Raw genomic sequence first — 45759 nt, forward strand, 5'->3', positions numbered from 1 at the left:
GGGCGACTGCCAGTATCACCACCCAGAGGAGTACCTGGCGCCGGTCGTGGCGATCCGAGTAGATACCGATGGGCCATTGCAGCAGGGCGCCACCGAGAATGGTTGCGGTCATCAGCAGACCGACGCCGGACGTATCGAAGCCGGCCAGGCTGGCGTAGACCGGCGCCATGCCCCAGAAGCCGCCCATGGCAAGGCCGGAGAGGCCGGCGGCGATTATCGCCAGCGGCGCAATATTCCATAGTTGGCGCAGGTTGCTCGGCGGTGTCTCGGGCAGGCTCGGCTGTGCCTGACGGGTGAGGGTAATGGGCATCAACGCGGCGCTGATGAGGATGGCGGCGATGGCGAACAGGGTGAACTGCACCGGGTCGGCCAGGTGCAGCAGTTGCTGGGCCAGCGCCAGGGCGCCGAGGTTGACCGCCATGTACACGGCGAACACCTGACCGCGCTTCTCGTTGGGTGCCTGGGCGTTGAGCCAGCTCTCGATGACCATGTACAGCGTCACCAGTCCCAGACCATAGAGCACCCGCAGGCCCAGCCAGACCCAGGGATTTATCAGCAGCAGATGGAGCAGGGCAGCGATGGCAGCCAGGGCGGCACAACAGGCGAACACGCGAATGTGCCCGATGCGTTTGACCAGCGGAGTCGCCAGCCAGGTACCGAGGAGGAACCCGACGAAATACCCGGACATGATCAGTCCGAGCATCGTGGTGGAGTAGCCTTCGGCGACGCCACGCAGGGTCAGGAGGGTGTTGAGCAGACCATTGCCAAGCAGGAGTAACGCGACCCCGCTCAGCAATGAACTGATGGGGGCAATCAGGGACCACATGCAAACTACCCTAGGGAACTGTGCCCCTGATAGCAAGCATGAAGTACGCCATGTTTTTTGCGTTTCGTTTTTATCTGTTTGATTTTTAACAGTTATTTTTGCTGATGAACGGTCGTGCAATTTTCTGGCGGCAAGCGTTGCCCCATCATGGTGCCTCGTTCACGATTTGCAGAGGTGCCAGCGGCTGCTCCGACTCTTGCAGCGTGCGGTTGATGCGTACGATGAAATGGTTGATTTCCTCGCGATCACGCTGCTCGCTCAGATGGCGCTCGGCGGTGTCGCGCACACTGCGTGCATGGCGCAGCAGATCGGCGCGTTGCTCGCGGCTGGCAGGACGATGCAGCAGGTTCTTGAAGGCCTGCAGCAGGCTGACCAGTACACAGACATCGGTGGCGCCGTAGGCGCGTATCGGCCCCAGCAGTTGCAGCAGCAATTGGTCCAGCGACAGTTCCTGGTAGCACAGCCGTGGTGGCTCGTCGGGCAGGCTGGCGAAGTCTCGCTCGGACAGCGCCAGGCGCCGACTCAGCAGCACGCTGAGCAGATCCACCGTCTTGATCGCCGTGCCCGGATCGTTGATGCCGGGGCTCAGTGCCTTCACGGCGATCTCCGACATCTGCCGGCAACCGAAGAAGTAATGGGTGCTGGCGTACTCTTCAATGAAGAAATCGAAGCAATCGAGCAGTTGCTGGCAGACGGCTTCATCCAGCGGACGTTCCAGGCGAAACAGCGGATGGCCCTCGCTAACGAAGAAACCGCGATGGGCGAGTACCGTCATCCGTACCTGATGGCGCTGCAGCAGCGTGTTGACCTCTTTGACGTTGAGCTCCTTGAAGTAGCCGTTGCGCTGCGCGTGAACGGTGATCCACTCACTGTCATCCGGCCACTGGGGCGCGGCGTCGCGCGAAGCTGGACTGCCGCCGCAGGCATCGAGCTTTTCCAGGCTGGTGTTGTAGAGGTTGCCAAGGATGTGCTCGACCTGAATCGACTGCGAAATCGAGCGGATGAAGTGCACGAACAGGCCCAGGCAGACGATGCCCAGGGCCAGGGTTATGAGCACGCCGAGGCTGGGTATCCGCTCATTGTTGCCCTGCTCGATGGTGGTGATCAGCAGCAGCGCGTAGAGGATGGTGCCGAGGTAGAAGCCCAGGGTTTTCTGGTGCCCCTTGTCGCTGACCAGGCCGGGAATCACCCGTGGTGACAGCGATGCGGCTGCGTTGTTGAGCACCACCATGACCATCGAGAAACTGAACACCATCAGTGACAGAATACCCGTGACCAGCGTGCCGAGAATCAGCCTGGCATTGTCTGCATTGCTTACCAGGCCGAGATCGACGTGATCCTTGAACGCCATCATCCACGGCTGGTACTCGGCAGCCATGGTCAGCAGGCACAGCAGGAAGAAGCCGCTGGCGATCAGCGTCGGGTAGAACGCCAGGCTGTGGATGATGCGCTGGTAGGCACGAAAGAGGATGTTGCTGGGTACGGCCATTGGCGAATCCGTCGTGAATGGCGATGACCGCACTATAGCTGTGAAGCTGGCAGGCGGCGGTCTCTAAGACCAGCCGCCTGCTGACTCAGTTCACGCAGACCCGAGCGATGGCGTCGGCCAACTGGTCCAGCCGGCTGGCATCCAGGCCGGCGACGTTGGCGCGGCCGCTGCCGACCATGTACACGCTGAACTCCTCGCGCAGGCGTTGCACCTGCAGCGGCGACAAGCCGGTGTAGGAGAACATGCCGCGTTGCTCGGCGATATGCGCGAAGCGCTCGCTCAGACCGTGCGGTGCCAGCGCCTCGACCAGGCCGCGGCGCAGGCTGGCGACGCGCAGGCGCATGCTTTCCAGCTCGTCCAGCCACAGCGCCTTGAGTTCTTCGTCGCCGAGAATCTGCGCCACCACGGCGGCGCCATGGGCCGGCGGCGTCGACCACAGGTTGCGGGCGATGGAGGCCAGCTGACTGCGGATGTCGACGAGCTTTTCGGCGTCGCCGGCGCAGACGATCAGGGCACCGGTGCGCTCGCGATACAGGCCGAAGTTCTTCGAGCAGGAACTGGTGATCAGCAGCTCCGGCAGTTCGGCGGCGAACAGGCGCACGGCCCAGGCATCTTCTTCCAGGCCATCACCGAAGCCCTGGTAAGCGAAGTCGATCAGTGGCAGCAGCTCACGCGCCTTGACCACCTCCAGCACGCGCTTCCAATCGCGCGGAGTGAGGTCGAAGCCGGTGGGGTTGTGGCAGCAGGCATGCAGCAGCACCACGTCACCCTTGGGCAGGTGGGTGAGGGCGGCAATCATGGCTTCCACGTCGAGGCGATTGTCGGCGCCGACGTAGGGGTAGTGACCGACCTTGAGCCCGGCTTCGGCGAACAGGGTTTCATGGATCGGCCAGGTCGGATCGCTCAGCCAGATACCACGCCCCGGCAGGCAGTGACGAATGAAATCACCCGCCAGACGCAGGGCGCCGGTGCCGCCCGGTGTTTGCGTTGCGCCGGCGCGCTGCTCGGCGAGCAGTGCCGAGTCAGCGCCCAGCACCAACTGGCTCAGGAGCGTGCCGAACGCGGCGTCGCCATGGCCGCCGATGTAGGTCTTGGTTTGCTCTACATCGATCAGGCGCTGCTCGGCCAGCTTCACTGCGCGCGGGATCGGCGTCAGGCTCTGGGCGTCCTTGTACACGCCGACGCCGAGATCCAGGCGCGCCGGATTGCTGTCGAGGCGATAGGCTTCCATCAGGCTGAGGATAGGGTCGCCCGGCACGCGGACGATCTGGGCGAAATGGCTCACTTGCGGCCCTCGGCGCTGGCAGCCAGCACATCGGTGCGCGCGGCCATGATGAAGTCGTTGCGGTGCAGGCCGCGCATCTCGTGGCTCCACCAGGTGACGGTGACCTTGCCCCATTCGGTGAGCAGTGCCGGATGGTGACCAACCTCTTCGGCGATGGCGCCCACGGCGTTGGTGAAGGCCAGGGCATGGCGGAAGTTCTTGAACAGGTACACGCGCTCCAGCTCCATATGGTCGCCGCGTACCTCGATGTTCCAGTCGGGGATCTCGCGGATCAGCTCGGCCAGTTCTTCATCGGTCACTTTCGGCGCATCGGCGCGGCAGGCTTCGCATTGGGCTTGGGCAAGGCTCATTGGGGTTCTCCTGGGTAAACAATGTAATGACAGTAGTTGATCATCGAGTGTAGGAGCCGCGCCCTCGCGGCGAATCGCGGGGGCAACGCCGATAAGGGAGTCAGGCCACAATCGTTTCGCGCCGGGGGCGGCGCTCCTACAGGGCGATGCATCGCACCAAGGTGTAGGAGTCGCGCCCTCGCGGCGAATCGAGCGGGCAACGCCGATGATGGAGTAAGGCCGTAATCGTTTCGCGCCGGGGCGGCGCTCCTACGGGATGTTGGATTGCACCATCGTGTAGGAGCCGCGCCCTCGCGGCGAATCGAGAGGGCAACGCCATTCGTGCGTAATGGGACGTCACGGTCTACGCGGCTTTCGGCGGAAACTTCGGCGCGTGTAGGCCCAGCGCCATGGCCTGATGCACCAGCGCCATGATGTCTTCCTGAGCCAGCTCGAACAGGCGCTTGAGCTCGGGCAGGACGAAGTACACCGGCTGCAGGATATCGATGCGATACGGCGTGCGCATCGCTTCCAGTGCATCGAAGGGCTGGTGTTCGGGCACGTCGGACAGCGCGTAGAGGGTTTCCTTCGGCGAGGAGAGGATGCCGCCACCGTAGATGCGCCGGCCGGCCGGGGTGTCGAGCAGGCCGAACTCGATGGTCAGCCAGTACAGCCGCGCCAGGTAGACGCGCTGCTCTTTCGTGGCCTTGAGACCGAGCTTGCCGTAGGTGTGGGTGAATTCGGCGAACCAGGGATTGGTCAGCAGCGGGCAGTGGCCGAAGATCTCGTGGAAGATGTCCGGTTCCTGCAGATAGTCCAGCTCCTCGGGCTTGCGGATGAAGGTGGCGACGGGAAACTGCTTGCTGGCCAGCAACTCGAAGAAGGTCTGGAAGGGGATCAGCGCCGGCACTCGTGCCACGCGCCAGCCAGTGGTGGATTCGAGCACACGGTTGATCTCGCCAAGCTGCGGAATGCGCTCCAGCGGCAGGCCGAGCTGTTCTATACCGTCCAGGTATTCCTGGCAGGCGCGGTTCTGAATCACGTCCAGCTGGCGAGTGATCAGGGTGTTCCACACCTGATGTTCGCTTTCCGGATAATGGATAAAGCCACTCTCGTCCGGTTCCCGTGCCAGGTACTGCGTACTCTTCATCGCTGCCTCCTTCAGGGGGCTGTTGTTCTTGTCTTGACCCGAGCATGCCGGCGATTGCTCGAGTTGAAAGCAGGCTGATGAGAGGCGGTGCCTTGCACAGCGCCCAGAAACTGTAAAATTTTGATTACGATTTTGTTGGAATGGCGAATATCCAGCTTGCTGGTTGGTTTTACTGTCACATATTCTTGACGAAAATTATGCCGCCATCGTCGATTTCTGTGACCGGCGGTGGCCACAACAATAAGACCAAGACGCTATTCACGGCCTCGCGAGCTAGAGCGATACAAGGCGAAAACAAGAGAGGAGCGGCCGGGGTCGCGGGCGACTGTACTTTTGTACATGAGCATTCCGAGCTTGTTTTTAACGCAGTAGCGCCGACGCGCAGCAGGCCGTGGATGGCGTCTAACAAGAGCCTGAGCCATGCGTATCAAAGTCCACTGCCAGAACCGTGTCGGCATCCTGCGTGACATCCTCAACCTGCTGGTCGACTACGGCATCAACGTCGCCCGTGGCGAAGTCGGGGGCGAGCAGGGCAACGCCATCTACCTGCACTGCCCGAATCTGATCAACCTGCAGTTCCAGTCGCTGAGGCCGAAGTTCGAGGCCATTGCCGGCGTATTTGGCGTCAAGCGTGTGGGGTTGATGCCCAGCGAACGGCGTCACCTGGAACTCAATGCGCTTCTCGGTGCGCTGGATTTCCCTGTGCTGTCCATCGACATGGGCGGCAGCATAGTCGCCGCCAACCGCAGTGCCGCGCAGTTGCTCGGTGTGCGCGTCGACGAGGTGCCGGGCATGGCGCTGTCGCGCTACGCCGAGGACTTCGACCTGCCGGAGCTGGTGCGCGCCAACAAGACGCGGATCAACGGGCTGCGGGTGAAGATCAAGGGCGATGTGTTCCTCGCCGATATCGCCCCGCTGCAGAATGAACACGACGACAGCGAGGCGCTGGCTGGCGCGGTGCTGACCCTGCACCGCGCCGACCGCGTCGGTGAACGTATCTATCACGTGCGCAAGCAGGAGCTGCGTGGCTTCGACTCGATCTTCCAGAGCTCCAAGGTGATGGCGGCGGTGGTCAAGGAAGCGCGGCGCATGGCGCCGCTGGATGCGCCGCTGCTGATCGAGGGTGAAACCGGCACCGGCAAGGAATTGCTGGCGCGAGCCTGTCACCTGGCCAGCCCGCGTGGGCAATCGCCGTTCATGGCACTCAACTGCGCCGGCCTGCCCGAGTCCATGGCCGAGACCGAGCTGTTCGGCTACGGCCCCGGCGCCTTCGAAGGCGCGCGCCCGGAAGGCAAGCTTGGCCTGCTGGAGCTGACTGCTGGCGGCACGCTGTTTCTCGACGGCGTCGGCGAGATGAGCCCGCGTCTGCAGGCCAAGCTGCTGCGCTTTCTGCAGGATGGTTGCTTCCGCCGTGTGGGCAGCGACGAGGAGGTGTACCTGGACGTGCGGGTGATCTGCGCCACGCAGGTCGACCTGTCCGAACTCTGCGCCCATGGCGAGTTTCGCCAGGATCTCTACCACCGCCTCAATGTGCTCAGCCTGCACATCCCACCGCTGCGTGAATGCCTCGACGGTCTGGCGCCGCTGGTCGAGCACTTTCTCGATTCCGCCAGCCGGCAGATCGGCTGCGCGCTGCCGAAACTGGCGCCGCAGGCCTTCGAGCGCATGGCCCATTACCATTGGCCGGGCAACGTGCGGCAGCTGGAGAACGTGCTGTTCCAGGCGGTTTCGCTGTGTGACGGTGGCACGGTAAAGGCCGAGCATATCCGCTTGCCGGACTATGGCGCGCCGCAGCCGTTGGGCGAGTTCTCGGTGGAAGGCAGCCTCGACGATATTCTCGGCCGCTTCGAGAAGGCGGTGCTGGAGCGGCTGTTCCGCGATCATCCCAGCAGCCGCCAGTTGGGCAAGCGCCTCGGTGTTTCCCATACCACCATCGCCAACAAGCTACGGCAGCACGGGTTGGGGAAGGACTAGGCGTAGGGTGCGCCGCGCGCACCAATGCTCCGCTGGCCGTGGCTGATGCCTGCAATTTTCGGTGCGCACAGCGCACCCTACGGTTTTCAACGACCGCCGCGCCAGGCCGCAACCACGCGCTCGCGCATCGCCCGGCGGTCCTGCAGGCGCTCGATCAGTTGCTCGGCCAGGTCGAGCCAGTAGGGATCGGCCTTGGCCTGAACCACCGCAAGCCCGGAAGCGAGATTGGCCCATGCCGGAGGCAGGCGGCCGTGGCGCAGGGCGAAGCCACCATCACGGTCACGCGCCAGATAGCGTACGCGGGTGATGCCGGCCAGCAGGATACGGCCGTAGCACATCAGGCAGGGTTCGAGGCTGACGTAGAGGGTCAGATCTCGGCGGTCGACCTGCGCATGTTCGCTTTCGAGCTGGTCGAGCACCCGCATCTCGGCGTGGGCGGCGCTAGCATAGGCAGGGGCGAACACCTGATTTCGACCGTTGCACAGCAGTTCACCTGCGCCATCCACCAGCAAGGCGCCGACCGCATAACAGCCTTCCTCGACTGCCAGCAGGGCCTGTTCGCAACAGAGCCTGGCCCAGGTGTCATCGGCATGAGTGCTGGCTGGCGCCTGCTGCAACAGGGCGAGGTGTTCCGGGTGCATGCGTACCTCCAAGGCCAAAAAGGCGTCGCGGGAGTATGGCCTGCCATGTGACTGGCGCCCTACGACCTTGGTGCAATAGGCAGGGCAGGGGGCTGCGGCGACACTGAGTACGTCCCGATCATCCTGCGTGATTTGGGTGCAAGCGTTTCCGCATTCCTTTCGAGGAATGCCTTGAATGGGCGGGCGACCAATTTGGTCGCCCTTTTTTTGCCCGGAATTTTACCTGGCGCTACACACCCTGGTTCAGCCGGTCGATCAGCGCGCGCACACTGCCCGGCAGCGCATCCAGCTCGCGCACCAGCATGCTGCGTTCACGCACCGCCCAGGCCTCGTCCAGCTGCAGGATGGCCAGCTGCATGGTGCGGCTGTGCCGGCGTGCGGCCGACTCGGGAATGATGCCGATGCCGACGCCGCCTTCGATCATTCGGCAGATCGCCTCGAAGCTCGATACCTGGATACGCAGGGCCAGGTTGCCGCCGAGTTTCTCCACCTGTTCACGCAAAAAACTCAGCAGCGTGCTGCCCTCGTGCAGGCCGATATGCTGATAGGCGAGGGTGTCGTTGAAACTCACCGATTGCCGCTTCGCCAGGGCATGGCCCAGCGGCACCGCCAGCACCAGGCGGTCGGTGCTGAAGTGCAGTACCTGCAGCCCCGGCGCCTGTACGGGGCCGGCGATGATACCGAGATCCGCCGCGCCATCGAGTACGCCACGGACGATATCGCGGCTGAGGCGCTCCTGCAGGTCGACGGTGACGCCGGGGCGCTCGGCGAGAAAACCGGCCAGCACCTCGGGGAGAAATTCGGTCACTGCCGTGGTGTTGGCGAAGATGCGGATATGCCCGGCGGCGTCGGTGCCGTATTCGGTGAATTCGCTTTTCAGGTAATCCACCTGGCGCATGATCAGCCGCGCATGCTGCAGCAGGCGCTGGCCGGCCGGGGTCAGCTCGACGCCACGGCTGTCGCGGTACAGCAGGCGGCTGCCGAGCTGGCTTTCCAGTGCTTTGATCCGCGCGCTGGCGGCGGCCGGCGAGAGAAACGCCTTGCGCGCGCCCTGGGTCAGGCTGGGCGACTCGGCGATATGGATGAACAGGCGCAGGTCGGGCAGATCGAAATGCATGGTGGCCATTTCCTGAGGTCATTCGTAGGAGCCCGCTTGCGGGCGATCACTGGCGATCTGTAAAGCATCGCCCGCAAGCGGGCTCCTACAGGATTGGTGTTAAGCATATCCGAACGCTGGTTTAAATAAATGCGGATTCTCTGAACGCATGCAGCATCGCATGCTCCAGCTCACACAAGAACCGAGCTGGAACCTGCCCCATGAGTGATTCTGCTTTTTCCGCCTGGATCGGTCGTAGCGAAGAAGCCCACGACCAACTCAGCCGCAATCTGGTCAAGCGCATCGCCGCCACCTTCGGTGAAGCCACGCCGGCCCATGGCGAGGCGCTGCCGCCGCTGTGGCACTGGGCGTTTTTTCAGGAACCCATTGCCGAGAGTGGCCTGGGCGAGGACGGTCATCCGGCGCGCGGAGGCTTCCTGCCGCCGGCCGACAACCGCAACCGCATGTGGGCCGGCGGCCGTATCGAGTTCATCCAGCCACTGCGGGTGGGCGGCGAAGCCAGCCGGGTATCGACCATCAAGCACATCGAGGAAAAGCACGGCCGCACCGGCGCGCTGCTGTTCGTCACGGTGCAGCACGACTACCTGCAGGACGGCCAACTGGCCATCCGCGAAGAGCAGGACATCGTCTACCGCGAGCCCAGCCCGCCCAAGGCCAGCAGTGGCGAGCCGCTGGTCGCCGGCGATTGGCGCGAGGCGGTCACTCCGTCCAGCACGCTGCTGTTTCGCTACAGCGCCGTGACCTTCAACGGCCACCGCATCCACTACGACTGGCCCTACGTCACAGAAACCGAAGGCTACGGTGGCCTGGTGGTACACGGCCCGCTGATCGCCACCCTGAACCTGCGCGCTTTCTGCCGCGCCAACCCGCAGGCGCGCCTGCGTCATTTTGCCTATCGCGGCCTGCGCCCGCTGATCGCGCCGCAGCCGTTCGAGGTGGGTGGGCGCATCAGCGGCGAGGGCCAGGCCGAGCTGTGGGCGGGTAACGAGGTCGGCCTGGCGCAGCGCGCCGACGTGCAATTCGACTGATTAGTAGGGCGAACCGGGATGCTGATTTCGTAGGGCGGCCTCAGGAGCCTAAGCGAACAGCCCGCCGAACCATGCCAATACCGGCACCGCACCTAAGGCTCAGCTTTCTAACGGCGTACTGCTTCGCGAGTACGCCCTACATCGTTACCGGGCAGTGCCACGCCCACATGATTTCGAGGAAGACCGATGGACTACAACAATAACGAAGAACTCAATGCGATCCGTGAAGGCGTGCGCGCGCTCTGTGCGGAGTTCCCGGCCGAATACTGGCGCAAGATCGATGAGGAGAAGGGCTTCCCGGAAGCCTTCGTCACGGCCATGACCGAGGCTGGCTGGCTGTCGGCGATGATCCCGGAAGAATACGGCGGCTCGGGTCTGGGCCTGGCCGAGGCGTCGGTGATCCTCGAGGAGGTCAACCACTGCGGCGGCAACTCCGGCACCATCCACGGGCAGATGTACAACATGTTCACCCTGCTGCGTAACGGCAGCGAGGAGCAGAAGCGCCACTACCTGCCCAAGCTGGCCAGCGGCGAGCTGCGTCTGCAGTCGATGGGCGTCACCGAGCCGACCACCGGCACCGACACCACCAAGATCAAGACCACCGCCGTGCGCCAAGGCGACAAGTACGTGATCAACGGGCAGAAGGTGTGGATCTCGCGCGTGCAGCATTCCGATCTGATGATCCTGCTGGCGCGCACCACGCCACTAGCCGAGGTGCAGCGCAAGTCTGAAGGCATGTCGATCTTCCTGGTCGACCTGCGCGAGGCCATCAGCAACGGCCTGACCGTGCAGCCGATCGCCAACATGGTCAACCACGAGACCAACGAGCTGTTCTTCGACAACCTGGAGATTCCCGCCAGCAGCCTGATCGGCGAAGAGGGCAAGGGTTTCCGCTACATCCTCGACGGCCTCAATGCCGAGCGCACGCTGATCGCTGCCGAGTGCATCGGTGACGGTCGCTGGTTCATCGAGAAGTCCGCGCAGTACGCCCGCGACCGCGTGGTGTTCGGTCGGCCCATCGGCCAGAACCAGGGCGTGCAGTTCCCCATCGCCGAGGCGCACATCGAGATCGAGGCCGCCGACCTGATGCGCTGGCGCGCCTGCGAGGAATACGACGCCGGGCGCAACGCCGGGGCGGCGGCGAACATGGCCAAGTACCTGGCGGCCAAGGCCAGCTGGGAGGCGGCCAACGCCTGCCTGCAGACCCACGGCGGCTTCGGTTTCGCCAACGAATACGACGTCGAGCGCAAGTTCCGCGAAACGCGCCTGTACCAGGTGGCGCCGATCTCGACCAACCTGATCCTGAGCTACGTGGCCGAGCACCTGCTCGAGCTGCCACGCAGTTTCTGAGGCCGCGACCATGAGCAAACATACTCAACAACTGGCCGCGTTCCTTGCCGAACTGTCCTACGAGCAGATTCCCGAGCACGTGCTGGACCGCACCGAAGATCTGTTCCTCGACTGGCTCGGTTCGGCCCTGGCCAGCGAAGGCGCACGGCCGATCCCGCTGTTCGAGGCCTATGCGCAGAAGATGGGCCCGGCCGATGGCCCCGCGCGCATCCTGGTCAATGGCCGCGGCACCTCGGCGTACTTCGCCGCTCTGGTCAACGGTGCCTCCTCGCACCTGGTGGAGCAGGACGATCTGCACAACAGCTCGGTGCTGCACCCGGCCACCGTGGTCTTCCCGGCCGCTTTGGCGGCGGCGCAGGACCTGGGCAAGTCCGGCCGCGAACTGCTGCTGGCCTCGGTGGCCGGCTACGAGGCGGGCATTCGCATCGGCGAATTCCTTGGCCGCTCGCACTACCGCATCTTCCACACCACGGCCACGGTGGGCACCTTGGCCGCTGCTGTGGCGGTGGGCAAGCTGCTGGACTTCGACCAGCAGCAGTTCGTGCACCTGCTCGGCAATGCCGGTACCCAGGCTGCAGGCTTGTGGGAATTCCTGCGCGACGCCGCCGACTCCAAACAACTGCATACCGCCAAGGCCGCGGCTGATGGCCTGCTGGCCGCCTACTTTACCGAGCAGGGCCTGACCGGCGCGCAGAACATCCTCGAAGGCGAGCAGGGCATGGCCGCCGGCATGTCCCGCGATGCCGACCCAAGCAAGCTGTCGGACCGTCTCGGCCGGCGCTGGGCGCTGGTGGAGACTTCGTTCAAGTTCCACGCCTCCTGCCGCCATACCCATCCGGCGGCTGACGCGCTGCTCGACCTGATGCAGCGCGAAGGTCTGCGCCACGAGCAGATCGAGCGCGTCATCGCCCGCGTGCATCAGGGCGCCATCGATGTGCTCGGCCGCGTGACCGTGCCGCAGACCGTGCACCAGGCCAAGTTCTCCATGGGCACGGTGCTCGGCCTGATCGCCGTGCATGGCAGCGCGCAACTGACCGAGTTCGCCAACCTGGCGCTGCAGGACCCGGCCGTGGCCGCCTTCCGCGACAAGGTGCAGATGCGTCTGGACCCGGAGGTGGATGTGGCTTACCCGCAGCGCTGGCTGGGCCGCGTCGAGGTAATCACCACCGAGGGTCGCACCCTGCGTGGCGCCATCGACGAGCCCAAGGGCGACCCCGGCAACACCCTCAGCCGCGCCGAGCTGGAAGACAAGTTCCGTCGCCTGCTGGCTTTCGCCGGCCAGCGCAGCAGCGATGAGGCCGGCGTGCTGATCGAGCGGGTCTGGCGCCTGCGCGAAACCGACGACCTGAGCCAGTTGGCCTGACCGAGGACATGGACATGAACAACGCACAACAACCACGGCCACTGGATGGCATCACCGTGGTCAGCCTGGAGCACGCCATCGCCGCGCCGTTCTGCACCCGCCAGCTCGCCGACCTCGGCGCGCGGGTGATCAAGGTCGAGCGTCCCGGCAGTGGCGATTTCGCTCGCGGCTATGACGAGCGCGTCAGCGGTCTGGCCTCGCATTTCGTCTGGACCAACCGCTCCAAGGAAAGCCTGACCCTCGACCTCAAGCAGGACGATGCGATGCAGGTGCTCGGCAGCCTGCTGGCCAAGGCCGATGTACTGGTGCAGAACCTTGCACCGGGCGCTGCCGCGCGCATGGGGTTGTCGTTCGAGGCGCTGCACGAGCGCTTCCCGCAACTGATCGTCTGCGACATCTCCGGCTACGGCGAGGGCGGCCCGTACGAGCAGAAGAAGGCCTACGACCTGCTGATCCAGAGCGAGGGCGGCTTTCTCTCCGTCACCGGCGGCGCTGGCGAGGAGGAGATGGCCAAGGCCGGCTGCTCCATCGCCGATATCGCCGCCGGCATGTACGCCTACACCGGCGTGCTCTCAGCACTGATGCTGCGTGGCAAGACCGGTGTCGGCAGCCGCGTTGACGTGTCGATGCTGGAAAGCCTGGTGGAGTGGATGGGCTACCCGCTGTACTACGCCTACGACGGCGCCACGCCGCCGCCGCGCGCTGGCGCCGCGCACTCGACCATCTACCCCTACGGCCCGTTCCCGGCCGGCGACGGCGGCACGGTGATGCTCGGCTTGCAGAACGAGCGCGAATGGCAGGCGTTCTGCGCCAAGGTGCTGGAGCAGCCGGAGCTGGCTGGCGACGAGCGCTTTTCTGCCAACTTCAAGCGCTCGGCCAACCGCAGCGAGCTGCGTGCGCTGATCGTCGAGGCGTTCTCACGCATGAGCTCGGCGCAGGTTATCGAGCGCCTGGAGCAGGCGCAGATCGCCAATGCCCAGGTCAACGACATGGCGGGCGTCTGGGCTCACCCGCAACTCGAAGCGCGTCAGCGTTGGCGCCAGGTCGACAGTCCCAGCGGCAGTCTGCCGGCACTGCTGCCGCCGGGGCGCAACAGCGCCTTCGAGCCGCGCATGGATGCCATCCCGGCGCTGGGCCAGCACACCGATGCGTTGCTCGCCGAGCTGGGCTACGGCGCCGGCGATATCCAGCGCCTGCATCAGCAGGGGGCCGTATGAGCGATTCCGTGATCCGCAGCGCCCTGTTCGTGCCGGCGAGTCGCCCGGAGCGCATCCCCAAGGCGCTCGCCGTCGGTGCCGACGCGGTCATCGTCGACCTCGAAGACGCCGTACAGGAGAGCCTCAAGGTCGAGGCCCGGGCTCATCTCGATGCCTTTCTCACCGCCAATCCAGACGTCCGCCTGCTGGTGCGCATAAACGCCCCGGAGCATGCCGGGCACGGCGCCGATATCGAACTCTGCAGCCGTCATGCCGGTGTCATCGGCGTACTGCTGCCCAAGGTGGAAAGTGCTGCGCAGGTGGCGCGTGTGGCGGCCTGCGGCAAGCCGGTGTGGCCGATCATCGAGAGTGCAGCGGGGCTGCTGGCGCTGGCGGAGATCGCCCACGCTGAAGGCGTCGAGCGCCTGTCCTTCGGCGCCCTCGACCTGGGTCTGGACCTGGGCCTGAGCAGCGGTAGCGCCGCGGCCGAACGCATCCTCGACCAGGCCCGTTATGCCCTGTTGCTGCATTCGCGCACGGCCGGCCTGGCCGCGCCGCTCGACAGCGTATTTCCCGCCATCGAGGACCGCGACGGTCTCGCCCGCACCGCGCGCGATGCCCGCGACATGGGCTTCGACGGTTTGCTCTGCATCCACCCGACCCAGGTGGCGATCGTCCACGACGCCTTGCGCCCGACGGACCAGGAGCTGGCCTGGGCACGCCGGGTGATGGCAGCGGCCAGCAGCGGCGAAGGGGTATTCGTGGTCGACGGCCAGATGGTCGACGCCCCCGTACTCGGTCGCGCTCGTCGTCTGCTGCAACGCGCAGGAGAACCGTAGGAGCCCGCTTGCGGGCGATGCTTCTCAGCAGATCGCCGGCAAGCCGGCTCCTACAAAAAACGGCTGGCTGCCGAGGCAGTCAGCCACCTTGTAACCACGTACCAACCTACAAAAACAATGAGGTAACGTCATGTTCAAACTCACCGCCAAGGCGCTCGCCTGCGCCGCCATCTTCTCTTGTGCCGGCCTTGCCCAGGCTGCTGATGCGCCCATCCTGATCAAGTTCGCCCATGTGGTGGCAGACAACACCCCCAAGGGCCAGGGCGCACTGCTGTTCAAGCAACTGGCCGAAGAGCGCCTGCCAGGCCGGGTGAAGGTGGAGGTCTACCCCAACTCGTCGCTGTTCGGCGATGGCAAGGAGATGGAGGCGCTGCTGCTCGGCGACGTGCAGATGCTGGCGCCGTCGCTGGCCAAGTTCGAGCAGTACGCCAAACCGGTGCAGATCTTCGACCTGCCATTTCTGTTCGACAACATGGAGGCGGTCGATCGCTTCCAGGCCAGCCCCGAGGGGCGTGGATTGCTGACTTCCATGGAGGACAAGAACATCACCGGCCTGGCCTACTGGCACAACGGTCTGAAGGTGATGTCGGCCAACAAGCCGCTGCGCGATCCGTCCGATGCCCGGGGGCTGAAGTTCCGCGTGCAGGCGTCGGCGGTGCTGGAGGAGCAGTTCAAGGCGGTGCGCGCCAACCCGCGCAAGATGAGTTTTGCCGAGGTCTATCAGGGGCTGCAGACCGGCGTGGTCAACGGCACCGAGAACACCTGGTCGAACTACTTCAGCCAGAAGGTGCACGAGGTGCAGAAGTACATGACCGAGTCCGACCATGGCCTGATCGACTACATGGTGATCACCAACACCAAATTCTGGAAGGGTCTGCCGGATGACGTGCGCAGCGAGCTGGAAACCATCATGGCCGAGGTTTCGGTCGAGGTGAACAAGCAGGCTGACGAACTCAACCGCACGGCCAAAGAGGATATTGCCAAGGCTGGCACCACCGAGATCATCGAGCTGACCCCGCAGCAGCGCGCCGAATGGCGTGAGGCGATGCGCCCGGTGTGGCAGAAGTTCGAGAAGGAGATCGGCGCCGAACTTATCCAGGCGGCAGAGAAGTCCAACCAGGGTTGAGTGTTCCCCCTGGCATGAAAACGCCCGGCTTGTGCCGGGCGTTTTCATGTCGAATGAGGGCGTCGCGGCTAAAGCCCCTCCCACATTATTGCGTCAGCCCCTGACCGCGATTGGCTGTTGCAACTCAGCGCAGACCCTAACGCCGCGACGGTGTGACCTCATTACCCGTGTAGGAGCTCCGCCTCGGGGCGAAGCGATTGCAGTCATTGAGTGACTTTAGCGTTGGCAATGGCATTCGTCGCGGGGCGCGACTCCCACGATAAGCATCAACTCCGTGCTTTGGGGCTTAGCCTCTGGGGGCAGGCGATGTGGGACGGCTAAAGTGGTATACCGACGGACCGACGCTATCTTGTGGGAGGGGCTTTAGCCGCGATTTGGCAGCCGAGCCTCAGAGCCCGGCCTCCTGCATCCACTTCGGCTTGGGATAGCGGCGATCGGATTTGCCCGCCTTGAGGATGGCACCCGGCACCTCGTGGCCGATCAGGTCCGGCAGGGTAGCGGCGGCGTCGAGCAGGGCATCGAGGTTTACACCGGTATCCAGGCCCATGCGCTGGAACATGTGCACCAGATCCTCGGTGCAGATATTGCCGCTGGCGCCCGGTGCGTAGGGGCAGCCGCCTAGGCCGCCGAGGGAGGCGTCGAAGCGGTCGATGCCGGCGTTCAGCGCTGCCAGGGCATTGGCCAGGCCCATGCCGCGGGTGTTGTGAAAATGCGCGGTGAATACCGCCTCGGGCCAGCGCTGCAGCGACTCGCGGCAGATGCGCTCGACCTGTGCCGGGTCGGCCATGCCGGTGGTGTCGCACAGGGTCACGCCCTGTACGCCGATCTCCAGCAGACGCTCGGTCAGTTCATATACGCGCGTCTCGGGCACATCGCCCTCGAAGGGGCAGCCGAAGGTGGTCGACAGCGAGGCGTTGATGAATACGCCGCTGCCGCGCGTCACTTCGATGATCTCGGCGAACTGCGCGAGCGATTGCTCCGGCGTCATGCGCAGGTTGGCCAGGCCGTGGGTGTCGCTGGCGGACATCACCAGGTTGATCTCATCCACTTCGCACGACAGCGCGCGCTCACAGCCCCTGACGTTAGGCACCAGTACGGTGTATTCCACGCCTGGCACGCGGGCGATGCCGCGCATCACCTCTTCGGCATCGCGCAGGTTAGGGATAGCTTTGGGCGAGGTGAAGGAGGTGACCTCGACCTTGGCCAGACCGGTGTGGGACAGGCGATCGATCAGGGCGATCTTGTCTTCGGTGGGTACGAAGGACGCTTCGATCTGGAAGCCGTCGCGGGTGGCGACGTCCTGGATATAAAGGCGTTTGCTCATGGTGTGATCCCGGTTGCTCGAGGCGTAGGGTGCGCTGTGCGCACCGGCTTGTAAGGTGTGGATGTCGTGGTGCGCATGGCGCACCCTACGAAGCTGTCGTGGGTGGTGGTCCCCCGAACGGGGGCTCAGCCGCCCTTGCATCCCGCGCGGCTCAGATGATCCCGCGCTCGCGCAGGCCGGCGACCTGTTCCGCGCTGAGGCCGAGGCCGGCGAGGATGTCGTCGTTGTGCTCGCCCAGTTGCGGGCCGCCGGTGCCGATGCGACCCGGCGTACGGCTGAGCTTGGGCAGTACGCCCGGCACCTTGAGCGGGCCGACGCTGGTCTGCACCTGCTCGATCATCTGCCGCGCCAGGTAGTGCGGGTCGCTGACGATATCGGCGGCGGTGTAGGGGTAGCCGGCCGGCACGCGGGCGCCCTTGAGCGCTTCGATCACCTCATCGCGGCCACGCTGCGCGGTCCATTCGGCGATGGCGCCGTCGATCAGTTCGGCATGCTGGCTGCGTCCATCGTTCTGCGCCAGGCGCGGGTCGTTGCCCAGGTCGTCGCGGCCGATCAGGCTCATCAGGCGCTTGTAGATGCTGTCGCCATTGCCGGCGATCAGCACGTAGCTGCCGTCCTTGCAGGGGTAGGAGTTGGACGGGGTGATGCCGGGCAGGGCGCTGCCGGCCGGCTCGCGGACGTAGCCGAAGGCGTCGTATTCGGGAATCAGGCTTTCCATCATGGCGAACACCGACTCGTACAGTGCCACGTCGATCTCCTGGCCTTCACCGCTGCGCGCCCGCTCCTGCAGGGCCAGCAGCACGCCGATCACGCCGTACAGCGAAGACAGCGAGTCGCCGATGCTGATGCCGACGCGCACCGGCGCCTGGCCGGGGTAGCCGGACAGATGGCGCAGGCCGCCCATGGCTTCGCCGATCACGCCGAAACCGGGCAGGTCGCGGTAGGGGCCGGTCTGCCCGTAGCCGGAGATGCGCAGCATGATCAGCCGTGGGTTGATCGCTTTCAGCGCCTCGTAGCTCAGGCCCCAGCCTTCCAGCGTGCCGGGGCGGAAGTTCTCCACCAGCACGTCGGCCTCGCTCACCAGCTTACGCACGATGTCCTGGGCTTCGGCCTGTTTCAGGTCGAGGGTCAGCGAGCGCTTGTTGCGCGACTGCACGTGCCACCAGAGCGAGGTGCCGTCCTTGATCTTGCGCCACTTGCGCAACGGGTCGCCGACACCCGGCGGCTCGATTTTGATCACGTCGGCGCCGAATTCGCCGAGCAGCTTGCTGGCGAAGGGACCGGCGATGAGCTGGCCCATCTCGATCACCTTGAGCCCCTGCAGGGCCATGTTGCTGGTGTTGTTTTGAGTCATGGTTGCACCTGATTTGCCTGTGCGTTTCTCGTGGTGCGCAGGATGGCGCAGCGGCGCGGTGCCGACAATTGCCCAATGGCCAAGCTAGGCTTCGCGTATCACGAAGTGGCATGCTGTAAATCAGCCTTCTGGCAGCCTAGCTTCGCCAGGCACGAAATGGAGAACCCATGCGCCGCATCGATTTCGTCACCCTCAAGCTGTTCGTCGCCATCGCCGACGAGCGCAGCCTGACCCGCGCCGCCGAGCGCGAGCACCTGGCCCTGGCGGCCGTGAGCAAGCGCGTCAGCGACCTGGAAAACCAGCTTGGCATCGCGCTGCTCTATCGTCAGCCCAAGGGTGTCGAACTGACCCCCGCCGGCCACGCGCTGCTGCATCACGCGCGCAACATGATGGACAACCTCGAGCAGCTCAACGCCGACCTCAGCGAGTTCAGCGAAGGGGTCAAAGGCCATGTACGCATCCACGCCAACACCTCGGCGGTGATCGAATTTCTGCCCGAGGATCTGGCCAGCTTCAGCCGCCTGCACCCGCAGGTGAAGATCGACCTGGAGGAGCGGGTCAGCAGCGAAACCATCCGCGCCGTGCGCGAGGGCTTGACCGATATCGGCATCTTCGCCGGGCATGTGCCGGCCGAGGATCTGCAGGTATTCACCTACCGCCATGACCAACTGGTGCTGGTCACTCCGCGCGAGCATCCACTGGCTGAGCGTGACGGCCTGTTCCTGCGCGAGGCGGTGGGCTACGACTTCATCGGCCTGCAGCAGGATGCCTCGCTGCACGGCCTGTTGCAGCATTCGGCGCACAGCCAGGGCGTGGCCCTGCGCTTGCGTATTCAGGTACGCAGTTTCGAAGCCATCTGCCGGATGATCCACACCGGCATGGGCGTCGGTGTGTTGCCGGACCTGGCGGTGCGTACCTACCTGCCGGCGCTCGATGTGCGGGTGATCCCGCTGCACGACCCCTGGGCGCGGCGCGAACTCAAGGTGGCGGTACGTAACCAGGACAACCTTTCGCTGACCGCGAAGCAGATGCTCGATCACCTGAGAAACAGCGGTGTGGCGGGGGAGGGTTCTGCGCTGCCTTCGTGAATGCCGAAGGCTCGGTTGTTCAAATGTGAATTTCAGCCGGGGGGAGGGCGGAGTAGAGTCCGGGCCAATCGACGGCGATCCGCCCTCGACGCTCAGACAAAAACAACAGGAGCCTTCCATGAAGTTTTCTTTCGTCCGTCGTGGCCTGGCCGGTGTGCTCGCCGGTTGCGCACTGCTTGGCGCACTCTCGGCACACGCAGCCGATCCGATATTGATCAAGTTCTCCCATATCACCGCTGATAGCACGCCGAAGGGCCAGGGCGCGCTGCTGTTCAAGAAGCTGGTGGAGGAGCGCCTGGCCGGCAAGGTCAAGGTCGACGTCTATGCCAACTCCTCGCTGTATGGCGATGGCAAGGAAATGGAAGCGCTGCTGCTCAACGAAGTGCAGATGCTGGCGCCGGCGCCCTCCAAGCTGGAGCAGTACACCAAGCAGCTGCAGCTGTTCGACATGATGTTCCTGTTCGATGACGTTGCCGCCGCGCAGCGCTTCCAGTCTTCGGACAAAGGCAAGGCGCTGCTCAAGTCGATGGAGAGCAAAGGCATCACCGGCCTGGCTTATTGGCTCAACGGCATGCGTCAGCTCACCGCCAACAAACCGCTGGTCGAGCCAAGCGACGCCCGCGGGCAGAAATTCCGCGTGCAGCCGTCCGATCTGCAGGCCGCGCAATACAGCGCCCTGCGTGCGGTGCCGCGCAAGATGGCCTTCGCCGAGATCTATCAGGGCCTGCAGACCGGTGTGGTCAACGCCCAGGACAACCCTTGGTCGAACATCTACTCGCAGAAGTACTTCGAGGTGCAGAAGTACATGACCGAGTCCAACCATGCCATCGGCAACTACCTGCTGATCACCAACACTCAGTTCTGGAACGGCCTGCCGGCGGACATCCGCAGCGAGCTGGAGCAGATCGTCGACGAGGTGACCGTCGAGGTAAACAAGCAGGCCGAGGCGCTGAATACCGAAGCTCGTCAGGCCATCGTCGCTACCGGCAAGAGCGAGATCATCACCCTGACGCCCGAGCAGCGCGCCGCCTGGCGTGACGCCGTACGTCCGGCCTGGAAGAAGTTCGAGGCCGAGATCGGTGCTGACGTGATCGAGGCTGCGCAAGCCGCCAATCAACAGTGAGCCCCATGACCGCCCCGGGCCCACGTACCTGGGGCGGTCTTTCATTCGCCGTCGCCTAAGGCGGCGTTTGCCAATGACGAATATCGCGCCGGTCCAGGCTCGGTTAGATTCGTCCGACTCCTGACAATCACAAGAACCTCGCGGAGATGCCATGAACGCCTTGCGGCGCGTCTGGGAGCACTTCGAGGAAGGCTTTATCGCTTTCCTCCTGGCGGCCATGACGCTGATCACTTTCGTCTACGTGATCCTCAACAACTTCTACACCCTGTTCTATTGGCTGGGTGACCATTTCGGCGGTAACGAGTTTCTGCTCGGTATCGGCGACGCCATTCTCGACATGGCCCAGGCGATGACCTGGAGCAATGCCCTGACCAAGGCGCTGTTCGGCTGGCTGATCTTCTTCGGCCTGGCCTATGGCGTGCGTACCGCCGGCCACATCGGTGTCGACGCCCTGGTCAAGCTCGCCCCGCGCCACATCCAGCGCGTCATTGGCGTAATTGCCTGCTCGGCCTGCCTGGGCTACGCCGGCCTGATCGCGGTCGGCAGTTTCGACTGGGTGCACACCCTGTTCATCGCCGGCATCGGTGCCGAAGACCTCGGCCACTACGGCGTGCAGCAATGGCATATCGGCATGATCGTGCCGTTCGGCTACGCCATGGTGTTCGTCCGCTTCCTGGAAATCCTCGTCCGTATCCTGCGCAACGAGCAGACCGGCCTCGGCCTGGCTGACGAAGCCGCCGATGCGCTGAAAATCAATGAGCACGAGGAGCCCAAGCAATGACCGTTCTGTTCCTCTTCCTGCTGCTGTTCTTGCTGATGTTCATCGGCGTGCCGATCGCCGCCTCGCTCGGCCTCGCCGGCTCGATCACCATCATGCTGTTCAGCCCCGACTCGGTGCGTTCGCTGGCGATCAAGCTGTTCGAGACCTCCGAGCACTACACCCTGTTGGCGATCCCGTTCTTCCTGCTCTCCGGTGCGTTCATGACCACCGGTGGCGTGGCGCGTCGCCTGATCGACTTCGCCAACGCCTGCGTCGGTCACATCCGTGGCGGCCTGGCCATCGGTGCGGTACTGGCGTGCATGCTGTTCGCTGCGCTGTCCGGTTCCTCGCCGGCGACCGTGGCCGCAGTGGGCTCGATTGCCATCGCCGGCATGGTGCGTTCCGGTTACCCGCAGGCCTTCGGCGCCGGCATCGTCTGTAACGCCGGTACCCTGGGCATCCTGATTCCGCCGTCGATCGTAATGGTGGTGTACGCCGCCGCCACCGAGCAGTCGGTGGGCAAGCTGTTCATGGCCGGGGTGATTCCAGGTCTGATGCTCGGCCTGGTGCTGATGATCGCGATCTACATCGTCGCGCGCATCAAGAAGCTACCGGCCCTGCCGCGCGCCAGCTTCCGCGAGTGGCTGCGTTCCGCCCGTGAAGCGTTCTGGGGCCTGCTGCTGATGGTGATCATCCTCGGCGGTATCTACACCGGCATGTTCACCCCGACCGAGGCGGCGGCCGTGGCCGCGGTGTACGCCGGCTTCGTCGCCCTGTTCGTGTACAAGGACCTGAAGATCCGCGAGTGCCCGAAGGTGCTGCTGGAGTCCGGCAAGCTGACCATCATGCTGATGTTCATCATTGCCAACGCCATGCTCTTCGCCCACGTGCTGACCACCGAGCAGATTCCGCAGACCATCACCGCCTGGGTGGTGGATCTGGGTCTGCAGCCCTGGCAGTTCCTGCTGGTGGTGAACATCGTGCTGCTGATCGCCGGTGCCTTCATGGAGCCGTCGGCGATCATCCTGATCCTGGCGCCGATCCTCTTCCCGATCGCCATGCAACTGGGCATCGACCCGATCCACCTGGGCATCATCATGGTGGTGAACATGGAGATCGGCTTGATCACGCCGCCGGTGGGGCTGAACCTGTTCGTCACCTCGGCGGTAACGGGCATGCCACTGACGGCAGTGATCCGCGCCGCGCTGCCATGGCTGATGCTGCTGATCAGCTTCCTGATGGTGATTACCTACATCCCGGCCGTCTCCCTGGCGCTGCCGAACTGGCTGGGGATGAGCTAGGCAGCCGTCGATACCGCGTCTACCTCTGCGCCCGGCCTTGTGCCGGGTTTTTTTATCTGCGCGCCTCGACGTATCCATGACGCTGTTGAATTGGCTCGACATATGCCAGGCAGGGCTTCAAGACCATGGTCTTAGAGCGGTAAGACCATGGTCGAATGGCCTCACGAAGGGTCGGGGGATACAAAAGGCACCATACAAAAACAACTCCCCGTCGAGGTGATTCCATGAGTGCTGCGTCTCTTTACCCTGTGCGTCCCGAAGTGGCCGCGCGGACCCTCACTGACGAGGCCACCTACAAGGCCATGTACCAACAGTCCGTGGTCAACCCCGAGGGTTTCTGGCGCGAGCAGGGCAAGCGGATCGACTGGATCAAGCCCTACGACAAGGTCAAGCAGACCACCTTCGACGATCACCACGTCGACATCAAGTGGTTCGCCGACGGTACCCTGAACGTCTCCTACAACTGCCTCGACCGTCACCTGGAAGAGCGCGGCGACCAGATCGCGATCATCTGGGAAGGCGACGATCCGTCCGAGCACCGAGAAATCACCTACCGCGAGCTGCACGAACAAGTGTGCAAGTTCGCCAACGCTCTGCGCGGCCAGGACGTTCACCGCGGCGACGTGGTGACCATCTACATGCCGATGATCCCGGAAGCCGTGGTGGCCATGCTGGCCTGTGCGCGCATCGGCGCAATCCACTCCGTAGTATTCGGTGGTTTCTCGCCGGAGGCTCTGGCCGGGCGCATCATCGATTGCCAGTCCAAGGTGGTGATCACCGCTGACGAAGGGCTGCGTGGCGGCAAGAAAGTACCGCTCAAGGCCAACGTCGACGACGCCCTGACCAACCCCGAGACCCGCAGCATCCAGAAGGTCATCGTGGTGCAGCGCACCGGTTCCGAAATCAAGTGGAACCAGCATCGTGACATCTGGTACGAAGACCTGATGAAGGTTGCCGGCAGCGTCTGCGCACCCAAGGAAATGGGCGCTGAAGAAGCCCTGTTCATCCTCTACACCTCCGGGTCCACCGGCAAGCCCAAGGGCGTGCTGCACACCACCGGCGGCTACCTGGTATACGCCTCGCTGACCCATGAGCGCGTGTTCGACTACCGTCCGGGCGAGGTCTTCTGGTGCACCGCCGATATCGGTTGGGTCACCGGCCACACCTACCTGGTCTACGGGCCGCTGTCCAACGGTGCCACTACCGTGATGTTCGAAGGCGTACCGAACTATCCGGACGTTTCCCGCGTGGCCAAGATCGTCGACAAGCACAAGGTCAACATCCTCTACACCGCCCCGACTGCCATTCGCGCCATGATGGCCGAGGGCAAGGCCGCGGTCGAAGGCGCCGATGGTTCCAGCCTGCGTCTGCTCGGTTCGGTCGGTGAGCCGATCAACCCGGAAGCCTGGCAGTGGTACTACGAGAACGTCGGTCAGAGCCGTTGCCCGATCGTCGACACCTGGTGGCAGACCGAAACCGGTGCCTGCCTGATGACCCCGCTGCCGGGTGCCCATGGCCTCAAGCCGGGCTCCGCTGCACGTCCGTTCTTCGGCGTACAGCCGGCGCTGGTGGATAATCTGGGCAACATCATCGAAGGCGCTGCCGAAGGCAACCTGGTGATCATCGATTCCTGGCCGGGTCAGGCACGTACCCTGTACGGCGACCACGACCGCTTCGTCGACACCTACTTCAAGACTTTCCGTGGCATGTACTTCACCGGTGACGGTGCGCGCCGCGACGAAGACGGTTACTGGTGGATCACCGGCCGCGTCGACGACGTGCTCAACGTATCCGGCCACCGCATGGGCACCGCCGAGATCGAGAGCGCCATGGTCGCCCACCCGAAAGTGGCCGAGGCTGCAGTGGTCGGTGTACCGCACGACATCAAAGGGCAGGGCATCTACGTCTACGTCACCCTCAATGCGGGCGAGGAAGCATCGGAGCAACTGCGTCAGGAACTGCGTAACTGGGTGCGCAAGGAAATCGGCCCGATCGCCACGCCGGACGTTATTCAGTGGGCTCCGGGCCTGCCGAAGACCCGCTCGGGCAAGATCATGCGCCGTATCCTGCGCAAGATCGCTACCGCCGAATACGATTCTCTCGGCGACATCTCCACGCTGGCCGATCCTGGCGTGGTGCAGCACCTCATCGACACGCATCGCCAGATGCAAGCCGCCTGCGCCTGATCGGCAACGGCAACCGAAAGCCCCGCCCGGCCACAAGCCCGGCGGGGCTTTTCATTTCCGGATGTCAGGATTTGCTTAAAGTTGTACATAAGATTTAATTTGTACAATTGTTGTATCGATATGCATAGTGGCGCAGTGCCAGTCGGTGCAGTCGAATGACGCACCTCTGTCCGTTCATCCCTGACGACTCAGAGGTCTCCCCAATGCTTGCCAATCTCAATATTTCCCAGAAGCTGTACGCGGGGTTCGGCGTCGTTCTGCTGATCATTCTGCTGCTGGTGCTGTCCACCTGGCGTGGCTTCGACCAAGTCGAGCGTGCGGTGCGGCTGAATATCCACACCTATGACGTGATCAACGAATCTGCCGATCTGCTGGCCAACCTGATCAATATCGAAACTGGTGCGCGGGGATTCGTCATCACCGGGCGAGACCAGTTTCTCGGCCCTATGGAATCCGGCGAGAGAGAGCTCCAGGCGCATATGGCGCAACTGCGCCAACTGACTAGGGACAACCCTGCTCAGCAGCGCCGCCTCAGCGAGCTGCAGGCCTTGCATGATCAATGGCTGGGCGAAGACATCAACGGCAATCTGGAATTGCGCCGCCAGGTGAACGCCGGCACGCAGCGTTTCGATGCTCTGGTCGAACAGGTTTCGTCAGGTAGCGCCAAGGTCAAGATGGATGCCATGCGCCGTATCTTGAGCGAGATTCAGAGCGAGGAGCGTGCGTTGCTGGAGCAGCGCACGGCGTCGATGAATGCTGCCAAGTCCGAGTCGCTGATGATCTTGCTGGTCGGCGGGCTGATCGCTGCGGTGCTCGCCATTAGCGTGGCCTTCCTCCTCTCGCACAGCATTGCCGGGCGTTTGCGGCAGGTGGTGGAGGTGGCACGCAATGTTGCCCAGGGGCGCCTCGACTCGGATATCGAGCGGGCCGGCCGTGACGAGATCGGTGTGCTGCTGGATGCCTTCGCCACCATGCAGGAAAGGCTGCGCGAGATGATCGGGCAGATCCGTGCCGGCGCGGTGCAGTTGGTTGAAGCTGCGCAGAACATCTCCAGTGCTTCCACGCAGTTGTCGGTTTCCACTCAGGAGCAGTCGCAGGCGGCGTCGAGCATGGCGGCGACGGTGGAGGAGCTGACCGTGAGCATCAATCACGTCGCCGACAACGCCAAGGAAGCGCATGGGCTGTCCAGCGACTCGGGCAGGCAGTCGGCCGAGGGCGGTGCGGTGATCCAGGAAACCCTCGCCAGCATGCAGCGCATCGCTGACACGGTGCAGGGCGCTGCGGCCCAGATCGCTGAGCTCGGCCAGCATTCGGATCAGATCTCCTCGATCGTCAACGTGATCAAGGAAATCGCCGATCAGACCAACCTGCTGGCGCTCAATGCCGCCATCGAGGCGGCGCGGGCCGGCGAGCAGGGCCGCGGCTTCGCCGTGGTAGCCGACGAGGTGCGCCTGCTGGCGCAGCGTACCGCCAACTCGACCCAGGAAATCACCGAGATGATCAAGAAGATTCAACTGGGCACGCGCAGTGCGGTGAGCAATATGGAAATCGGTGTGCAGCAGGTCAGCAGCGGGGTGGAGCAGGCCAGTCAGGCCGGTGATGCCATCGTCACCATTCGCCAGGCTTCCGCCAGCGTGGTCGGTGTGGTCGATCAGATCTCCCTGGCGCTGCGTGAGCAGACGGTCGCCAGTCAGGACGTGGCGCGCAATGTCGAGCGCATCGCACAGATGTCGATGGAGAACAGTGAGGCGGTGGCCGATACATCGCGCACCGCACAAGGCTTGCAGCAACTGGCGTTGTCGCTGGAAAAACAGGTGGCTTCATTCCGTTTTTGACTAGGATGACAATGACGAAGTCTCCACGTCTTGTTCGATAAGGAAGAGCCTATGGATATTGTCAGCCAGAGCATCTTTCCTCAGCCATTTCGGGCTGTGGGTTGCGCCGAATGCCGTAACGCCGAGGCCCTGGGTTTCGATTTCACAATGGCTTTTCAATTGATCGTCGATATCGAGCAGCAGCGGCCGTTCGCCTATGAAGCCCTGGTGCGGGGCTGCAATGGCGAATCCGCCGCGCAAGTGCTCGGACGGGTCAACGATGGCAACCGCTACCGTTTCGATCAGGCCTGCCGGGTCAAGGCCATCGAGCAGGCCGCCAAGCTTGGCCTGCTCGACATCCCGGATTGTCTGCTTAGCATCAACTTCCTGCCTAATGCGGTGTATCGCGCCGAGACCTGCATTCGCGCCACGCTGGAAGCGGCGCAGCGCTTTGACTTCCCGCGCGAGCGGCTGATGTTCGAGGTGACCGAAGGCGAGCAGATCCATGATGCCGAGCACCTCAAGCGGATCTTCGCCGAGTACGGCAAGCAGGGCTTCACCACCGCCATCGACGATTTTGGCGCGGGCTACTCCGGGCTCAATCTGCTGGCCGAGTTTCAGCCGCACGTGCTCAAGCTGGACATGGCCCTGACCCGCGGTATCGATCAGGATCCGGTGCGCCAGGCCATCGTCGCCGGTATCGTGCTGGTCGCGCAGCGCCTGGGTATTCGCATCATCGCCGAGGGCATCGAAAGTGTTGGTGAGCGTGATGCGCTGATCGAGCTTGGTATCCGCTACATGCAGGGATTTTTCTTCGCGCGTCCGGAAATGGACAGACTCTGCTGCGTTTGATGAAGCGTGAGATAGGCATGGGCAGGTCTTCCGTCACCTGCCCGGCCACTTGGCTTTCGTCCTGCGAGTCGATGGGGCTGCAGTGCTTCACCCGTCGGGATTAGCCCGGGGCGGCACGCGTTGGCTGTGCAGAATCATCCAGCGCAGCAGATCAGTTAGCCTGACCTGGTGATGTCTGACCATTTCCCATTGCGTGCATTCGCTGACGTAAAGCTCGACGTAACGACTGAGCACCAGATGGCAGCGGTCATCGCTCAGACGCAAATCGACCTCCCGGCAATGCAGCGATAGCGAGTCGGGATTCCTGATCCGCTGATAGAGCAGCAGCGAGTCATCAGTTCTGCTCATCGACCATTTCCGCTTCGCAGTTAACGGATGCTTCCAGTGCAGCGCCGAGCTTGCCTTCCGCGACGAACTGCGCGCGGCGTTCGGCCACGGTATCGCGCAGTGCAGCGTAGTAGTCTGGCTGCCGTTGCAGCGCGTCGGTCATGGGCAGACGCTGCGCACGACCGTCGACCGTACCGCTGACAGTGCTGACGGTGCCGAGCGTATCCAGGGTATCGCTGTTGCTGCCGAACGGGTCTATGGCAAAACCCAGTACACGCCCGGTGGCGTCGCGCAGGTTGGACGTACCGAACAGCGGCAGTTCGACGATGGGGCCGTCGGCGATATTCCACACGCCGAAGGTCTGGCCGAAATCGGCTCGGTGACGCTCCAGGCCAAATCGGCTCGACACGTCGATCAGCCCCACCACCCCCACGGTACTGTTGGTAATGAACCGCGTGGCCGTGACCATCGAGCGCTTGGGGTTGCCTTGCAGCAGATCGTTGATGAACACCATCGGCTCGCCGAAGTTGGCCGCGAAGTTATGCACGCCGCTCTGGGCGAAGTCAGGCAGCTGTCGGTAACCGCGGGCAACGGGGGCAAGCAGGTAATCGTCGAGTGCTCGATTGACCACGAATATGCTGCGGTTGACCGATTCGGCTGGGTCGTTCACCACATAGTCCGGCGTGGCGATGCAGCCCGCCGAGTCGATGACGGGGGGCGGATTACTGGCACAACCACTGGCCAGCAGTACGGTCATGGCGAGCATGATAGGGCGCGCGGCAGGGGATGCGAATGTTGTGACGGACATACGGAACACCTCGATAGGAAACTGCACCGAGGCTGCCAAGCCATTTTTGCTCGGCGATGTCCGCTCTGTTGCCAGGAGGAAGCTTTGTTGCCGGATTGAAATATATGACGGCAGGCGTTCGATGGTTTTAGATAGGCGCTCGCAAACGCATCGAGGGTGTGCAGGCCGTGAGTCGCTTGTTGCTGGTGGACGACGACACCGAAGTTCTTGCTCTGCTGAAGAAGTTTCTCGAACAGCATGGCTACAGCGTGGACGTTGCCACTGACGGACAGGCACTATGGCGCGCGCTCGAGCGGCAACTGCCGGATCTGGTGATCCTCGACGTGATGCTGCCGGGCGACAGTGGCCTGGTGCTGTGTCAGCGCCTGCGCAGCGAGCACTCGATGGCGATCATCATGCTGACGGCGATGAGCGAGCTGAGTGACCGGGTAGTGGGACTGGAACTGGGCGCCGATGATTACCTGAGCAAGCCCTTCGATGCCCGCGAGTTGCTGGCGCGGGTGCGTGCGGTGTTGCGCCGTACGGGCGAGGTACGCAGCGTGCTGCATGAGCGGCCACGGCCGATCCTGGAGTTCGCTGGCTGGCAGCTCGATGTGACCCGCCGTGAGCTGCGTTCGCCGGACAAGGTCCTGATTCCACTATCGGCTGGCGAGTTCGAACTGTTGTTGGTACTCGCCGAGCATCCGCAGCGTGTACTGAGTCGTCAGCAACTGCTCGACATGGCACGTGGTGAAGCCTATGACGCTTTCGATCGTAGCGTCGACGTGCAGGTCAGCCGGCTACGACGCAAGCTCGATGCCGAGCCCTCGCGCAGTTCGATGATTCGTACCATCCGTCATATCGGCTATCTCTTCACGCCCAGTGTGGTGGTGAAACGATGAGATGGCTGGCGCGACTCAAGGGTGGTGTCTGGCTGACGCGGGACACAGTCGCACGCTGGATCGCCCTGACCACCCTGGCGTCGATGCTGACCGCCTTGCTGCTGAGTTCGTTGTTCAGTCTGCTGGCAGGCGTATGGGCGCGTCCACCATTGTTGGAGGCTGGATTGATGGAGCGCATGGCTGGCATCGCCCGGATTGCCGATGCGCTGCCGCCCGAGCAGCGGCAGAAGGCGGCTGATGCCGCCAGCGATGAAGCCTTCAACGCCCGATGGTTACGGCAACATAGTGAGGCTCAGCTTCCGGCGATCGATGACGCTGCTTTCCGTTATGGCGCTGGCTTGTTGCAGCAATTGCTGCAGCGGCCGCAGGCCAGGATCGAGGCCTATGAGCCGAAGGACTGGCCATCGCCACGTGACGAAAGTCGTTACGTGTTGATGATCGAACTGGCCGATGGCAGCTGGATGGAGTTCTCCACAGCGTCACGCATATGGGGGCTGGAGAGGGTACCGCGCAGTCTGGTGTATCTGCTCTTGATGATGATCTCGACCCTCACCGTGGCACTGGTGGCCGCACGCTATCTGGCTGCTCCGCTGGAGCGCTTCGCGCAGGGGGCGCGGCGTTTCGGCGTGGACTTCAGGGCTCCGCCGATAACCCCGGAGGGGCCTCAGGAAATCCGCCAGGTCATCGTTGCGTTCAATGCCATGCAGTCGCGGTTACGGCACTTTCTCGATGACCGTACGCAGATGCTGGCGGCCATCTCCCATGATCTGCGCGCACCGCTGACGCGCATGCGGCTGCGTGGCGAGTTCATCGAGGATGCGGAGCAGCAGGCAAAGCTGTTCAGCGACGTCGACGAAATGCAGTCCATGGTCAACTCGGCGCTGGATTTCTTTCGTGACGAGGCTCGCCTCGAAACGGCGACGGCTTTCGACCTGAGTGAGCTGCTGCACACCATCGTCGACGACTTCAAGGATGCCGGCGTACAGGTGGCGATACAGGTGCCCAGGCGCCAGGTCTATGTCGGTCGGCCGATTGCGATCAAGCGTATGCTGGTCAACCTGCTGGAGAACGCCGTCAGATACGGACGTGAAGCACAGGTGATGCTGCAGGCCGATGACGAGGGCGTCGAAATCCGCGTGCTCGACCGTGGGCCGGGTATCCCGGTGGAGCAGCAGGAGGCGGTATTCGCGCCGTTCTACCGTCTGGAGGCCTCACGCAACAAACACACTGGCGGCGTCGGCCTGGGGTTATCGGCTGCGCGTGCCACGGTGCTGGAGCATGGTGGTCGGCTGAGTCTCGACAATAGAACGGAGGGCGGGCTGGAGGTGCGGGTGATGCTGCCATTCGCCTAGCAGCCTGTTGAAAAACTACCTGCGTTGCCATTGCTGCGTTAAAAACAGGCTGGAACGCCAGCCCGGTCAAATGCTCATTTACAGCTCGTAAAGTCGGTCGCGACCCCGGCCGTTTTTCGCCTGCTTTTGCGGGGCCGCCATCGGTATTGCACTGGCTGCCTCGGCTCGGGCTTCCTGCTTCGCTCTACCTCCTGCATCCATGCAGTCGTCGCCTGCGTTTTTCAACGGCCTGCTAGCATGGCGGCGGAGAACATCCGCCGCCAGGGGATTCAGAGCGCGCCGAACACCTTCTTCGCCAGGCTGGTAGCGGCACCGGCCGGGTTCTGGCGGATGCTGGCTTCCTGCTTGGCAATCATCTCGAACAGGCCATCGAGCGCCTGTTCGGTGACGTAGCTTTCCACCGTGCTGCTCTTGGCGTCGACCACGCCAAAACTGGCGGCCTGGCCGGCGAAGGCGTTGTACTGCTGGGCCAGACCGACCTGGTCGGTGGCCTGCTTGACGATGGGCAGGAACTTGGCGCGGATCTGCTCGCGGCTGCTCTTGTTCAGGTATTGGGTGGCCGAGTCCTGCGGGCCGCTGAGAATCGACTTGGCATCGGCCACGGTCATCTTCTTCACGGCGTCGACCAGCAGCGCCTGCGCCTGCGGCACGGCGGCCTCGGCGGCCTTGTTCATGCTCGCTTCGAGCTGATCGACCTGGGCGCCCATGCCCATCATCTTCATGGTCTTGGCGGCTTTGCCGAGTTTGCCGGGCAGCTCGATGCGCACGTCCGGGTTGTTGCTGAAGCCGCCGGGCGTGCCCAGTTGCTTGACGGCCACCTGGGCGCCCTGGATCAGCGCATCCTTGAGGCCGCCACTGGCATCCTGCTGGCTCAGGTCGGAGAGGGACAGGGCGAAGACGTTGGCCGAAAGCAGCAGGCCAGCGGCGAACGTGGTGAGGCGCAGCATGGTGTTCATCCTTGCATCGGGGGGAAATGCTGTGAGCTTAACGGAGTCTGCAGCGTAGGCAAGCCAAGCGATGGACGTGGATGGGCAGCGCGCATGGCTATGGCTATGATCAGGTCCATGAATTCACCATTGCCCCTGCGTACTCCCTGCCCACCGGGTGCCTGTGACTGCCAGCGCGACGAGCTGCTGGACAGGCCTGGCGCCGACACGCGTATCCTGCTGCTGACCCGCAGCGAGGAGCAGCGCCTGCTAGATCGCCTGGAAAACCTGCAGAGCCTGGAAGACCTCGAGCGCATGCAGCAACGCATGCTCGAGCAGTTGGGCATTCGCCTGCACATCGAGCCGGCCCATGGCGAGGTACGCAGCATGCGCGGCATCCACATGCATTTCGATGCCCATCCGGGGCTGTGCCGCAAGACGCGGCAGAGCATTCCGGCGGCGATCCGCCGGGCCATGGAAAAAAGGCCGGAAATCGCCTGGCGTCTGCTCGACGCCAACGACCTGCTGGGGGCTGGTTAGGTCGAATACGCCTCGATCGAAAACGACAAGGCCACGCATCAGCGTGGCCTTGTCGTTTGTGGCAGATGAACAGGCTAGCAGGCTGTTGAAAAACTACCTGCGTTGGCAATACTGCGTCAAAAACGGCCTCGTGCGCGAGTCCGATCAAAATGCTCATTTACAACTCGTAAACTGCGCTTTTTCGGCCGTTTTTTCCTTGTCTTGCCTGCCTCGTCTACGTTTTTCAACGGCCTGCTAGCGCTGCCAGCCGCCGCCCAGCGCCCTGAACAGATCGGCCAGCGCCAGTTGTCGATCAGTGCTGATCTGGATCAGTGTGGTCTGGTCATTGAAACTGCTGCGTTGAGCATCCAGGTAGCGCAGATGGTCATCCACACCGCCTCTGTAGCGAGCTTCAGCCAGGACTTCGGCCGCTCGGCTGGATTCGGCCAGGGCACGCCGCGCGGTTTCTTCGCGGCGCAGGGTGTCGGTGGCGGCGAGGGCGTCGGCGACTTCGCGGAAGGCGGTCTGGATGGTGCCTTCGTAGTCGGCCACGGCGGCGTCCTGACGCACTTCGGCGAGATCCAGGTTGGCGCGGTTGCGGCCGCCGGCGAAGATCGGCAGCGACAGCGTCGGGGCGAAGCTCCAGGCCCGTGAGCCGCCCTCGAACAGCCCGGACAGCTCGGTGCTGGAACTGCCCACCGACCCGGTCAGGGTGATGCGCGGGAAGAACGCCGCACGGGCCGCACCGATATCGGCATTGCGTGCCTTGAGGCGGTGCTCGCTGGCAAGAATGTCGGGGCGACGCTCGATCAGTTCCGAGCTGGTGCCGGGGGCGATGTCTTGCAGCACCATCAGCTCGTCGCGCGGGGTCGATGGCAAGAATTGCCCGGCGTCTGGCGTACCGAGCAGCAGTGCCAGGGCGTTGTCCGCCTGGCGCAGCTGGCGTTCGGTGCTTTCCCGCTCGGCCTTGGCCTGCTCGGCGAGGCCGACCGCTTCCTGATAATCCAGGGCGGTGGCGGCGCCGACTTCGCGGCGCCTGCTGACCAGCTCCAGCGAGGCCAGGCGGCTGTCCAGGGTCTGTTCCACCAGCGCCTTGCGCCGTAGCGCGCCATCGCGGGTCAGGTAGGCCTGGATCACTTCGGCAATCAGGCTGATCTGCGTGGCGCGGGTCGCTTCCTCGGTGGCCAGGTAGGTTTCCAGCGCTGATTCGGAGAGGTTGCGCACGCGGCCGAACAGGTCGACTTCGTACTCGGCCAGACCGAGGCCGACCTGATACACGCTGGTGACCTCCGAGCGGCCGGTCTGCGACTGGTCGGCCGGCAGGCGCTGGCGGTTGCCGCTGGCATTGGCATTGATCGATGGCAGACGGTCGGCGCGCTGGATGCGGTACTGCGCGCGCGCCGCCTCGATATCCAGCAGCGCCTGGCGCAGGCTGCGGTTGTTGTTCAGCGCGGTATCCACCGCGCGGCGCAGGTCCGCATCGACGATGAAGGTCTGCCAGTCCAGCGCTTGCGCGCGGGTACCATTGGCGTCGGCCACCTGCCATTCGGCTGCGACCGGCGCCTCTGGCCGCTCGTAGTGGGGCGCCAGGGAGCAGCCGCCGAGGGTGATGGCCAGGGTCAGCAGAGCGGGGCGCAGCATGAGGTGAGAGGTCATCGCGTTACTCCGCTTTGTGCAGGGGATGGTTGTCGGTTTGCTGAGGTTTGGTACGCAGCAGCGACAGCACCCAGACGAAGAAGATCGGCACGAAGATCACCCCGAGCATGGTCGCGCTGAGCATGCCGCCCAGTACGCCAGTACCCAGTGCGCGCTGGCTGGCGGCGCCAGCGCCGGTGGCGATGGCCAGCGGTACCACGCCGAGCATGAAGGCCATGGAGGTCATGATGATCGGGCGGAAACGCAGGCGTGCTGCTTCGATGGCGGCATCGCGCAGCGAGTAGCCGTCTTCCCACAGATCCTTGGCGAACTCGACGATGAGGATGGCGTTCTTCGCCGCCAGGCCGATCACGGTGATCAGGCCGACCTTGAAGTAGACGTCGTTGGGCAGGCCGATGGCGGTCACCGCCAGCACCGCGCCGAGGGCGCCGACCGGCACGATCAGCATCACGCTCAGCGGGATCGCCCAGCTCTCGTAGAGGGCTACCAGCAGCAGGAACACCACGGTGATGGCCAGGGCGAAGAGCATCACGGCCTGGCCGCTGGCGACCCGCTCCTGATACGACAGGCCGGTCCACTCGTAGCCGATGCCTTCCGGCAGTTCGGCGGCGATGCGCTCCAGTTCGGCCATGGCCTCGCCGGTGCTCACCCCGGGGGCGGCGTCGCCGGCGATGCGGATCGATGGATAGCCGTTGTAGCGGGCGATCTGCACCGGGCCTTCTTCCCACTGGGTAGTGACGAAGGCGCTCAGCGGCACCAGACCGCCGCTGTCGTTGGGCACGTGCAGCCGGAGCACGCTTTCCGGGGTCATCCGTTCGGCCTGCTCGGCCTGCACCACCACGCGCTGCTGGCGACCGGCGTTGGCGAAGTCGTTGATCACCGCGGAGCCGAAGGCGGTAGACAGTGCGCTGCTCACCGACTCGAAGTTCACGCCGAGGGTACGCGCCTTTTCGCGGTCGATGACCAGACGCAACTGCGGCGCCTCGGCCAGGCCTTCCATCATGGCGTAGAGGAACTTCGGGTTGCCGTTGACCTTGCCCAGCACCTCGTCGCGCGCGGCGAGCAGGACGTCGCGGCCGAGACCGGCACGGTCCTGCAGGCGCAGGGCGAAGCCGCCAGAGTTGCCCAGGCCTTCGATCGGCGGTGGCGGCACGGCCATCATGGCGCCGTCGTCGAGGTTGGCGAAGTGCTGGTTGACCGCTGCCGATTCGGCCTCCGGTGATTGTGTGGCGTCACGCTCCGACCAGTCCTTGAGTAGCGGGAAGGCGATGGCGGCGTTCTCGCCCATGCCGGAGAAGCTGAAGCCGAGCACCAGAAAGGAGGTCTCGATGGCGTCGCGGCCCATCAGGAATTCTTCCAGTTCCTCGCCGGCTGCCGAGGTGCGCTCACGGGTGGCGCCCGGTGGCAGCTGGATGTCGACGATCATGTAGCCCTGGTCTTCGACCGGCACGAAGGATTCCGGCAGGCGCAGGTAGAAGAAGCCCATCAGCACCACGATGCCCAGGTAGATGAACATGACGCGGCCCGCGCGTGGCACCAGTTTGCCGTTGAGCGCGGTATAGCGCCCGGTCAGGCGAGTGAACAGGCGATTGAAGGCGCCGAAGAAGCCGCTCTTCTCGTGATGCCCCTGTGGGATGGGCTTGAGAATCGTCGCGCACAGCGCCGGGGTGAAGGTCAGCGCCAGGAAGCCGGAGAACAGGATCGACACCGCCAGCGACAGCGAGAACTGCTGGTAGATGACGCCGACCGAGCCGGACATGAAGGCCAGCGGCAGGAACACCGCCGACAGCACCAGGGTGATGCCGATGATCGCCCCGGACACCTGGCCCATCGCCTTGATGGTCGCCGGCACCGGCGCCAGGCCTTCCTCGGCCATGATCCGCTCGACGTTCTCCACCACCACGATGGCATCGTCGACCAGGATGCCGATGGCCAGCACCATGCCGAACATGGTCATCATGTTCACCGAGAAGCCCAGCAGGTACATGAAGGTCAGGGTGCCGAGCAGGCACACCGGCACCACGATGGACGGGATCAGGGTGTAGCGCACGTTCTGCAGGAACAGGAACATCACCAGGAACACCAGCACCATGGCCTCGACCAGGGTCATGATGACCTTGTCGATGGCCACGTCGACGAAGCGCGAGGTGTCGTAGGGCACCGAGAACTCGACGTTGTCCGGGAAGTTCACCGACAACTCGGTCAGGCGCTGTTTCACCGCCTCGGCGGTCTGGATGGCGTTGGCACCGGGCGACAGCTGCACGGCGGCGGCGACGGCGGGCTTGCCGTCCTGGCGCGAACCGAAGTTGTAGTCCTGGCTGCCGACCTCGATGCGCGCCACGTCGCCCAGGGTCAGGCGCGAGCCGTCCTGGTTGGCGCGCAGCACGATGGCGGCGAATTCATCCGGGTTGTCCAGGGTGCCCTTGACCGCCAGTGTCGCGGTCAGTTGCTGCTCGCTGGAGCCTGGCGTGCTGCCGAAGGCGCCGGCCGGCACCTGCACGTTCTGCGCGCGGATGGCGTTGTTCACGTCGTCGATCGACAGGCCATAGCCGACCAGCTTCTGTGGGTCTATCCACACCCGCATGGCGGCTTCGGAGGCGAAGAACTGCAGCTTGCCGACGCCAGGGACGCGACGGATTTCGTTGTTGATGTTGCGCGCGGCGTAGTCGGCCAGCGCCGTGGTGTTGTCGTTCTTGCCGCCATCCTTGTAGCTCAGCGCGTAGATCATCAGGAAGCCCGCCGTGGCCTGCTCGGTCTGGATACCGAGAGTGAGCACGGCCTGCGGCATGCGTGCCTCGGCTTTCTTCAGGCGGTTCTGCACGTCGACCTGAGCCAGCTCGGGGTCGGTGCCCGGCTGGAAAGTGACGGTGATCTCGGCGATGCCGTTGGCGTTGCTGGTGGACTCGAAGTACAGCAGGTTCTTCGCGCCGTTGAGCTCTTCCTCGATGACGCTGGTCACCGAGTCGGTCAGCACCTGCGCCGAGGCGCCGGGATAGGTGGCGGTCACGGTGATCTGCGGCGGCGCCACGTTGGGGTACTGCGCCACCGGCAGGAACGGGATGGCCAGCAGGCCGGCCAGCGAGATGAACAGGGCGACCACCCAGGCGAAATTGGGGCGCCGTATGAAAAACAGGGACATGAGCTTCTCTCCGGCTTACTGCGCCTGGGATTGTGGAGCGTGCGCGTCGGCTGCCGCGGCAGCTTCCTCGCGCGGCACGACCTTGGCGCCGGGCTTGATGGCAGCCAGCGAGCTGGTGATCACCTTGTCGCCGGCCTCAAGGCCTTCGGCGATCAGCCAGCGTGAGCCGTGCATGGCGCCGGTGGTGACCTGGCGAACCTCGACAGTGTCGTCTTCGCCCAGCAGCATCACGCTGGCCTGGCCGTCGGCAGCACGCTGCACGGCGCGCTGCGGCACCAGGATGGCGTTCTGGTTCAGCCCCTGCGGCGTCAGCACGCGCACGTACATGCCGGGCAGCAGCACGCCTTGCGGGTTGTCGAAGCGGCCGCGCAGGGCGATCTGGCCGGTGCTGCGATCCACCGAGATATCGGTGAACAGCAGGGTGCCTTTGCTCTCGATATCGGTGCCATCGACGCGCAGCGACAAGGGCTGATCGGCTGCACCGGCAACCTTGCCATCGGCGATGGCGGCGCGCAGACGCAGGGCATCGGCGGCCGGCTGGGTGAAGTCGGCGTAGACCGGGTCGAGCTGCTGAATGCGGGCGAGCAGGGTGGCTTCACCCTGGCCGACCAGTGCGCCTTCGGTCACCTGGGCGCGGCCAATGCGCCCGGCAATGGGCGCGCGCACTTCGGCGTAACCCAGGTCCAGGCGCGCGGTTTCCACGCTGGCTTGGGCCGAGCGCTTGTCGGCCTGGGCGCTTTGCAGGGCAGCCTTGGCCACATCGAAGTCCTGCTTGCTGACCGCATCGATCTTCACCAGTGGCTCGTAGCGCTTGACCGTGGCCTGCGCCTGGAACAGCTGCGCCTCGGCCCGGGCCAGTTCGCCCTGGGCACGGGACAGGGCGGCCTTGAACGGTGCTGGGTCGATCTGGAACAGCAGGTCGCCGGCCTTGACGTCGGCGCCTTCCTCGAAGGTGCGTTTGAGCACGATGCCGGCGACCCGGGCACGTACTTCGGCCACCCGCACCGGCTCGATACGGCCTGGCAGTTCGGCGATCACGGTGAACGGCTCGGTCTTGACGGTCAGCACGTCGACCTCGCGCGGTGGCGCCTCACCCCATCCTTGCTCGCCTTTATCGCAGCCGGCCAGGCCGATTGCCGCCAGTAGAGCGACCACTGAAAAAACGTAACGTCCGCGAATTGTGCTCATGCCTGTCACCTGGAGTGAGATCCATTTTCCTTGAAAGGCGCGAATGATCATGCTTTGGCTAAAATGAGTCAATATTGACTCATATGGATCTTCTGTGAGCAAAATTGTAAGTCCCCGTTGAGTCTGGGGACTTTTTCTGCACAATGCGCGCTGCTCAAGCGGAGGGCCTTCGATGTCCAATGATGAAAAACTGCTCAAGGCCCTGGCTGTTGCCATCGTCGATCGCCCGCGGGCGACGCTGAAAGATCTGGCCGAAGCCGCGGGTGTCAGCAAGGCCACCTTGCATCGTTTCTGTGGCACGCGTGACAGCCTGGTCGAGCGCCTGATGAATCACAGTCAGGCAGCGCTCAATCAGGTGATCGAGGACGCCGACCTGCAGGTCGCCGATGTGGCGCAGGCATTGCGCAACCTGATCGAGAATCACCTCAGGCACCGCGAGTTGCTGGTGTTCATGATCTTCCAGTACCGCCCGGACAGCCTCGACCCGAACAAGGACGGGGCGCGCTGGATCGCCTACACCGATGCATTGGACAGCTTCTTCCTGCGTGGCCAGCAGGAGGGCTACTTTCGCATCGACATTACCGCCGAGCTGCTGACCGAACTGTTCGTGTCGCTGATCTATGGCATGGTCGATGCCGAGCGCCGTGGCCGCGCCGCCAGTGCGCGTTCGCTGGCGGTGCTGGAGCAGTTCTTTCTCAAGGGCGCCGGCCAGCCGCGCGCCTGATGGCCAAGCCGCGTTGCCTGGCTGCTGTCACCAGGGCAAGGCCTGGCCGTCGTAGGCGTGGAAGCTGCCGCTGTGCTCGGGCCCCAGCGTATCGATCACCCGCAGCATTTCAGCGGCGGCTAAATCGGCCGGACGCGCAGCGCTGGCACCGCGAAAGGGTTGCGACAGGGGAGAGATGACCGTGCCGGGATGCAGGCTGAGCAGCCGTGCCTTGGGCTTGCTGCGTGCCAGCTCGATGGCGGCGGTCTTGATCAGCATGTTCAGCGCCGCCTTGGACGCCCGGTAGGCGTACCAACCACCGAGGCGGTTGTCGCCGATGCTGCCGACCTTGGCCGACAGCATGGCCATGGCGCCCTGTTTGTCGAGCAGAGGCAGGAAGTGGTGCAGCACCAGAGCCGGCCCCAGCGCATTGACCTGAAATACGGCCTGCAAGGCATCTGCCTCGATGGCGGCCAGGCTTTTTTCTGGCGTGATGCCCGGGCGATGTAGCAGCCCGGCCGTGTGCAGGATCAACTGATACGGCCCTTCGTCCGCCAAGGCTGCTGCGGCTTCGGCGATGCTGGCGGGAGCTTCGAGATCGAGCGCCGGTGAGCTGCTACGGCTCAGCTCACGTACGCTGGCGCAGTTGGGGTCTGTGCGCAGCAACTGGCAGAAGGCCTGGCCGATGGTGCCGCTGGCGCCAATCACCAGCGCCTTGTAGCCATTGCCCAGGCTGTGCAGGGTCATGGCTGAGCGGCGCCACGGCGGAAGAACAGCGTGACCTGGCCGAGTTCGATACCGAACTTGCTCATGACCGAGCGGTTGATCAGGGTGTCGTCGTCCATCAGGTACATCCAGTCGTCGAAGTAGACGACATAGGTGCTGTCACCCACCGGCAGGTTGAGGTGGTAACGCCAGCGCAGGGCGTTACCGGCCACGTCGCCTATGGCTTCGCCGACCACGTCGTCAGCGGTGCCGATCCAGCGTCCCGTAACGTCGGGCGTCAGGGTCCAGACCCGGCGCTGGCGGGTGCCGTCGCTGTACAGGAAGCGCTCGTCGAGGATCAGCTTGTCGCCCTCGCGGCGGCTCTGGATATCGACATGAAAGCGCTTGATCACTTCGCCGGAGCGATCCTGGAACATGCCCCATGCCTGCACCGGCCCGGAGAAGTAGGTGGGCAGGTCCAGCACGGGTTTCTCGTTGGCGTAACGTTCGACCGGGACCTGGCCGCAGCTGATCAGCAGCAGGCTGCTCAGTACAATCAATAGGGCTTTCATGCGATACCTCAGGGGTTGAGACCGAGCAATGCCGCGCGCAGCTTCGGACTGCGGGTCTGCGGATCGAGCCAGATGGAGAAGAAGGCGCGGGCGAACTCTTGATCGTCGATGACGTGCTGCAGTTTGCCGTCGACATAGAAGCGACAGCCCTCGCCGGGCAGGAATACGCCGGTGATGCGCGTGCCATCCTTCACGTCGACGAACGCCCGGCTCATCTGCTGCGTCCACTCGGCCTGCTGTTCGCGGTCGAGGGGTTGGCCGTTGATCCGGCGTATTTCGTCGAGGCTGGTATCGACCAGGGTTTCCCGGCTGATGGTGCGTCGGTAGGTCAGCTCCAGAGCGAAGGGCTGGGAGAAATCCACCTGCTGCACCGGGCTCCATAGCTTGGCGTTGTAGACCGAGAAACCGAACCAGCTGAAATCACCGCTGCCGACCAGGTTGGCCTGAGGCAATTGCTCACGCCAACCAGCCTGGCTATTGGCGTGTGCCACGCTGCAGGCGAGCATCAGCGTCAGCAGCAGGGTCGAACAGAGACGCGACGTCCGGGTGGCCATGATCCCTCCTTGCACAGTGGGTATTCACTGCGGCCAGACACTGGCCGCGAGTACTTAATAAAAAAATCCGACAACCAAAAAGGGGAGAGGTGGGTTGTCGGATTGCGCAGCTTGTCAGTGCCGTCTGCAATCAGGCGGCGAACTCCTCGTCGGTGAAGGCCATCAGCGTCGCCTTGCCTGCCTTGATCTCGCTGAGCAGAGCGTCGGTTTCTGGCAGGATGCGGGCCATGAAGAAATCGGCGGACTTGATCTTGGCCGCATAGAAATGGGTTTCCGAACTGCCGGCATCGAGTTTGCGCTGGGCCAACTGGGCTTGTTGCGACCACAACCAGGCCAGGCTGGTCAGGCCGAACAGGCGCAGATAGGGCGTCGCCGCTGCAGCCGCCTGCTCCGGGTCCTTGCTACCCTCGCTGGCCAGCCACAGGGTGGCCTGCTGCAGTTGCTTCAATGCCTGGGTCACTGCAGTGGCATGCGGGGCATCGGCATTGTTCTTGAGCCAGCCTTCGACCAGAGCGAAATAGGCGCGTACGGCGCGACCGCCTCCGAGTGCGAGCTTGCGGCCCACCAGATCCAGCGCCTGGATGCCGTTGGTGCCTTCGTAGATGCGGGTGATGCGGCTGTCGCGCACCAGTTGTTCGATCCCCCAGTCTTCGGTGAAGCCCGAGCCGCCAAGCACCTGCAGGCCTTCGTTGGCGCAGGTGAAGCCTTCATCGGTGAGGAAGGCCTTCACCACCGGTGTGAGCAATTGCACCAGATCGTCGGCGCGGCTGCGCGTTTCGGCATCTTCGGCGCCGTGGGCGATGTCCTGCTGCAGGCCGGCGAAGTAGGCGAGGGCGCGGCAACCTTCGATCATCACCTTCTGCCGCAGCAGCATGCGCCGTACATCCGGGTGCACCATGATCGGGTCGGCCGGTTTGTCGGCGGCCTTCGGCCCGGAGATGGAGCGGCTCTGCAGGCGTTCGCGAGCGAAGCCCAGGGCGATCTGGTAGGCGCTTTCGGCCACACCCAGGCCCTGCATGCCGACCATCAGACGCGCCGAGTTCATCATGGTGAACATGCAGCTCAGGCCCTTGTTCGGCTCGCCGATCAGCCAGCCCTTGGCGCCTTCGAAATTCATCACGCAGGTGGCCGAGCCCTTGATGCCCATCTTGTGCTCGAGGCCGCCACAGAAGGCCGAGTTGCGGCTGCCGTCCTCCAGTACCTTGGGCACCAGGAACAGGGAGATACCTTTGACGCTGTCCGGTGCGTCCGGCAGCTTGGCCAGCACCAGGTGGACGATGTTGTCGACCAGATCGTGCTCACCGCCGGTGATCCAGATCTTGGTGCCGGTGATGGCGTAGCTGCCGTCGGCCTGCGGCACGGCGCGGGTGCGGATCAGGCCGAGATCGGTACCGCATTGCGGTTCGGTCAGGCACATGGTGCCGGTCCACTCGCCGCTGATCAGGCGCGGCAGGTAGGTCTCCTGCTGTTCGGGCGTGCCGTGACTGGTCAGGGCGTTGATGGCGCCGTGGGTCAGGCCGGGGTACATGCCGAGCGACAGGTTGGCCGAGCAGGTCATCTCCTCCACCAGCATGTTCAGTACATGGGGCAGGCCCTGGCCGCCGAACCGAGGCGTGCAGGCCAGCGCTGTCCAGCCGCCTTCGGCGAACTGCTGATAGGCAGCCTTGAAACCGTCGGGGGTGCGCACGCTGCAGGTCTGCGGGTCGTACTGGCAACCCTGTTTGTCACCGGGCCCATTGAGGGGGGCGAGTACGTTCTCGGCCAGCTTGGCCGCTTCTTCGAGAATTGCGCCGCCGAGGTCGGCAGTTAACTCACGCTGTTCGGGCAGCGTTTGCAGCAGGGTATAGGCGTCGAGCAATTCTTCGAACACAAAGCGCATGTCACGCAGCGGAGCACGGTAGGACGGCATGTCGATTTACCCAAAGCTGTACAATATTTATTTATGTACAGTTTTTGTATAGCCGTTTGCCCTTCTTTGCAAGCCCTTTCGTGCACGTTCGTGCAGTGGCTGCCGAGTCACGCCGGCGCTTGTGCAGGCTGTACAGGTTTTGCCGGCCCTGAAACGGCAACGCCCGACAGGTCAGAGACGCTGTCGGGCATATGCATCACGGGTGCGAACATCAGGGCAGGGGGTGGCCCTGATGTTCGACAAGGGCGCTAACGTGGCTGCGTGAGGCAGCGCAAAGCTTCAAGGCCACTGCATCTCGCCCTTGAGTACCTTGGCGCTCAGCTCCAGGCTGCTGTCATCCTGCAGCCCAGGAAAGCGTGCCTTCATCGCCGTGATCAGCGCCTGGGCATCCTTGGCTTTCGGCAGTTCCTGCTCCAGAGCCAGCAGGTAGTCGCGGGTGAAGCGCAGGTCGGCCAGATCCATCGCCGGCTCGCCCAGGTAGTGGCCTGGCACCAGGATGGCCGGTTGCAGGGCTTCGAGTTCATCCAGCGACTTGAGCCAGCGTTGCCGGGCCTCGACGCTCTGCGCGTCAGCCACCCAGAGGTGGATGTTGGCGCTGGTCAGCACGCCGCCGACCACGGCCTTGATGCCGGGAATCCACAAGCTGGTGTGCTGCGGGTCATGCCCGACCACCTCGATGCGCTGGCCTTCCAGCTGCAGCTGATTGCCCTGCAGGGCTTCGGGTACAACGGTGCGGGAAGGCGCGCTGTCCTTGAGAATCGGCCCCCAGTAAGCCAGCTTGGGCGCGCGGGTCTTCTCGATATAGGCGACGGTGGCCGGCGTGGCCAGCACCTTGGCTTCGGGGTAGGCGCGGGTCAGAACGTCGAGGCCGAAGTAGAAGTCCGGGTCGCCATGGCTGATGAAGATGGTGGTCAGGCGCTTGCCGCTGGCGCGGATACGTTCGACCAGTTCCTGCGCCTCATCGTTGGAGAACTGCGGTATGCGCTCCATAGACCCCATCTTCAACTGACCTCTCCGTATCCCGGATGCTGGGCTCCCTATTTTCCCGTGGAGTTCCGTCATGATGCGTCCCGACGCCAAAGTGCAGAAGGTCTATCTCTACCCAAAGCCCGTCGACTTCCGCAAATCCATCAATGGACTGGCCGCGCTGGTCGAGCTGGACATCAAGGTGGAGGTGTTCAACCCGGTGCTGTTCGTGTTCCTCAATCGCACCCGCAGTCAGGTCAAGATTCTCTACTGGGAGCGCAATGGCTTCTGCCTGTGGCTCAAGCGACTGGAAGCTGAGCGTTTCAAGACCAAACCCGATGCGGGTGACGAAGCCATCGAACTGACGGTCGACGAGCTGAACTGGCTGCTCGACGGTATCGACCTGTGGCGTAACCGTCCGCATCAGGTTCTGACGCCGCGTTACGTGGCCTGAGCCGGTATAATCCGGCGCCATGAAATTTGGCGCCGACAACCTTCCCGACGATCCCGTCCTGCTCAAGCAGATGCTGCTGTTGGCTCAGGGAAAGGTGGCGCAACTCCAGGAACAAGTCGCCTTGCTGCGCCACAAGCTGTTCTCGCCCAAGTCCGAGCGCAGCCCTGAAGATGCCGACTCGCCGCAGTTGGCCATGTTCAACGAGGTCGAAGAGCTGATCGAAGCGCCGGCCGCCGAGCCAGTCGAAGCCGAAGAAGTCGTTGCGCCGGTCAAGCGCCGTGGCAAACGCAAGCCGCTGCCGGCCAACCTGCCGCGTATGGAGGTCATCCATGAGCTGCCCGAGCATGAGCTGACCTGCGCCTGCGGTGCCTGCAAGCAGGTGATCGGCGAGGAGACCAGCGAGCAGCTGGAGATCATCCCGATGCAGGTGCGGGTCATCCGCCACATCCGCAAGACCTATGCCTGCAAGGCCTGTGAAACCGCGCCGGTCACCGCCGACAAGCCGGCACAACTGATCGAGAAGAGCCTGGCCAGCCCCAGCGTGCTGGCGATGCTGCTGACCACCAAGTACGCCGACGGCATCCCGCTGTACCGCTTCGAAAAGATGCTCAGCCGCCACGGCGTCGACATCCCACGCCAGACCCTGGCGCGTTGGGTGATCCAAAGTGGCGAGCAACTGCAACCGCTGCTCAACCTGATGCGCGACAAACTGTTCGAATACCCCGTGCTGCACTGCGACGAAACGCGCTTACAGGTGCTGCATGAACCGGGGCGCGACCCCTCGGCACAATCCTGGATGTGGGTGCAAAGCGGTGGGCCGCCGGACAAGCCGGTGATCCTTTTCGACTACACAGCCAGCCGCGCGCAGGAGGTGCCGCTACGCCTGCTCGATGGCTACCGCGGCTACCTGATGACCGACGACTACGCCGGCTACAACGCCGTGGCTGCACGCGACGGCATCGAACGCCTGGGCTGCTGGGCGCATGCGCGACGCAAGTTCGTCGAAGCCCAAAAGGTGCAGCCCAAGGGCAAGACTGGGCGTGCCGACGTGGCGCTGAGCCTGATCAACAAGCTCTACAGCATCGAGCGTGACCTGAAGGACGCTGACCATAACGAACGCCTCGACGTCCGCCAGCAACGCAGCCAGCCCCTGATCGACCAACTCAAGGCCTGGCTGGACAAAACCCAGCCGCAGGTCGCTGGGCAGACGGCCCTGGGCAAGGCGGTGAACTACTTGGCCAGAAACTGGAGCAGGCTGGTGCGCTACATCGAAGGCGGGCATCTACCGATCGACAACAACCGCGCCGAGAACGCCATCCGTCCCTTCGTCATCGGCCGCAAGAACTGGCTGTTCAGCGACACGCCCAAGGGTGCCACGGCCAGCGCGCAGATCTACAGCCTGATCGAAACTGCCAAAGCCAACGGGCAAGAGCCTTACGCCTGGTTGCGCCACATCCTTGAACGCCTGCCGACCGCCAGTAGCGTCGAGGATTACGAAGCGCTGCTGCCGTGGAGTTGCTCGCCAGCGAGCGCATCCTGACAGACCCGCCACATCAGCAGTAGGTGGGGTTTATGGAGCAGTTAC

40 protein-coding genes (1 of these 40 only partly in view) are annotated in these 45759 nt (G+C 63.9%); 20 read left to right on the top strand and 20 right to left on the bottom strand.

Going from position 1 to position 45759, the window contains the following annotated elements; translation table 11 throughout:
* The 5 genes from BLS08_RS06450 to phhA form a co-directional block, all read right to left on the bottom strand.
* Positions 1–826, bottom strand: the 5' portion of a protein-coding gene (locus BLS08_RS06450) for an MFS transporter (protein ID WP_017674875.1). It extends 425 nt beyond the left edge of the window; 826 of the gene's 1251 nt are visible here — the first part of the coding sequence; the start codon lies at positions 824–826; its stop codon lies off the left edge, out of view.
* Positions 827–971: 145 nt separating this feature from the next.
* A complete protein-coding gene (locus tag BLS08_RS06455; RefSeq protein WP_017674874.1) occupies positions 972–2315 on the bottom strand; it encodes a DUF2254 domain-containing protein in 1344 nt (447 codons plus the stop codon).
* 85 nt (positions 2316–2400) lie between these two features.
* Positions 2401–3600 carry an amino acid aminotransferase gene (locus BLS08_RS06460; RefSeq protein WP_017674873.1) on the bottom strand — a complete coding sequence of 400 codons (1200 nt, stop codon included), beginning with the start codon at positions 3598–3600 and terminating at the stop codon, positions 2401–2403.
* Positions 3597–3950, bottom strand: a complete 354-nt coding sequence (locus BLS08_RS06465) for a 4a-hydroxytetrahydrobiopterin dehydratase (RefSeq protein ID WP_017674872.1) — start codon at positions 3948–3950, stop codon at positions 3597–3599. Before BLS08_RS06465 ends, BLS08_RS06460 begins: the two co-directional genes overlap by 4 nt.
* 343 nt (positions 3951–4293) lie before the next feature.
* A complete protein-coding gene (gene phhA, locus BLS08_RS06470; protein WP_017674871.1) occupies positions 4294–5079 on the bottom strand; it encodes a phenylalanine 4-monooxygenase in 786 nt (261 codons plus the stop codon).
* Positions 5080–5499: 420 nt separating this feature from the next.
* Here phhA and BLS08_RS06475 point away from each other — a divergent pair, with 420 nt between their 5' ends.
* Positions 5500–7053, top strand: a complete 1554-nt coding sequence (locus BLS08_RS06475; RefSeq protein ID WP_017674870.1) for a sigma-54-dependent phenylalanine hydroxylase transcriptional regulator PhhR — start codon at positions 5500–5502, stop codon at positions 7051–7053.
* An 86-nt stretch (positions 7054–7139) separates the two neighbouring features.
* Here BLS08_RS06475 and BLS08_RS06480 read toward each other — a convergent pair whose 3' ends face one another.
* Positions 7140–7694 carry a nucleoside deaminase gene (locus BLS08_RS06480; RefSeq protein WP_017674869.1) on the bottom strand — a complete coding sequence of 185 codons (555 nt, stop codon included), beginning with the start codon at positions 7692–7694 and terminating at the stop codon, positions 7140–7142.
* A gap of 229 nt (positions 7695–7923) precedes the next feature.
* Positions 7924–8811, bottom strand: a complete 888-nt coding sequence (locus BLS08_RS06485; protein WP_026088375.1) for a LysR family transcriptional regulator — start codon at positions 8809–8811, stop codon at positions 7924–7926.
* A gap of 200 nt (positions 8812–9011) precedes the next feature.
* On the opposite strand from BLS08_RS06485, the gene BLS08_RS06490 reads away from it, so the two are divergent.
* From BLS08_RS06490 to BLS08_RS06515, 6 genes are all read left to right on the top strand, one after another.
* Positions 9012–9839 carry an HTD2 family dehydratase gene (locus BLS08_RS06490; RefSeq protein WP_017674867.1) on the top strand — a complete coding sequence of 276 codons (828 nt, stop codon included), beginning with the start codon at positions 9012–9014 and terminating at the stop codon, positions 9837–9839.
* Positions 9840–10025: 186 nt separating this feature from the next.
* Entirely contained in the window at positions 10026–11189 is a 1164-nt protein-coding gene (locus tag BLS08_RS06495; protein ID WP_017674866.1) for an acyl-CoA dehydrogenase family protein, read from the top strand.
* A gap of 10 nt (positions 11190–11199) precedes the next feature.
* On the top strand, positions 11200–12552 hold the full coding sequence (locus tag BLS08_RS06500) for an MmgE/PrpD family protein (RefSeq protein WP_017674865.1): 1353 nt from the start codon (positions 11200–11202) through the stop codon (positions 12550–12552).
* 14 nt (positions 12553–12566) lie between these two features.
* Positions 12567–13769, top strand: coding sequence for a CaiB/BaiF CoA transferase family protein (locus BLS08_RS06505; protein WP_017674864.1), 1203 nt, complete (start codon positions 12567–12569; stop codon positions 13767–13769).
* Positions 13766–14587: an HpcH/HpaI aldolase/citrate lyase family protein gene (locus tag BLS08_RS06510; RefSeq protein WP_017674863.1), complete on the top strand. Its 822-nt coding sequence runs from the start codon at positions 13766–13768 to the stop codon at positions 14585–14587. The genes BLS08_RS06505 and BLS08_RS06510 overlap by 4 nt, the downstream gene beginning before the upstream one ends.
* A 130-nt stretch (positions 14588–14717) precedes the next feature.
* On the top strand, positions 14718–15713 hold the full coding sequence (locus tag BLS08_RS06515) for a TRAP transporter substrate-binding protein (protein WP_017674862.1): 996 nt from the start codon (positions 14718–14720) through the stop codon (positions 15711–15713).
* A gap of 388 nt (positions 15714–16101) precedes the next feature.
* On the opposite strand, the gene BLS08_RS06520 is transcribed toward BLS08_RS06515, so the two are convergent.
* Together BLS08_RS06520 and BLS08_RS06525 are read right to left on the bottom strand one after the other, a co-directional pair.
* Positions 16102–17037, bottom strand: a complete 936-nt coding sequence (locus tag BLS08_RS06520) for a hydroxymethylglutaryl-CoA lyase (protein ID WP_017674861.1) — start codon at positions 17035–17037, stop codon at positions 16102–16104.
* 151 nt (positions 17038–17188) lie between these two features.
* Positions 17189–18391, bottom strand: a complete 1203-nt coding sequence (locus BLS08_RS06525; protein ID WP_017674860.1) for a CaiB/BaiF CoA transferase family protein — start codon at positions 18389–18391, stop codon at positions 17189–17191.
* Positions 18392–18558: 167 nt separating this feature from the next.
* Here BLS08_RS06525 and BLS08_RS06530 point away from each other — a divergent pair, with 167 nt between their 5' ends.
* The 7 genes from BLS08_RS06530 (at position 18559) to BLS08_RS06560 (ending at position 27515) form a co-directional block, all read left to right on the top strand.
* Positions 18559–19479 (top strand): LysR family transcriptional regulator, encoded by a 921-nt coding sequence (locus BLS08_RS06530; RefSeq protein WP_017674859.1) that lies wholly within the window; start codon positions 18559–18561, stop codon positions 19477–19479.
* Positions 19480–19597: 118 nt separating this feature from the next.
* Complete coding sequence (locus BLS08_RS06535) at positions 19598–20602, top strand: TRAP transporter substrate-binding protein (protein WP_017674858.1); 1005 nt, start codon at positions 19598–19600, stop codon at positions 20600–20602.
* Between the two features lie 151 nt (positions 20603–20753).
* Positions 20754–21383, top strand: a complete 630-nt coding sequence (locus BLS08_RS06540) for a TRAP transporter small permease (RefSeq protein WP_017674857.1) — start codon at positions 20754–20756, stop codon at positions 21381–21383.
* Positions 21380–22663: a C4-dicarboxylate TRAP transporter large permease protein DctM gene (gene dctM, locus BLS08_RS06545; RefSeq protein ID WP_059391305.1), complete on the top strand. Its 1284-nt coding sequence runs from the start codon at positions 21380–21382 to the stop codon at positions 22661–22663. Before BLS08_RS06540 ends, dctM begins: the two co-directional genes overlap by 4 nt.
* Before the next feature lie 224 nt (positions 22664–22887).
* Positions 22888–24849, top strand: a complete 1962-nt coding sequence (gene acs / locus BLS08_RS06550; protein ID WP_026088374.1) for an acetate--CoA ligase — start codon at positions 22888–22890, stop codon at positions 24847–24849.
* A 203-nt stretch (positions 24850–25052) separates the two neighbouring features.
* Complete coding sequence (locus BLS08_RS06555; protein ID WP_017674854.1) at positions 25053–26684, top strand: methyl-accepting chemotaxis protein; 1632 nt, start codon at positions 25053–25055, stop codon at positions 26682–26684.
* Between the two features lie 51 nt (positions 26685–26735).
* Complete coding sequence (locus tag BLS08_RS06560) at positions 26736–27515, top strand: EAL domain-containing protein (protein WP_017674853.1); 780 nt, start codon at positions 26736–26738, stop codon at positions 27513–27515.
* An 87-nt stretch (positions 27516–27602) separates the two neighbouring features.
* Here BLS08_RS06560 and BLS08_RS06565 read toward each other — a convergent pair whose 3' ends face one another.
* On the bottom strand, positions 27603–27863 hold the full coding sequence (locus BLS08_RS06565) for a hypothetical protein (RefSeq protein ID WP_017674852.1): 261 nt from the start codon (positions 27861–27863) through the stop codon (positions 27603–27605).
* Positions 27850–28650: an MlaA family lipoprotein gene (locus tag BLS08_RS06570; RefSeq protein WP_026088373.1), complete on the bottom strand. Its 801-nt coding sequence runs from the start codon at positions 28648–28650 to the stop codon at positions 27850–27852. Before BLS08_RS06570 ends, BLS08_RS06565 begins: the two co-directional genes overlap by 14 nt.
* Before the next feature lie 167 nt (positions 28651–28817).
* On the opposite strand from BLS08_RS06570, the gene BLS08_RS06575 reads away from it, so the two are divergent.
* Together BLS08_RS06575 and BLS08_RS06580 are read left to right on the top strand one after the other, a co-directional pair.
* Positions 28818–29531, top strand: a complete 714-nt coding sequence (locus tag BLS08_RS06575) for a response regulator (protein WP_026088372.1) — start codon at positions 28818–28820, stop codon at positions 29529–29531.
* Positions 29528–30883 (top strand): ATP-binding protein, encoded by a 1356-nt coding sequence (locus BLS08_RS06580; protein ID WP_017674849.1) that lies wholly within the window; start codon positions 29528–29530, stop codon positions 30881–30883. Before BLS08_RS06575 ends, BLS08_RS06580 begins: the two co-directional genes overlap by 4 nt.
* Before the next feature lie 269 nt (positions 30884–31152).
* Here the strand turns inward: BLS08_RS06580 and BLS08_RS06585 are convergent, their stop codons facing one another.
* Positions 31153–31830 (bottom strand): DUF4197 domain-containing protein, encoded by a 678-nt coding sequence (locus BLS08_RS06585; RefSeq protein WP_003462142.1) that lies wholly within the window; start codon positions 31828–31830, stop codon positions 31153–31155.
* A 117-nt stretch (positions 31831–31947) separates the two neighbouring features.
* Between BLS08_RS06585 and BLS08_RS06590 the strand changes: the two genes are divergently transcribed.
* Positions 31948–32349 (top strand): hypothetical protein, encoded by a 402-nt coding sequence (locus tag BLS08_RS06590; protein ID WP_021489855.1) that lies wholly within the window; start codon positions 31948–31950, stop codon positions 32347–32349.
* 234 nt (positions 32350–32583) lie between these two features.
* Here BLS08_RS06590 and BLS08_RS06595 read toward each other — a convergent pair whose 3' ends face one another.
* From BLS08_RS06595 to BLS08_RS06605, 3 genes are read right to left on the bottom strand one after another with little or no spacing between them, the layout of a single operon-like run.
* Positions 32584–33984 carry an efflux transporter outer membrane subunit gene (locus tag BLS08_RS06595; protein WP_017674847.1) on the bottom strand — a complete coding sequence of 467 codons (1401 nt, stop codon included), beginning with the start codon at positions 33982–33984 and terminating at the stop codon, positions 32584–32586.
* A 4-nt stretch (positions 33985–33988) separates the two neighbouring features.
* Entirely contained in the window at positions 33989–37123 is a 3135-nt protein-coding gene (tmexD, locus tag BLS08_RS06600) for a multidrug efflux RND transporter permease subunit TMexD (RefSeq protein WP_090336252.1), read from the bottom strand.
* 15 nt (positions 37124–37138) lie between these two features.
* Positions 37139–38311, bottom strand: a complete 1173-nt coding sequence (locus BLS08_RS06605; RefSeq protein WP_017674845.1) for an efflux RND transporter periplasmic adaptor subunit — start codon at positions 38309–38311, stop codon at positions 37139–37141.
* A 172-nt stretch (positions 38312–38483) separates the two neighbouring features.
* Between BLS08_RS06605 and BLS08_RS06610 the strand changes: the two genes are divergently transcribed.
* A complete protein-coding gene (locus tag BLS08_RS06610; RefSeq protein ID WP_090336254.1) occupies positions 38484–39035 on the top strand; it encodes a TetR/AcrR family transcriptional regulator in 552 nt (183 codons plus the stop codon).
* A 27-nt stretch (positions 39036–39062) separates the two neighbouring features.
* On the opposite strand, the gene BLS08_RS06615 is transcribed toward BLS08_RS06610, so the two are convergent.
* From BLS08_RS06615 to BLS08_RS06635, 5 genes are all read right to left on the bottom strand, one after another.
* Positions 39063–39761, bottom strand: a complete 699-nt coding sequence (locus BLS08_RS06615) for an SDR family NAD(P)-dependent oxidoreductase (RefSeq protein WP_090336256.1) — start codon at positions 39759–39761, stop codon at positions 39063–39065.
* A complete protein-coding gene (locus BLS08_RS06620; RefSeq protein WP_090336258.1) occupies positions 39758–40291 on the bottom strand; it encodes a DUF3833 domain-containing protein in 534 nt (177 codons plus the stop codon). Before BLS08_RS06620 ends, BLS08_RS06615 begins: the two co-directional genes overlap by 4 nt.
* An 8-nt stretch (positions 40292–40299) precedes the next feature.
* Entirely contained in the window at positions 40300–40845 is a 546-nt protein-coding gene (locus BLS08_RS06625) for a chalcone isomerase family protein (protein ID WP_090336260.1), read from the bottom strand.
* Between the two features lie 130 nt (positions 40846–40975).
* Positions 40976–42754 (bottom strand): acyl-CoA dehydrogenase C-terminal domain-containing protein, encoded by a 1779-nt coding sequence (locus BLS08_RS06630; protein ID WP_090336261.1) that lies wholly within the window; start codon positions 42752–42754, stop codon positions 40976–40978.
* Between the two features lie 279 nt (positions 42755–43033).
* Positions 43034–43753 (bottom strand): MBL fold metallo-hydrolase, encoded by a 720-nt coding sequence (locus BLS08_RS06635; RefSeq protein ID WP_244155366.1) that lies wholly within the window; start codon positions 43751–43753, stop codon positions 43034–43036.
* A 61-nt stretch (positions 43754–43814) separates the two neighbouring features.
* Here BLS08_RS06635 and tnpB point away from each other — a divergent pair, with 61 nt between their 5' ends.
* Entirely contained in the window at positions 43815–44174 is a 360-nt protein-coding gene (gene tnpB, locus BLS08_RS06640; RefSeq protein WP_003458507.1) for an IS66 family insertion sequence element accessory protein TnpB, read from the top strand.
* A 19-nt stretch (positions 44175–44193) separates the two neighbouring features.
* Positions 44194–45714, top strand: a complete 1521-nt coding sequence (tnpC, locus tag BLS08_RS06645; RefSeq protein WP_124097827.1) for an IS66 family transposase — start codon at positions 44194–44196, stop codon at positions 45712–45714.
* Positions 45715–45759: the final 45 nt, after the last annotated feature.

Source organism: Ectopseudomonas chengduensis (assembly GCF_900102635.1).
In the GTDB taxonomy this organism is placed as follows: domain Bacteria; phylum Pseudomonadota; class Gammaproteobacteria; order Pseudomonadales; family Pseudomonadaceae; genus Aquipseudomonas; species Aquipseudomonas chengduensis.

Excerpts from the sequence above, each read along its gene's own strand:
- BLS08_RS06590 (WP_021489855.1), top strand. The coding sequence starts at position 31,948 with ATGAATTCACCATTGCCCCTGCGTACTCCCTGCCCACCGGGTGCCTGT.
- BLS08_RS06495 (WP_017674866.1), top strand. The coding sequence starts at position 10,026 with ATGGACTACAACAATAACGAAGAACTCAATGCGATCCGTGAAGGCGTG.
- BLS08_RS06500 (WP_017674865.1), top strand. The coding sequence starts at position 11,200 with ATGAGCAAACATACTCAACAACTGGCCGCGTTCCTTGCCGAACTGTCC.
- BLS08_RS06630 (WP_090336261.1), bottom strand. The coding sequence starts at position 42,754 with ATGCCGTCCTACCGTGCTCCGCTGCGTGACATGCGCTTTGTGTTCGAA.
- BLS08_RS06625 (WP_090336260.1), bottom strand. The coding sequence starts at position 40,845 with ATGGCCACCCGGACGTCGCGTCTCTGTTCGACCCTGCTGCTGACGCTG.
- tmexD (WP_090336252.1), bottom strand. The coding sequence starts at position 37,123 with ATGTCCCTGTTTTTCATACGGCGCCCCAATTTCGCCTGGGTGGTCGCC.
- BLS08_RS06505 (WP_017674864.1), top strand. The coding sequence starts at position 12,567 with ATGAACAACGCACAACAACCACGGCCACTGGATGGCATCACCGTGGTC.
- BLS08_RS06475 (WP_017674870.1), top strand. The coding sequence starts at position 5,500 with ATGCGTATCAAAGTCCACTGCCAGAACCGTGTCGGCATCCTGCGTGAC.
- tnpC (WP_124097827.1), top strand. The coding sequence starts at position 44,194 with ATGAAATTTGGCGCCGACAACCTTCCCGACGATCCCGTCCTGCTCAAG.
- dctM (WP_059391305.1), top strand. The coding sequence starts at position 21,380 with ATGACCGTTCTGTTCCTCTTCCTGCTGCTGTTCTTGCTGATGTTCATC.
- BLS08_RS06570 (WP_026088373.1), bottom strand. The coding sequence starts at position 28,650 with ATGTCCGTCACAACATTCGCATCCCCTGCCGCGCGCCCTATCATGCTC.
- acs (WP_026088374.1), top strand. The coding sequence starts at position 22,888 with ATGAGTGCTGCGTCTCTTTACCCTGTGCGTCCCGAAGTGGCCGCGCGG.
- BLS08_RS06535 (WP_017674858.1), top strand. The coding sequence starts at position 19,598 with ATGAAGTTTTCTTTCGTCCGTCGTGGCCTGGCCGGTGTGCTCGCCGGT.
- BLS08_RS06615 (WP_090336256.1), bottom strand. The coding sequence starts at position 39,761 with ATGACCCTGCACAGCCTGGGCAATGGCTACAAGGCGCTGGTGATTGGC.
- BLS08_RS06610 (WP_090336254.1), top strand. The coding sequence starts at position 38,484 with ATGTCCAATGATGAAAAACTGCTCAAGGCCCTGGCTGTTGCCATCGTC.
- BLS08_RS06485 (WP_026088375.1), bottom strand. The coding sequence starts at position 8,811 with ATGCATTTCGATCTGCCCGACCTGCGCCTGTTCATCCATATCGCCGAG.
- phhA (WP_017674871.1), bottom strand. The coding sequence starts at position 5,079 with ATGAAGAGTACGCAGTACCTGGCACGGGAACCGGACGAGAGTGGCTTT.
- BLS08_RS06455 (WP_017674874.1), bottom strand. The coding sequence starts at position 2,315 with ATGGCCGTACCCAGCAACATCCTCTTTCGTGCCTACCAGCGCATCATC.
- BLS08_RS06635 (WP_244155366.1), bottom strand. The coding sequence starts at position 43,753 with ATGGGGTCTATGGAGCGCATACCGCAGTTCTCCAACGATGAGGCGCAG.
- BLS08_RS06580 (WP_017674849.1), top strand. The coding sequence starts at position 29,528 with ATGAGATGGCTGGCGCGACTCAAGGGTGGTGTCTGGCTGACGCGGGAC.
- BLS08_RS06510 (WP_017674863.1), top strand. The coding sequence starts at position 13,766 with ATGAGCGATTCCGTGATCCGCAGCGCCCTGTTCGTGCCGGCGAGTCGC.
- BLS08_RS06525 (WP_017674860.1), bottom strand. The coding sequence starts at position 18,391 with ATGACTCAAAACAACACCAGCAACATGGCCCTGCAGGGGCTCAAGGTG.
- BLS08_RS06530 (WP_017674859.1), top strand. The coding sequence starts at position 18,559 with ATGCGCCGCATCGATTTCGTCACCCTCAAGCTGTTCGTCGCCATCGCC.
- BLS08_RS06555 (WP_017674854.1), top strand. The coding sequence starts at position 25,053 with ATGCTTGCCAATCTCAATATTTCCCAGAAGCTGTACGCGGGGTTCGGC.
- BLS08_RS06490 (WP_017674867.1), top strand. The coding sequence starts at position 9,012 with ATGAGTGATTCTGCTTTTTCCGCCTGGATCGGTCGTAGCGAAGAAGCC.
- BLS08_RS06520 (WP_017674861.1), bottom strand. The coding sequence starts at position 17,037 with ATGAGCAAACGCCTTTATATCCAGGACGTCGCCACCCGCGACGGCTTC.
- BLS08_RS06565 (WP_017674852.1), bottom strand. The coding sequence starts at position 27,863 with ATGAGCAGAACTGATGACTCGCTGCTGCTCTATCAGCGGATCAGGAAT.
- BLS08_RS06585 (WP_003462142.1), bottom strand. The coding sequence starts at position 31,830 with ATGCTGCGCCTCACCACGTTCGCCGCTGGCCTGCTGCTTTCGGCCAAC.
- BLS08_RS06605 (WP_017674845.1), bottom strand. The coding sequence starts at position 38,311 with ATGAGCACAATTCGCGGACGTTACGTTTTTTCAGTGGTCGCTCTACTG.
- BLS08_RS06560 (WP_017674853.1), top strand. The coding sequence starts at position 26,736 with ATGGATATTGTCAGCCAGAGCATCTTTCCTCAGCCATTTCGGGCTGTG.
- BLS08_RS06465 (WP_017674872.1), bottom strand. The coding sequence starts at position 3,950 with ATGAGCCTTGCCCAAGCCCAATGCGAAGCCTGCCGCGCCGATGCGCCG.
- tnpB (WP_003458507.1), top strand. The coding sequence starts at position 43,815 with ATGATGCGTCCCGACGCCAAAGTGCAGAAGGTCTATCTCTACCCAAAG.
- BLS08_RS06515 (WP_017674862.1), top strand. The coding sequence starts at position 14,718 with ATGTTCAAACTCACCGCCAAGGCGCTCGCCTGCGCCGCCATCTTCTCT.
- BLS08_RS06540 (WP_017674857.1), top strand. The coding sequence starts at position 20,754 with ATGAACGCCTTGCGGCGCGTCTGGGAGCACTTCGAGGAAGGCTTTATC.
- BLS08_RS06595 (WP_017674847.1), bottom strand. The coding sequence starts at position 33,984 with ATGACCTCTCACCTCATGCTGCGCCCCGCTCTGCTGACCCTGGCCATC.
- BLS08_RS06480 (WP_017674869.1), bottom strand. The coding sequence starts at position 7,694 with ATGCACCCGGAACACCTCGCCCTGTTGCAGCAGGCGCCAGCCAGCACT.
- BLS08_RS06620 (WP_090336258.1), bottom strand. The coding sequence starts at position 40,291 with ATGAAAGCCCTATTGATTGTACTGAGCAGCCTGCTGCTGATCAGCTGC.